This is a genomic window from Bacteroidales bacterium (genome assembly GCA_041671145.1).
In the GTDB taxonomy this organism is placed as follows: domain Bacteria; phylum Bacteroidota; class Bacteroidia; order Bacteroidales; family JAHJDW01; genus JAQUPB01.
This window is the reverse complement of record JBAZBZ010000009.1, coordinates 1-57,671: the sequence shown is the minus strand read 5'-3', so window position 1 is coordinate 57,671 and position 57,671 is coordinate 1. Positions and strand designations below refer to the sequence as shown.

The 57,671-nt window shown below is 34.2% G+C and carries 46 protein-coding genes and 3 tRNA genes (1 of these 49 running past the window's edge); 37 read left to right on the top strand and 12 right to left on the bottom strand.

Annotation, left to right across the window (positions count from 1 at the left end; translation table 11 throughout):
- Together WC223_05170 and meaB are read left to right on the top strand one after the other, a co-directional pair.
- A protein-coding gene (locus WC223_05170) for an NUDIX domain-containing protein (GenBank protein MFA6923626.1) crosses the window boundary here: on the top strand, window positions 1-214 show its end. The gene continues 398 nt to the left of window position 1, outside the view; only the last 214 of its 612 coding nucleotides appear in the window; its start codon lies beyond the left edge, outside the window; the stop codon is at window positions 212-214.
- Between the two features lie 25 nt (window positions 215-239).
- A complete protein-coding gene (meaB, locus tag WC223_05165; GenBank protein ID MFA6923625.1) occupies window positions 240-1,337 on the top strand; it encodes a methylmalonyl Co-A mutase-associated GTPase MeaB in 1,098 nt (365 codons plus the stop codon).
- Between the two features lie 88 nt (window positions 1,338-1,425).
- Here the strand turns inward: meaB and WC223_05160 are convergent.
- Window positions 1,426-1,497 (bottom strand) — tRNA-Met (locus WC223_05160).
- A 94-nt stretch (window positions 1,498-1,591) separates the two neighbouring features.
- On the opposite strand from WC223_05160, the gene era reads away from it, so the two are divergent.
- The gene (era, locus tag WC223_05155) at window positions 1,592-2,470 is read left to right on the top strand and encodes a GTPase Era (GenBank protein ID MFA6923624.1); all 879 of its coding nucleotides are present in this window, start codon (window positions 1,592-1,594) and stop codon (window positions 2,468-2,470) included.
- An 83-nt stretch (window positions 2,471-2,553) separates the two neighbouring features.
- Here the strand turns inward: era and WC223_05150 are convergent, their stop codons facing one another.
- Complete coding sequence (locus WC223_05150; GenBank protein ID MFA6923623.1) at window positions 2,554-6,039, bottom strand: C25 family cysteine peptidase; 3,486 nt, start codon at window positions 6,037-6,039, stop codon at window positions 2,554-2,556.
- 297 nt (window positions 6,040-6,336) lie between these two features.
- On the opposite strand from WC223_05150, the gene WC223_05145 reads away from it, so the two are divergent.
- Window positions 6,337-6,418 (top strand) — tRNA-Leu (locus tag WC223_05145).
- A 1,511-nt stretch (window positions 6,419-7,929) separates the two neighbouring features.
- Here the strand turns inward: WC223_05145 and WC223_05140 are convergent.
- On the bottom strand, window positions 7,930-8,103 hold the full coding sequence (locus tag WC223_05140; GenBank protein ID MFA6923622.1) for a hypothetical protein: 174 nt from the start codon (window positions 8,101-8,103) through the stop codon (window positions 7,930-7,932).
- A gap of 712 nt (window positions 8,104-8,815) precedes the next feature.
- On the opposite strand from WC223_05140, the gene WC223_05135 reads away from it, so the two are divergent.
- The 24 genes from WC223_05135 (at window position 8,816) to WC223_05020 (ending at window position 25,723) form a co-directional block, all read left to right on the top strand.
- Window positions 8,816-9,085: a hypothetical protein gene (locus WC223_05135; protein MFA6923621.1), complete on the top strand. Its 270-nt coding sequence runs from the start codon at window positions 8,816-8,818 to the stop codon at window positions 9,083-9,085.
- A gap of 246 nt (window positions 9,086-9,331) precedes the next feature.
- Window positions 9,332-9,775: a hypothetical protein gene (locus tag WC223_05130; protein MFA6923620.1), complete on the top strand. Its 444-nt coding sequence runs from the start codon at window positions 9,332-9,334 to the stop codon at window positions 9,773-9,775.
- 13 nt (window positions 9,776-9,788) lie between these two features.
- The gene (locus tag WC223_05125; protein MFA6923619.1) at window positions 9,789-10,016 is read left to right on the top strand and encodes a hypothetical protein; all 228 of its coding nucleotides are present in this window, start codon (window positions 9,789-9,791) and stop codon (window positions 10,014-10,016) included.
- Between the two features lie 147 nt (window positions 10,017-10,163).
- Entirely contained in the window at window positions 10,164-10,361 is a 198-nt protein-coding gene (locus WC223_05120) for a hypothetical protein (protein ID MFA6923618.1), read from the top strand.
- The gene (locus WC223_05115) at window positions 10,354-10,851 is read left to right on the top strand and encodes a hypothetical protein (protein ID MFA6923617.1); all 498 of its coding nucleotides are present in this window, start codon (window positions 10,354-10,356) and stop codon (window positions 10,849-10,851) included. Before WC223_05120 ends, WC223_05115 begins: the two co-directional genes overlap by 8 nt.
- Window positions 10,841-12,556, top strand: a complete 1,716-nt coding sequence (locus WC223_05110) for a hypothetical protein (GenBank protein ID MFA6923616.1) — start codon at window positions 10,841-10,843, stop codon at window positions 12,554-12,556. The genes WC223_05115 and WC223_05110 overlap by 11 nt, the downstream gene beginning before the upstream one ends.
- A 78-nt stretch (window positions 12,557-12,634) precedes the next feature.
- Window positions 12,635-13,354 (top strand): hypothetical protein, encoded by a 720-nt coding sequence (locus WC223_05105; GenBank protein ID MFA6923615.1) that lies wholly within the window; start codon window positions 12,635-12,637, stop codon window positions 13,352-13,354.
- Window positions 13,355-13,385: 31 nt separating this feature from the next.
- Window positions 13,386-14,126, top strand: a complete 741-nt coding sequence (locus WC223_05100; GenBank protein MFA6923614.1) for a hypothetical protein — start codon at window positions 13,386-13,388, stop codon at window positions 14,124-14,126.
- A 117-nt stretch (window positions 14,127-14,243) separates the two neighbouring features.
- Entirely contained in the window at window positions 14,244-14,627 is a 384-nt protein-coding gene (locus tag WC223_05095; protein ID MFA6923613.1) for a hypothetical protein, read from the top strand.
- Between the two features lie 94 nt (window positions 14,628-14,721).
- On the top strand, window positions 14,722-15,309 hold the full coding sequence (locus tag WC223_05090; protein ID MFA6923612.1) for a hypothetical protein: 588 nt from the start codon (window positions 14,722-14,724) through the stop codon (window positions 15,307-15,309).
- 6 nt (window positions 15,310-15,315) lie between these two features.
- Window positions 15,316-15,660: a hypothetical protein gene (locus WC223_05085; GenBank protein ID MFA6923611.1), complete on the top strand. Its 345-nt coding sequence runs from the start codon at window positions 15,316-15,318 to the stop codon at window positions 15,658-15,660.
- 50 nt (window positions 15,661-15,710) lie between these two features.
- Window positions 15,711-16,553 carry a hypothetical protein gene (locus WC223_05080; GenBank protein ID MFA6923610.1) on the top strand — a complete coding sequence of 281 codons (843 nt, stop codon included), beginning with the start codon at window positions 15,711-15,713 and terminating at the stop codon, window positions 16,551-16,553.
- A complete protein-coding gene (locus WC223_05075) occupies window positions 16,550-16,732 on the top strand; it encodes a hypothetical protein (protein ID MFA6923609.1) in 183 nt (60 codons plus the stop codon). The genes WC223_05080 and WC223_05075 overlap by 4 nt, the downstream gene beginning before the upstream one ends.
- Before the next feature lie 76 nt (window positions 16,733-16,808).
- The gene (locus WC223_05070; protein ID MFA6923608.1) at window positions 16,809-17,468 is read left to right on the top strand and encodes a hypothetical protein; all 660 of its coding nucleotides are present in this window, start codon (window positions 16,809-16,811) and stop codon (window positions 17,466-17,468) included.
- Between the two features lie 6 nt (window positions 17,469-17,474).
- Window positions 17,475-18,359 (top strand): peptidoglycan-binding domain-containing protein, encoded by an 885-nt coding sequence (locus tag WC223_05065; GenBank protein ID MFA6923607.1) that lies wholly within the window; start codon window positions 17,475-17,477, stop codon window positions 18,357-18,359.
- Window positions 18,356-18,835: an N-acetylmuramoyl-L-alanine amidase gene (locus tag WC223_05060; protein MFA6923606.1), complete on the top strand. Its 480-nt coding sequence runs from the start codon at window positions 18,356-18,358 to the stop codon at window positions 18,833-18,835. The genes WC223_05065 and WC223_05060 overlap by 4 nt, the downstream gene beginning before the upstream one ends.
- The gene (locus WC223_05055) at window positions 18,835-19,497 is read left to right on the top strand and encodes a hypothetical protein (protein MFA6923605.1); all 663 of its coding nucleotides are present in this window, start codon (window positions 18,835-18,837) and stop codon (window positions 19,495-19,497) included. The genes WC223_05060 and WC223_05055 overlap by 1 nt, the downstream gene beginning before the upstream one ends.
- A gap of 30 nt (window positions 19,498-19,527) precedes the next feature.
- Complete coding sequence (locus WC223_05050; GenBank protein ID MFA6923604.1) at window positions 19,528-19,755, top strand: hypothetical protein; 228 nt, start codon at window positions 19,528-19,530, stop codon at window positions 19,753-19,755.
- 106 nt (window positions 19,756-19,861) lie between these two features.
- On the top strand, window positions 19,862-20,419 hold the full coding sequence (locus WC223_05045) for a hypothetical protein (protein ID MFA6923603.1): 558 nt from the start codon (window positions 19,862-19,864) through the stop codon (window positions 20,417-20,419).
- A gap of 130 nt (window positions 20,420-20,549) precedes the next feature.
- Window positions 20,550-21,587, top strand: a complete 1,038-nt coding sequence (locus tag WC223_05040) for a site-specific DNA-methyltransferase (GenBank protein MFA6923602.1) — start codon at window positions 20,550-20,552, stop codon at window positions 21,585-21,587.
- On the top strand, window positions 21,584-22,444 hold the full coding sequence (locus WC223_05035; GenBank protein MFA6923601.1) for a DNA adenine methylase: 861 nt from the start codon (window positions 21,584-21,586) through the stop codon (window positions 22,442-22,444). Before WC223_05040 ends, WC223_05035 begins: the two co-directional genes overlap by 4 nt.
- 61 nt (window positions 22,445-22,505) lie before the next feature.
- On the top strand, window positions 22,506-24,641 hold the full coding sequence (locus tag WC223_05030) for a hypothetical protein (protein ID MFA6923600.1): 2,136 nt from the start codon (window positions 22,506-22,508) through the stop codon (window positions 24,639-24,641).
- A gap of 16 nt (window positions 24,642-24,657) precedes the next feature.
- On the top strand, window positions 24,658-25,227 hold the full coding sequence (locus WC223_05025; protein MFA6923599.1) for a hypothetical protein: 570 nt from the start codon (window positions 24,658-24,660) through the stop codon (window positions 25,225-25,227).
- A 187-nt stretch (window positions 25,228-25,414) separates the two neighbouring features.
- Window positions 25,415-25,723 (top strand): hypothetical protein, encoded by a 309-nt coding sequence (locus tag WC223_05020; protein MFA6923598.1) that lies wholly within the window; start codon window positions 25,415-25,417, stop codon window positions 25,721-25,723.
- Here the strand turns inward: WC223_05020 and WC223_05015 are convergent.
- From WC223_05015 to WC223_04980, 8 genes are all read right to left on the bottom strand, one after another.
- Entirely contained in the window at window positions 25,711-26,445 is a 735-nt protein-coding gene (locus WC223_05015) for a hypothetical protein (protein MFA6923597.1), read from the bottom strand. The genes WC223_05020 and WC223_05015 overlap by 13 nt on opposite strands.
- A 157-nt stretch (window positions 26,446-26,602) precedes the next feature.
- The gene (locus tag WC223_05010) at window positions 26,603-27,460 is read right to left on the bottom strand and encodes a ParB/RepB/Spo0J family partition protein (protein ID MFA6923596.1); all 858 of its coding nucleotides are present in this window, start codon (window positions 27,458-27,460) and stop codon (window positions 26,603-26,605) included.
- Window positions 27,461-27,677: 217 nt separating this feature from the next.
- Window positions 27,678-28,937, bottom strand: a complete 1,260-nt coding sequence (locus WC223_05005; GenBank protein MFA6923595.1) for a hypothetical protein — start codon at window positions 28,935-28,937, stop codon at window positions 27,678-27,680.
- A gap of 466 nt (window positions 28,938-29,403) precedes the next feature.
- Window positions 29,404-30,600 (bottom strand): T9SS type A sorting domain-containing protein, encoded by a 1,197-nt coding sequence (locus WC223_05000; protein MFA6923594.1) that lies wholly within the window; start codon window positions 30,598-30,600, stop codon window positions 29,404-29,406.
- A gap of 129 nt (window positions 30,601-30,729) precedes the next feature.
- The gene (locus WC223_04995; GenBank protein ID MFA6923593.1) at window positions 30,730-31,755 is read right to left on the bottom strand and encodes a PorP/SprF family type IX secretion system membrane protein; all 1,026 of its coding nucleotides are present in this window, start codon (window positions 31,753-31,755) and stop codon (window positions 30,730-30,732) included.
- Between the two features lie 8 nt (window positions 31,756-31,763).
- The gene (locus WC223_04990) at window positions 31,764-33,683 is read right to left on the bottom strand and encodes a gliding motility-associated C-terminal domain-containing protein (GenBank protein MFA6923592.1); all 1,920 of its coding nucleotides are present in this window, start codon (window positions 33,681-33,683) and stop codon (window positions 31,764-31,766) included.
- 114 nt (window positions 33,684-33,797) lie between these two features.
- A complete protein-coding gene (locus tag WC223_04985) occupies window positions 33,798-42,644 on the bottom strand; it encodes a S8 family serine peptidase (protein MFA6923591.1) in 8,847 nt (2,948 codons plus the stop codon).
- 93 nt (window positions 42,645-42,737) lie between these two features.
- Window positions 42,738-43,157 (bottom strand): DUF1573 domain-containing protein, encoded by a 420-nt coding sequence (locus WC223_04980; GenBank protein MFA6923590.1) that lies wholly within the window; start codon window positions 43,155-43,157, stop codon window positions 42,738-42,740.
- A 440-nt stretch (window positions 43,158-43,597) separates the two neighbouring features.
- On the opposite strand from WC223_04980, the gene tig reads away from it, so the two are divergent.
- From tig to WC223_04945, 7 genes are all read left to right on the top strand, one after another.
- Window positions 43,598-44,947, top strand: coding sequence for a trigger factor (gene tig, locus WC223_04975; GenBank protein MFA6923589.1), 1,350 nt, complete (start codon window positions 43,598-43,600; stop codon window positions 44,945-44,947).
- 12 nt (window positions 44,948-44,959) lie between these two features.
- Window positions 44,960-45,643 (top strand): ATP-dependent Clp endopeptidase proteolytic subunit ClpP, encoded by a 684-nt coding sequence (gene clpP, locus WC223_04970; protein MFA6923588.1) that lies wholly within the window; start codon window positions 44,960-44,962, stop codon window positions 45,641-45,643.
- 153 nt (window positions 45,644-45,796) lie between these two features.
- Window positions 45,797-47,026 carry an ATP-dependent Clp protease ATP-binding subunit ClpX gene (gene clpX / locus WC223_04965; protein MFA6923587.1) on the top strand — a complete coding sequence of 410 codons (1,230 nt, stop codon included), beginning with the start codon at window positions 45,797-45,799 and terminating at the stop codon, window positions 47,024-47,026.
- A gap of 117 nt (window positions 47,027-47,143) precedes the next feature.
- The gene (locus WC223_04960; GenBank protein MFA6923586.1) at window positions 47,144-47,941 is read left to right on the top strand and encodes an amidohydrolase; all 798 of its coding nucleotides are present in this window, start codon (window positions 47,144-47,146) and stop codon (window positions 47,939-47,941) included.
- Window positions 47,942-48,179: 238 nt separating this feature from the next.
- On the top strand, window positions 48,180-49,241 hold the full coding sequence (locus tag WC223_04955; GenBank protein MFA6923585.1) for an efflux RND transporter periplasmic adaptor subunit: 1,062 nt from the start codon (window positions 48,180-48,182) through the stop codon (window positions 49,239-49,241).
- Between the two features lie 173 nt (window positions 49,242-49,414).
- On the top strand, window positions 49,415-52,480 hold the full coding sequence (locus WC223_04950; GenBank protein ID MFA6923584.1) for an efflux RND transporter permease subunit: 3,066 nt from the start codon (window positions 49,415-49,417) through the stop codon (window positions 52,478-52,480).
- On the top strand, window positions 52,467-53,774 hold the full coding sequence (locus WC223_04945; protein MFA6923583.1) for a TolC family protein: 1,308 nt from the start codon (window positions 52,467-52,469) through the stop codon (window positions 53,772-53,774). The genes WC223_04950 and WC223_04945 overlap by 14 nt, the downstream gene beginning before the upstream one ends.
- A gap of 50 nt (window positions 53,775-53,824) precedes the next feature.
- On the opposite strand, the gene WC223_04940 is transcribed toward WC223_04945, so the two are convergent.
- Entirely contained in the window at window positions 53,825-55,738 is a 1,914-nt protein-coding gene (locus WC223_04940; protein MFA6923582.1) for a T9SS type A sorting domain-containing protein, read from the bottom strand.
- 472 nt (window positions 55,739-56,210) lie between these two features.
- Here WC223_04940 and WC223_04935 point away from each other — a divergent pair.
- Window positions 56,211-56,284, top strand: a tRNA-His gene (locus tag WC223_04935).
- A gap of 107 nt (window positions 56,285-56,391) precedes the next feature.
- Window positions 56,392-57,549, top strand: coding sequence for a tyrosine-type recombinase/integrase (locus WC223_04930; GenBank protein MFA6923581.1), 1,158 nt, complete (start codon window positions 56,392-56,394; stop codon window positions 57,547-57,549).
- Window positions 57,550-57,671 lie beyond the last annotated feature (122 nt).

Genomic DNA, 57,671 nt, shown 5'->3' with positions numbered 1-57,671 from the left:
ATACCATATTTATTATAGAAGATTTTATAAAATTCTTAAGAAAACATATTGGTTTGAGATGCTCAATGCTACTGATGAAAATCCTACACCGCAGTTGTGTGAAGACATTACAAAAGCAGAATGGTTTGATGTAAATAAAATTGAAAAGTTGTTTTGTAATACTTATGAATTAATAAAGGAAGTTGTGAAGGGAAAAAACAATAACAAAATATGATAATTTTTTTGTAATTTTACAAATCATGGAAGAACCCGAAAATAATCATAATTCTGCATCGAAAGTTAATGAAGGCATAAATCAACCATCTTCGATAAATAAAGACGCATTAAAAAAAATAAAAGCAAAACGACATAAGCTTCATTCACCCGAATTTTATGTTGACGGAATTTTAAAAGGCGACAGGACAATTTTAAGCAGAGTTATTACTTTACTCGAAAGCTCTCATCAGCGTCATTATGTTACTTCGCAGAAAATTATTGAGAAATGCCTGCCTCATTCTGCAAAATCAATAAGAATAGGAATTACGGGAATACCCGGTGTCGGCAAAAGCACTTTTATTGAAGCGTTCGGAAAATATCTTACTTCAATAGGAAGAAAAGTTGCGGTGCTTGCTATTGACCCGAGCAGTGAAAAAACAAAAGGAAGCATTCTCGGCGATAAAACGCGTATGGAAGAACTTGCCAACGACCCTAACGCTTATATCCGACCAACTTCATCGGCAGGAACTCTTGGCGGTGTCGCCAGAAAAACAAGAGAAAGCCTGATTGTTTGCGAAGCCGCAGGATTTGATACAATTATAATTGAAACTGTCGGCGTTGGTCAGTCGGAAATTGCCGTGAATTCCATGGTTGATTTTTTTCTGTTGCTGATGCTTGCTGGCGCTGGCGATGAACTTCAGGGAATAAAACGCGGAATAATGGAAATGGCTGATGCTATAGTAATCACAAAAGCTGATGGCGATAATGTTATCAAATCACAACATGCAAAAAACGAATTTGCAAATGCTTTACGTTTGTTTCCAATTTCTGAATCGCAATGGATACCGCAAGTTGAAACCTGCTCAGCTCTGATGAAAGAAGGAATGGATAAAATATGGAATCTGATAATTGAACATCATAATTTTACAAAAAATAACGGATACCTTGAAAAGAAAAGAAAAGAACAGGCAAAGTTCAGGATGTATGTTATGATTGATGAAATACTTAAAAATAAATTTTATGGAAACTCCGAAGTTTCAAAAATATTTCCTCAGGTCGAAGCCGAACTGCTGGCAGGTAAAATAAGCTCTTACATTGCTGCTCAAAGACTTTTGGATGCTTATTTCAATTTTAACAGGTAATATTTTCAGAATATAAAAAGCCCCGATTTCTCAGGGCTAATATTTTTTACTCGAAACTTTAAACTAAAAACTCTAAACTATTTTTTTGTAGCGGGGGTTAGACTCGAACTAACGACCTTCGGGTTATGAGCCCGACGAGCTACCACTGCTCCACCCCGCAATATATCTTTAATATATGGATATCTCGTTTGTTTTGCAAAGTTATATTTTGTTTCTTTGTAAAACAAATTATTTTTTAATTAATTTTTTATAAAATGGTTCATAAAGCTGGTTTTGTAAATATTATAGGTAATCCTAATGTAGGAAAATCCACGCTTATGAATGTAATAACTAAAGAAAAGCTGTCAATCATAACTCCTAAAGCACAAACAACCCGTCACAGAATTTTAGGAATTGTAAATGGCGATGACTTTCAGATTATTTATTCTGATACTCCCGGCATATTAAAACCATTTTACCTTCTTCATAAATCTATGATGAATTTTGTTAATGTAGCTATTTCCGATGCAGATGTAATTTTATATATGACCGATATTTTTGAAAAAGAAATTGACACGGAAATTTTAAACCGATTGAATAAAGCAGCAGTTCCGAAGTTTTTTATTATCAATAAAATTGACTTATTAAAAAAAGAAACTCTTGAAGAAAAAATAAAATTCTGGGAAGGAAAAATTGAAAATGCTGAAATGCTTCCAGTTTCAGCGATTAAAGAAATAAACACTGATAACCTGATTGAAAAAATTATTTCAAAACTACCTGAACATCCTCCTTATTTTCCAAAAGACGAACTTACAGATAAACCGACTAAGTTTTTTGTTTCAGAAATTATTCGCGAAAAAATATTTTATAATTATCAAAAAGAAATTCCATATTCCTGCGAGGTTGTTATTGATGAATTTAAAGAAAAAAGCACTTTAACAAAAATTCGTGCTATTATTTTAATTGAACGCGATTCGCAAAAAGGAATAATTATCGGACATAAAGGTGAAGCATTAAAAAAAATTGGCATTGAAGCAAGAAAAGATATTGAAGATTTTATAGGCAGGCACGTGTTTCTGGAATTATTTGTTAAAGTTAGTAAAGATTGGAGAAGCGATAAAAATAAACTCGAAAGATTCGGATATAATATTTAAATTTCATTATATCAATTGTGAATGTTTTTTACAAATCAAACAGCATAAAACCTCTAAAATGTTCACGTAAAAATTAAACTATTTTATTTTGATAAAACTATTTTACGGGTTTTTGTTTCACTATCAGTTTTCAAAACGCAATAATAAATTCCGTTTGACAGGTTGTAGCCATTAAATATAATATCATGCTTTCCCGAATTTTCTTTTCCTTTTTCAAGAATAGTTTTTATTTTATTTCCCATAATATCGTATAATTCAATTTTAACAGAAGAAGTATTATTCAATGTATAGCTTATTGTCATGTAATTTTTGAAAGGATTGGGATAAGTTGTAAAAAAAGATTTTTCGTTATTATTTGTTTCTTTAACATTTGTAGTATTTACATAAAAAGGAGGAAACACAATAAAATCGAGCCATGCGCAATCATTACCTTCGTAATCTGAAACATCCTTTGAATAAATCCATTTAAAATTGCGCCTTCCGGCAGAAACAGGATAGCAAACTCTTTTCCATGCGGAATCACCCGACCAATTGCCCTTTAGGGTATTATCAATATAAAAATTCAAAAAATCAAAATCTTCTTCGGATGAAATTTTTTCATAAAAAGAAATACTGTCGTCAGCACATACATCAAGTTGTATCGCTAATTCGGTGCTTTCATTATTACCTATTTTCCCTGATTTTGCACAATATAAACCTTGGTATGGCAAAGTATCATTTGTTGTCCATGGCACAGGAGTTTCGGAAGTATCCCAATTAAATTTTTTAAAATTTGCTGTTTCAAAATCTTCATCTGCTAAACCTATCGGCAAAGAGAAGTTCAATGTTTTTGATTGCAGATATGAAGTTAACGTATATGAAAAATCAATATACGCTCCTGCTTGAATTGCAGGACTTACAACAATATCAAAGCTTGCATTTTTCTGACTGCTTATTTTTAAAGTATCAAGATTTACAGTTGAATTAATAATATTAACATAACTGCTCAAAGAAGATAATGTGCCTGAAGTATTATAACTATCGGCATGTCCCTGATTTTCGGATTTCATAATAATTTTAGCGGTTTCGCCGGGTTCTAATCTGTGATTTCCGTTTCCTGTTGAAACATCGTCAATATAAAAATCCGGAATAGCAAACTTCGGTGCGTTCACAAAAATATAGAAATTAGAATTCCACTTAGAAGTATCGTTATCTTTTATTTTTAGCAAAAAACTTGCAATATGTTGGTCGGGAATGTTTGTGGCAATATTAAATGCAAAAACATTGTTTTGTTTTGAAGTATCTCCATTTATAATATTTCCCCATGAGCCTAAACTGTCAGTTATTGTAATATAATTATCCGAAGTTGATAAAGTTGCTGTAATACCATTCGCTTGAGATATGCCGACATTTTTTAAAGTAACATCAAGGTTTATATTTTCCCCGTAATCTGCTTTATTGTTGTTATTGCCTGCTGCATCATGAACTTGCTTATTATAATAAATAACAAATGGTCCAGTAGCATCAATAACATTTACTGTTCCGATATATGGTTTGCGATTTTGTTTTGTAACAACTACGTTTGCGGTTCCTGTTGTTGGAAAAACAGGATTTATAGGTATATTAGCAACGCCACTGAAATCGGCGATGGCTGCTCCGTATAAAATATTATTCATAGAAAGTGCAGCATAAGCATTAGGTTCGGTATTAACGGAAAAAGAATTTTCTCCTTTTATAATATCATTTTTATAAGATACGGATAAATTTGAAGGCACCGACAAATAAGGCATTAAAGAAGGGTCGCCCATCAAATGGTAAATTTCCCAATAATAATCTATTGCAGAAGAACCTGATTGTGTTACAGCCAGATTTCCTGCATTTATTATTTGCCCTTGTGTAATATACCATTCCGCAAAAGGCTCTCCATGGGTATGAAATAATCTGTCATAGAAACCCATTGCAGAAGGAGAAAAAACAGGACTTGTATCTATTGTTGCTCTGTATCCCACACTGAAATAATAATCTTCATTCCAGTATGAAAAATCTGAGGCACCAATATAACCAATGGCTCCTTTATTATCAGCTCTCATTAAAGTTTCACCGAAGCATGAAAGTTCATCAAATTTATTGGAAAGGCAGCAATTCCCTATCATCAGAGGATATTTACCTGCATTGGTAAGACCACTCACATCGAAACTTGTAAAAGCCGGTTCTGTCCATCTGTCAATATCTCCATGCCCCGTATAATTAATTATGCATGCTCCATTATTGGTTCGTTGCAATATATTAGCAGTGCTGTCAGCAGAATTTGGATATAAATAAACATGAGGATTTAAGTTATTTGAAGGATTTACATATATGTTGTGAGCATAATTAATTTGTCCGTTGCCATTAACAGGACCGTATGAATCATCATTGCCGGCAATTAAAACTGAATTACTGAGGAAACTTGGATTCGACATAAGATACTGTTCGTATTCCAATGTTTTATTAATTTGTGGTTTCAACTCTAATGTATCATTTGCTGAAAACCTTCCATAAAAAACCTCAGGTAAATCATCGCCTGTATATTCACAATAATACAAATCTGTGGAATGTCCACCTGTTTTTCCTTTAAAGGAAGGAATTTGTGCAACGTCACCGACGAATAAAACAAAAGTTGGTGAAGGAGCAATTGCCGTTCCAGCTTCATACAACCCTTTCAGATAATTTCTAATGGAGGTTGTATCGCTGCCAACAGCAGGATTATTCGTATATGCTTCAATTACTGTAAATCCTTTTTTTGTTTTCCATTGAACAAATGGCTGTAAAATCGTTTGAAACTCAGGGTCCGAAACTATTACATATTTTATAGGATACTTAGAGAAATTAATATCTGAAGAAGTAAAATCTATATGATTCGCAAACTGCCTGAAAGCACTTTCAAAGAAAGGAGAATATGAATTCCTCCTTAGTTTATTGGTTTTGGGAATATCGGTATTTATGAAATTTATTTTTACTTCTATATTTTCATAAACTTTTATAATATTTTGTACGGGATTATAAATTACCGGTGAAATTTCCAATCGTGCAATTCTCACTCCTCGCATTATTCCGAGAGGAATGATTTTCACCAAATCATTTTTTATAAATTCATTTTTTCGGTAAACATCACTTTTAAATTCAAATTGTTTTTTTGAAGGGTCGTCACCTTTTGAAGACGGTGGTTGAGCAGGCATAATGGGATTTACAATTCCTAGATTTTTTAAATCATATTCTTTTATTGAATAATTAATAATATCAATATTAAATTCATCGCATAATGGAATTTCGATTATTTTTTTTAATACCGGCAATTTTGGTTCGCCAATTATATTGCTACTTCCATAGCCATCAATAAAAATTTCAGTGAAGTTTCCTGCCTTAGTTTTTACATTGCCCGACTTGTTAACTGAACTTGCGTTACTAGTAAAACTTAAAATTGCATTGCTGTTTTGTTTTATAACAAAATTCTTATTCGATGATTGAAAACCTGTATTTTGTGAATAAGTAATATCAGCTAAACAAAATATATATAAATAAATCAATATGTATTTTACAATATTTCTCATCCTGTTTTTTTAAGTAAAACGATAAAAGTCATTAATTATTTACTCAAATATACGAAATATATTTTAAATTCTTAAATATTATCTGAATAAATACACTTTATTAAAATATATGGTATTATTAATTTTGTGTAGTAATCCATCTCACGCGTGCGGGATTAACCTTTGTGAACTTTTGTGTAACCCTTTTTGTAATCTGTGAACCTGTGACTAATTTGATTAAATACAATATTCAATATGGAACATATTTTTTCTCTGTATCAAAAAAATCTTATATTTGCAGCTAATTTAAAACTACATGCGGATGTGGCGTAATTGGTAGCCGCGCCAGACTTAGGATCTGGTGTCAAACGACATGGGGGTTCGAGTCCCTTCATCCGCACCTCATGGGACAGTTTTGTTTTTTGGCAAAACTGTCTTTTTTCATTTCTCGGGAAAGATTCATTTACGTAGCACATTAGCTTAACCACTTCATTGATTCTCGCGGTTCGATATTGGTTTTCAGAAAATATAAGTTTTTCAGGGTATATCGAACCGATAATTCGCTGTTTCACGTCTAATGGGGATTTCGCATAATGGTACGGTAGGTTCTCTAAAAATGAAAAACTGAAAATTAATTGCTCATATACTACATTGCTCAGGTATGTGGCTTCCTGCTTTTTCATTGCAAGCTCTCTTAATTGTGCATCATATCTCTGTTTTACGGAATTATAATCACCGCCGTTCATTTGGTTGTCTGCGAGTTTATCCTGAATGTTATTTATTCTTTCGTTTATCTTTTTTATTTCTGCTTCAATCTCATTTATATTTTCTTTTCTGTTACCTTCTGTATTTTCCAATAAACTTTTAAGTATTTCTCTATACAAATGTTTTACTTCTTCCTTTATTGTGATTTCTTTGAGCATCTCTTCAAATTTTTCATTTGCAACTGTTGCTTTGACTCTTTCTTCACAACCCGGATAACAATGATAATAAAAATATCTCTCTGAACGACCTTTTGATGCGCTACCCGTTAAAGTTCTTCCACATCTTGGACATTTCAGAAAACCTCTTAATGGTAATTCAGGTCTTGATGTATGTACTTTTGCCACATTGTTTTTAATCATCCTGCCTTCTAAAATATCCTGAACCTTGTAAAATATTTCTTCACTTATCAAAGGTTTATGTATTCCTTTTACTAATTCTTCACTTTCATTTTTTGTGGCTCTTATTCTGATTTTTCCATAATATACAGGATTCCTCAAAAGCACCGAAAAATTATTTTTACTGCAATAAAATCCATCTTCCCGAAGTTTTTCTCTTATTTGTTGTTGCGTATAATCACCGTTTGCAATTGAGTTGAATGCCTCCTTTATATATTTGGCTTTTTTATCTGGAACTATTATAGTTTTATTATTTTCATCTCTTTTGTTTTCATAGCCCATTGGTGCTTTTACAATCCACCTTCCCTGCTTCATAGCCCGTCTCATCCCAACACTTACATTCATTGCTCTGCGGTCATTCTCAACTTCAGGCGATGCAAGGTAAAAAGCAAGCATGAGTTTATTTTCAGGTGTATTTAAATCTAATGGTTGTTCCACCGCCTGTGCTTCAATATTAAACTTTTTAAGTTTATTCAGCATCTCATAAGATTCTGTTGCATTTCTTGAAAACCTGTCCCATTTTATAAACAATAACAAATCAACTTTGTTTTTATTTTCTTTTACATATTCCAAAAGTTTTTTGAATTCAGGTCGTTCAAAACTTTTTGCAGAATGGTCGTCTTGAAAATGCGCTGCAATTTCTATTTGATGAATATTGCAATACCCTTTCAGTTTTTCAATCTGGTCGGATAAACTGTATCCTCTGAGTGCCTGTTCATCAGTTGATACTCTTGTGTATAATATTGCTCTTTTACTCATTTTCTTTGTCTTTTTTTAGTTTTTGTTTTTTTAGTTGTTGTTTAATGTACTCAATATTTGTGCCGGCAATCTTATATAAGAAATTTATAATGGATTCCAGTTGTTCGTCTGTGTATTCTTTTACCGAAACTCCCAGTATTTTCCTACATTCCTCTATTGTCTTCATTAGTAAAACAGTTAACAAGTTAAGTACATTTTTTCGTATGTTGTAATCTTTCCGTAACTATATCTTTCTTATTCAGAAAAATATTTTCTTATCTAATTTGCATTTCCAAAATATTAATTGCATTGGCACTTTTCAATAATTTCCGCGTCATTTTGTTTTTTACTTCGTGTTTCATATTTCAAAGATATAACGGCTGAAAAGTGAACTTACCTGTTAATTGCGGTATGTTCCGCTAAATTCTTTTTTGTTCCTCTTTATTCCTCTTTTTTCCTGTAAATTCCTTTTTCAACTATAAAAAAAGTATTGTGGTAAGAATGTGGTAGCTATGTAGTAGTCATGCGGTAAGAATGCGATAGCAATGCGGTAATCATGTGGTAACAATGTGGAAGTAATGCGGTAGCAATGTGGTAAGAGTGCGGTTAACTGTTAAAATATAAAAAATAAAATCTTATTGTGTCCTGTTTAATAATAAAGAAATCATTTTTTTAACAATTCTTATAACATTTTTCTTGCATTTCCTTCAAAAATTTCGTATATTAGTAACAATCTAAAAGTGCCGTCGTATGCAGAAAAGCTATACTTTTCATTAATCAATAAAATACAATATATCATCAATTAATTTTATTAATTAATCTATTGTTTTTGTTGAAATCAACAATATCTGAGGAAATAATGCTAAGGAATAAAGTAATTCTTATAATCATTTTTTGCTATGGCGGTAGCAAACATAAATAATGCACCTGTAAAAGCATACTCCCCATGCGAATTAGCTCATTTATATAAAGTCACATACAAATCATTCCACAAATGGCTCAAGCCATTCATAGAGAAAATAGGAAAAAGAAGCGGCAGGTATTATACTTTTAAGCAAGTAAGAAAAATATTTTATTACCTCGGAGAACCTTCATCAAGTAATGCCCATTTATTACTTCCGTTTTTCTGTTTTGATTTTTCTGATATATTCGATTTCTTTAGTTTTTAAAGAAGTTTTATAAATTTTTATTTATCAAAAAACGAAAACACTTGCTCTCACAGATGTTTCCTGCTATTTTTTTATTTCAAATCAGCCAACATCTAAGCATAAAAAATATTTTTCGTAATTATCTTTTGCACAAATAATTATAAAGAAAACTCATCCCAATTCATCCCATCTCGTCCCAACTCATCCCAAGTCGAACCTTTAGCTTTTCCGATGTCGGAACTTTGTATATACAAAGATTCTTTTCAAATGAAAAACAAAAATCAAAATAAGAAAAAGAAGTTTTTTAAACTTGAAACCATTGACAAACTCACAAACGCTGTTTGGGATTTTGCTTATCAGATGCTGTGGGACAAAATACCTTACAGCAAAGATGAAATTTTCCTGATAAAAATCTATATACAGGAATTAATAGCAGATGCACTACTAAGAAACAACAACCCCATTAAACTCTTCTCGGCATTCACAAGAAGAATTCTGATGTCAAAAGTCCTTTTCTCAAAAATCCCTATCAGCAAAATTCCGTTTCCCGCAACATTTTTCAACAAACGAAATCCCAACGGCTTTGCAAGCATTAAAACAAATGGTATAAAAAATATTGACATAAAAGCAATTAAACAGGAAGACAAAAGCATTGTTAATATTCAGCTTCCACAAATATCAGAAATAAATTTTCAAATCTATTTATCATAAGGAGGAACAAATTATGAATACTGAAAATCCCGAACCGAAAAACACAATCCATATCCGACCATACACACTGTCGGAAATAAGCGCCTTTTATAAGGTTCACTACAAAACATTAAAAAGATGGCTGAGCCCATTTAAAGATGAAATAGGACAAAAAAACGGAAAGTTTTATTCAATAAAGCAGGTGGAAATCATTTTTAAAAAGCTAAGTTTTCCTTATGATGAAGATATTCATAAAGAATAAAGAGGAATTTATGGGAATAAAAAGGAACATACAGGACAAAAGCGGAATAATGCGGAATATATGGGGTAGTTCACTTTTCAGCCGTTTTATCTTTGAGTAATGATTGATTGAATAAATAAAAAAATGAAAGATTAAAAACAATAAAACATGGAACCAAAAATAACATCAGGAGGAGATAACTCAACAAACATATTCTTAACAGGAGCAATATTGCTGGCGAACATGGATTATTCAGGTCTTGCAGAATATGCTCTGAAAGCCGCAATTGGTGGAGCAATCTGGGTTGTGTTCAAACTCACTTCCGATTATGTAAGTCACAAATTTAAAATCAACAAAAATGATTAGCTGGAAAAAAATATTATTCGGTGTGGGAATCGGCGGCGGCATATTCGCAGTTGCAAATTATTTTTCACGACTGAAGAAAACAAGTGCGCAGCTGCAAACCAACACAACTGTTAATCTTCAGAAAATCGACTTGAAAGGAATAACACTCCGTGTTGATTCTGTCCTTAAAAATCCCACCAATACCGGCTTGAAAATAAAATTTCCGTTTGTGAAACTTCTTTACAAAGATGTTGTTATCGGCAGTTCGCAGGTAATTGACAAGGACATTGAAATACCTGCATTCGGCGAAGCACACATCGACAAAATAATGCTTGAAATTCCTCTTATGGGCATATTCTCTTTGGGTACACAACTATTACAGGCATTTCAGGGAAGCGAGCCGGTTAAACTCCAAGTGCAAACTATAACAACAATTGATTTGGGAATAAAGAAAATTCCTTTTGAAAAAACTGATGATATATATCTAAAAAAACAAAGCGATGGAAAATAGGAAAATCAGAAATATCGAAAACGGAAATGACTACAATTACCTCTTTCCTGAAGCAGCTCTTACACAAAAAACTGTTAAAAGAGGAGCATCAGTTGAAGATACAGTTCAGTTTATTCCCAGTGTTGTGAGCAAAACAAAGTGGCAGACAAAACAATTATCGGAATTACTCAGAGGAAAATCTGTCTACGAAACATGCCGCAATATCTGGGATTTTGTTTATACCCACATCCGCTACAGCAAAGACGATGAAGGACGTGAGCAGATACGAAGTCCTGCACGTGCATGGCACGACCGCTTCAGGGGAGTGGATTGTGACTGCTACACGGTTTTTATCAGCACGATTCTTAGTAATCTTAAAATACCGCATCTGCTGAGAATAACCAGGTACAAAGAAGATTACTTCCAGCACATCTATCCGATAGTCCCTCTGCAAGACGGCACTCACATCACGGTTGACTGCGTGGTAAACAATTTTAATTATGAAGAACCTTATTCAGAAAAAAAAGATACAAAAATGGAACTACAATTTTTAGATGGAATAGAAAAACCTGCTGACAGCAAACTAAATGTTGATGCACAGGATTTGTTCGGTGAAGAAGAAATAGGGAAACTATTTAAGAAAAAAACTTCATCACCACCACCAGCAAAAACAGATAACAAAAAGAAAAAAGGCAAACTAAAAGAGGTCTTAAAAAAGGGCTTGCACGTTGTCAACAGGTTAAACCCTGCCACAGGACTGCTCCGCAACGGAGTGCTTGCAGCAATGAAGCTCAATCTTTTCAAAATAGCACAGCGATTGAAATGGGCGTACCTGAGCGAAGCAGAAGCAACAAAACGCGGAATCGACATCGCAAAATGGAAAAAGCTTGTAACAGTGAAAGAGAAAATGGAAAAAATATTTTTCGGTGCAGGCGGAAAACCCGAAAATCTCAAAAGTGCCATTCTCAAAGGCAAAGGAAACAAAAACAAAGAAGTCAGCGGAATGGAAGGAACAATCGCATTTGTACCTGATGAGGTTTTCGGCATGGATGAAGAAACACCAATACGTGAACTGCTCGGGGAAGAAATATGGCATTCTGAAAATGTCGAAGGCATCGAAGAGTATGAGGGTATTGATGGCTTTGAAGGATTAGGCGAACCTGCAACAGCAGCTTCCGTTGGTGCTGCATCGGGTGTACTCGCCATTATCGCTAATCTTTTAAAAGGCATCGGTAATATTTTTCCAAAAAAAGAAAAGGGCTCTGATGATTTTGACAATACAAGCAGTGAAGATGACAAAGCTATTAAGCAAGGAGCAGAGGCATCAAAAAATGCTGCCTCTGCTGACAAAGGTAATACTGATGTTACAAAATCAGACGATGCAAAAAGTGCAGACGATGCAAATAACACGGATGCTTCAGGAAGCAATGAGGATAATATGCTGAAAGGTTTTTGGGAAAAGCACAAATCATGGCTCAAACCCACTCTTTGGGGTACAGGTATATTAGGTGCTATATGGGCGGGATATAAAATGTTTTCAGGAAAAGGAAAAAAAACCGGAACAAAAAGTGAAAAATCAAACGAGCAGATGCTGTCAGGTTTGCAAAGCAAAAAACAGCACGCTTTGCCTCCAAAACAGGAAACTCACAAAAAAAAGAAACAAAGGAAAAGAGCAAAGAAAAGCTGCGCTGGCAAAGGAAAGAAAAAACCGCTCGCACTTCTCTGAAAAGTAGTAAGACAATAGTCGTAAGTCATAAGTAGAAAAAAGAAAAAAAATAATAATAACAATTTAAAAAAAATCAAAATGGCAAAAAAAAGAAATAGTTATGAAAAGGAAGCTATGAAGAAGGGCTTGCTCGGAAGTATAACTCAGGACCTCGACACCAAAGGCGATTTGAAAAATACCGCAATTGAAACAGTGAAAGACCTTGCTGTCGGAGTAATAGGTGGTGGTATTGTCGGTGCTGCAATAGGAAGAATCTCTCTTGCAATAGGAGCATTGGTGACAGGAATCGGACATTATACCAAGAGCAGGCTCGCTTCAGTATTCGGAATAGGAATGATGGCTTCTAATGGTTTCCAGACAAAGAGCAGCTCTGTCAGCGGAACCGAAGAAAATCAGGAAACCGGTGTTATCGAAGGGGTGAAAGAACGTGTGATGAATTTCAAAGACAGCTTTTCGCAGAAACTTTATCTCGACAAGCTTCCTATTGGCAAAAAGACAGATGAAGAGAAAAAAGATGGAAGCACAAAGGGTGTAGGCGAAGTGAAATATCTTGTTTATCCTGCAAACAAAGAAGAAGCATCTGCAATGAACGATTTGGAAAATATCGAAAAAAGGATTGCAGCCAGTGCTGCGGAATTTGCACAAAAACATGAAGTCAGCGGAACGGATGATAAACCCGATAGTGAACTCGGTAATGAATCCGACAATGAACTTGGCTCTGAAACCGACAATGAACTCGGTAATGAACCGGACAACGAACTCGGCGATGAACCCGACTTTCAAAATAAAAATTACTAAAAATAAATTATTCACTTAAAACTTTAAAATTATGTTAGGACAAATCTTGCAACTCGAAGCCGTTGACGAGTATAACAATTCCGGGGCATTACTCGGTTTAGATGGCGAAAATAATGAAGAAATCATGGGTGAAATTCTCGGAGCACTGAAAAAAATGAACCCATTAAAACGTATGCGAACTGTAAACAAAATCACTGCACCTCCCTCCGCCAGCAAGGGCTCACGTGCAGAGATGGAAAAACACTTCAACGAACTTCCACCTCAAATCAAAGAGGGCTTGAAAAAAGGCGAACTGCGTCTTGCCGATACTGTTATTTACTCGGTAAAGCCAGTAACATCAAAAACAATAAAACTTTTTGAAACACAGGATGACAAGGAAATCGGCTTGAGAAATATCTCAAATGCAAAACTTCCGAAAAATCAGGCATTGCTTGTCAGCGGTATTATTCTTCTTTGTGGTGTTGCCGCCGATTCAAGCAAGGATAAAATGATGTCAACGAAGTTTGATTTCATTGAAGATTTTCCAGCAATAGCAAACGGAGAGTTCAACCTCAAAAGCAACAAAAAGCAAATCGTTCCGGATACCTGCAACAGCGTTTTTAAAACAAAGAATTTCAATTTCGTGACGACAGGATATTACAAACTTGCAAATCCAAGATTGATTGAGGATGATGTTCTGATTGAACTGACAATTGAACTCGGAACAATGGACGGCATTGCCGCAAATACTGTGGTATGGGCAGGATTACACGGAACAATCACAACTCCGTAAATTAAGTTGCGAGCTATGAGTTACGAGCTTCGAGTAAAAAATAATATCTCGAAGCTCACGGCTCGAAGCTCGAAGCTAACTGAAAACTGTAAACTGAAAACTTTAAACTTATTTGTTATGATAAAGCCAGTAAAAAAAAGATTCGACCTGCAAATCAACGAAGAATTAAAAACGTATTCGCAAATCTTTGAATTAGACAAGAACATTGTTTCTGTCAGAGGCATATTGGTAACAGCCGACCTTGATGACCTGCTCTATTTCAGGGGTTCGCAAAGAATTGAAATAAACAAAGACGAGATTTTTCCTGAAAAATACGAAAGCAAACTTCTGATGTCAGGAATAAATGTGCCCCCGAAAATGAGGTATTATGATTTGGGAGGTGTTAATCCCGGAAACGGACAAGTGAAATTGGAATATACGGATAACGACAGCAATCGTATTGCATTCCGCACTTACCGCGTTTCACTTTATTTAGACTGTGATATGGATGATGAAAAATAGCCACGAGCTGTGAGCTACGAGCTTCGAGTTGCGGGATATTTACATGACTCGTAGCTTAATGCTCGAAGCTAACTGTAAACTGAAAACTTATCAAATGAAAGAGAAAGCAGTCATATCAACACTAACAATAAGCAATCCGAATGAAACGGTACATTTTCAGCTCAGGATTCCGCGTGATGCACTTCATGTTATCGGAGTGGAAACATCAGTTCGTGTAATAAGAAAAAACATACTGCTCGCACCATTAGGATACCAGCAGGGAACAACAGGAGATTTTCTGAGAAATCAGTTGTTCGGAGAGATAACACTGCAAAGCTGCGAAAAGGGAAATATATTCTATGCAGGACAGGTTTATGAGAGAGAACTGAATACAGGATATATGGATTACAGCATTACAAAAAGATGCTGGTCGCTTATAGCTCAGATGAACGGCGCTGACCCTAATTTTCCATGTCTTCAGAACGGACTCCCTTTATATTCTATTTGTTTTAATTGCATTTATTACATTTTATATCCTTTTGAAGATTGGACTCATGGCTCCAAGCGTGAAGAAGAGCAGATTTGTGTTGACGGCGATTCAACAGTCATAACAGGTGTTTACAGAGATAAAACAGGAGATGCTCTCTCTTCGCTTGGAAGCTATGTTGTTAGTGTAGTTGTTTGGTTTAATACTAAAATTTAAAATAAAATGACAACAGAACTTGCATTGGAATATATACCGAGACGCATGAGTGAAATGGGACATGACAATAACTACATTCTGCGGTTCAGACATCTCATTTTAAAACCATCAGAGAAAATTGAAATAGATGCCAGCAACCAGCTTTTCATTCTTGTTGAAGAACCGCAGGATATAAGCATTGATTCATTAAGCGGAATATTTGATTTGAGTATTCAGAATACAAACGAAATGCAATACGAGCATCAGGGTATTATTTCAATCAGAAATTTAGCTGAGGTGGCAAGACACGTGAGATTTATTCAGGTTATTCCGAGACATAAAAAAAGTACTTCAAGTACTTCAAATACTTAAAGTTAAAAAAACAAGAACTATAAACTGGAAACCGAAAACTGAAAACTAAAATGACAGAAACGATAGAAAAATATGATCCGGTAAGAATTGAACGCATAAAGAAAAATCTCAAAAAAGCGTTTGATATTGGCAGCCCTGAATACTTTGAAATAATAATTGACAATTTAAAAATTGTAAAACGCACAAATGATTTCACTCGGTTCAGCAACCTCTATGATAATATTGAAGACGGAACTCAGAAAATTTCAATACTGCTTTATGGTAATTCCGCAAAATCTCCAAGACATATCAAATACACTTTTCTTTTGAAAGAGGAACCACAGCAACAAACATTGTCAGGTTTCGATTTCGATACTAAAATGAAAGAGAACATCGAAAGAGAACGTGAAAAATGGGAAACAGATATTCTGAAAAAAGAACTTGAAAAAACAAAAGAAATGCTGTCGGAAGCGGAAGAATACATTGAAACACTTGAAGTGAAAGTAAAGGAAAAAGACGATAACAAAGATAAAGTAAACTGGGATGCAACGCTTGCAGGAACGGTAACCGAATTAGTACGCAACGAGGATTTCATGTCAATATTTCCGGGAGGCAAAGCATTAGCAGGTGCATTTGATTCCGCAAACAGAAAAAAAGATGCTCCTCCGAAAACAGAAGATGCAAATGTTACTTTTTCAAAGGAAACAACTTCATCCGATAATGCAGTTTCCGAAGAAGAAAAAGTTTATATGCAGATTCTGAAAAAAATAGAATCAAGGTTTGACCAGCAGCAAATGGACATTGTAATGGCAATAATGGAAAATCTTGCACAGAATACATCCGACATTATTCCTGTTGCTGAACTTTTAAAAATTGATATAAAAACAAAAATTCAAAATCAAAAAAAACAATGAAAAAGTATAATTATAAAATAACCATTGAGGCATCATCGGAAAAAGAAGCGGACATCAAAATGAATGCTTTAACAGTGCTTGCTTCAAAACTGAATGAAAGAGAACTTGAAAAATTAGCATGGCTTGTTAAAAACGACCCTGTGAAAACCGCAATGGCAAAGAAGTATTTAGGAGTGTAAAAGCGTAGAGCAGAGAGCAAGGAGTAAAACCGCCCTCTGCTCCCTGCCCTAAGCCCTAAGCTATAAAAAACTTAATATGAAAACAGAAGAAAAAATATCACTGAAAGAAAAAATCATTTACGCATTTAGCGGTTTGATTTTATTTGGCGGTAGTTTTCTGCTGGGACGCAAGCTTGTTTTAAAGGCGGTTTCCAATCGTGAAGAAAATAAAACTTTTGACAGTGATTCTTCTGCCACTTATGCAAAGCAAATAAAAATGTCTTTTGAAAACGATGGTTGGCCTGGAACAGATGAACCTATGCTTAGAAGCGTATTACAGGAAATACCATCAAAAACGGATTTCAACAAAGTAGTGCAATCATACAAGCGTCTCTATAATCGTAATATGATGTCCGATATGAGCGATGAACTAAAAAGTTCAGAATACACAGAAATGCTCAACATCATCGCCTCAAAACCGGAACGTAAAGGACAATCTGTGAGCATGGAAGCAGAATACACCGCATGGGCGAAACGTCTTAAAGCTGCTTTTGATTATACCTATTTCGGATTACCTGGAACAGATGATGCTGCCGTCACATCCGTGTTTAGGGAAATACCCACACAATCCGCATTTGCAGAAGTAGGAAAAATATATAAAAAACTTTTTGGTAATGAACTTCTCGATGATTTGTATTCTGAATCCGAATTAGGCGAATATTCTTCTTTTATGAGCATTATCAAATCTAAACCTTAATATGATATGGAAACAAATAAAAGAAAAAAACTTATTTTAATTGGTCTCGGCACTGCTGCTGCCGGTGTCGCTACATTCTTCGGATGGAACTATGTTAAGAAATTTTTTAAGCCGAAAAATGAAATACCGGATTTCAATAACAATGAAAAAGATATTTTGCCTTCTTCCAATAGCATAATATCTCCGAAAAAAAATATTGTTATTCCTTCAAATAAAAACAGTCGCAATGATGACTTCCCACTAAAAAAAGGAAGCAAGGGAGCAAAAGTTAAAACACTACAAGAATATTTAATTTCTAAATACGGAAAAACTATTCTTCCGAAATACGGTGCCGATGGCGACTTCGGTGATGAGACAGTTTCTGCTCTTAAAAAAAGCGGTATTCCTGAAGTGATTGATGAGAGCACTTATAATGTTTTAGTGAGCGGAAATGCCATTGAGCCGAAGACATTAGCACAAACGCTTTATAATGCTGCTGTGAGCAAGAATATAAATCTTGTGTTGCAGTCATTAAAAAGCATGAAAACAACAAAAGATTATTCGGCAGTTAGCGAAACTTTTAAGGAATATCGCTTTGGCATGGTAAGGAAAACTCTCGTCAATGGAATGCTTGACAGTTTCACTTCTGAAAGTGATAAGCAAAAAATACGATTGGAATTTTCACGAATGGGATTAAAATATGATGGCAGCAAATGGTCGCTGTCAGGAATTCCGGGCAGGACTTTAATTACAATCTGCCCTGCAAGAATATGGAAAAGTGCTAAAGAGAGCATGAAGGTTTCTGAAAATACTGTTTTGGGAATTGAATTAGGACAGAAAGGAGAATATTCTGCATTTGAAAATAACGGACAATCATTTATTGTTAAATCTAATTCTGTAAATTATTTATGAGAACAATTAAAAACATTGTGGTGCATTGCACAGCAACGCCTACAGACGCAACAGTAACCGCAATCTGCCGTTACTGGAGAGAGCAACTCGGATGGAAAAATCCCGGTTACCATTACATAATACTTCGTGACGGAAGCATAGACCAGCTTCTTGATGAAGAACTCATCGCCAATGGCGTTGCAGGACATAATGCCGACAGCATTCATGTTGCTTATATCGGAGGCATTGATAAAGATGGAAAACCTATTGACAACCGCAGTGATATGCAAAGGCACACATTATTCGACATATTGGTTTGGCTTTGTGAAAAACATCAATCAGCTCATATTGTCGGTCATCGTGATTTTCCGGGTGTCAGCAAAGCATGTCCCTGCTTCGATGTGAGGGAGTGGCTGAGATATTATGTGCCTCCTGTAATTGAAAACATAAATAAAATTGAAGACGAAGACGAACCTGAATTATCTCCTGCTGCGTGATGACTTCAAAGATAAGAGCCATATTAAAAAGCTATGGGTATAAAATTTTTACCCGTCCTTACGAAATGAATATCGTAGGGATACGAAACATTAATACCATTGCTAACCGCTTTGATGATGAGATTCATGTTTTTTATAAAGTTAATACGCTCAAATGGGATTATTATGTTTTCAAAGCAACCACAGACCCCGGAACGTTCTGGCTTGAAAATCCGATGCAGCCACAAGGAACAGCTATTCTTGCACAGGGGCAATATATAAATGCTTATCAAATCGGATTGCATCGCGGTTTATATGAGGCATTGGTGCAGTGTGCTCCTGTTACAATTATCCGTGATTATGACAGGGATGCTTATCTCGATTTTTTCAATGATGACAAAGCAACAGGTGTTTTCGGAATAAACATACATCGTGCTTTGATTCATGGCTCTGCAAAGTATGTTGATAATTTTTCCGCCGGTTGTCAGGTGTTTGAAAACGGCGATGACTTTGCAAAGTTTATGCTGTTGTGCGGACATCACAGCATGCTTTACGGAAACAAATTCACTTACACTTTAATTGACTTCAGAGCTTTGCAGAGAACAACACGCAGGAAACTGATTGCTGGTGGTATGCTCGCTCTCGGCGCCAGTGTTGCAACATGGGCTTGGTTTAATGAATAATGAATAACGAATAATTAAAAAAACAATATTATGAAACCATTTGAAATAAAAAGAGCAAAAAGATTCGAAATAAAAAAATGCGGATTCTGCTCTAAAGAGTTTGTCTCTTTCAGAAAAAACAAAAAATACTGCTCTCATTCATGCAGACAGAAAAGCTATATCAGCAGATTGAAAAATAAAAAAATTGAAATCACTTTAAATCTTCAATGTCCGAAAAGCTGGCTCAGCAGATTCGTTTCGTGGCTGCTGAAAATATAAAAAGCTATGAGCTGTGAGCTTCGAGCAAAAAAAATATCTCAAAGCTAACGGCTCACAGCTCGAAGCTAACTGTAAACTTTAAACTATAAACTAAAAACTTTTTTTTATGACAGTAGAAATTCAAAATGCGGGAACGAGTTTAAAAATCATCACAGATGGTTCTGCCCGATATATAGTAAAACAAAAAATAGCTGAAATTTCAGTTATAAATGACAACATTCTTAAAATCGACATTGGCGAAGGAAGTTTGTATAATATTTTTATTACTTATTCCGATGTTACAGCTCCGCAAACTGCCAACGCAGCTGCTCTCAGAGATGCTGTTCATGCAATGCTGCAAACAAATCTCACGGGATTTGCATCCGAAGCAAATCAGCTCTCTGAAATAAGTCAACTCCAGGCAGTGCAGAATATCACTGAAGATATACTGCTGAACTTAACTCAGAATATTGATTTGCGTTTCAGCTTTCCTACAAGAGAAGACCAGACATTTCCTAATGTGGTTTATAAAGGATATGCTGCCGCAGGCGCTTTGCCTTCTTCTGCAGTATGGGCGATTCTTAAAGTTACCAATAATATGCTGACACTGTCGTACTGCTGGGCTGACGGAAATAAAAACTTTGACAATGTTTGGAATAACAGGGCAACACTGAATTATATATAGGGCAGGGGGCAGAGAGCGGGGAGCGGAGGGTTAATAAAGGAACAATTTAAAAACACTCTAAGCTCTTTACTCTACGCCCTAAGCTCCACGCTCTACGCTCTTTTTAAAATTCATTAAACAAAACAAAAAGTTGAAAAACATTCTTCCATATATAAACAAGGTAATCTGCGGTGATGTTATCACAATTTTAAAATCATTTCCGGATGATTCAATTGATTGCGTTATAACATCACCTCCATACTGGCAGTTGCGTGATTATGGCTGGAAAGGACAATGGGGATTAGAGAAAACTTATAAGGAATATCTCTCGCATTTGTTTTTGTTTATGGATGAAGTTTCCCGCATTTTAAAGCCATCGGGAACTGTATGGATTAATCTCGGTGATACTTATTTCGGCAGTGGCAACGGAAGCGGAAATTCTGTTTCAAAGCCATCTTTAAATAACAGAAAAGGTACTGCTAAAGATTTTATTCCGCTTATTGCTAATAACAATAAAGAAAATAAGCTCTTCAAAAAATCATTGTCGTTGGTTCCTCACAGATTTGCTGTTGGCTGTGCTGAACGTGGCTGGATTATACGCAATGATATTATATGGGCGAAACCAAATGCTTTGCCCGAAAGTGTTACAGACAGGTTTTCCAAAAAGTATGAGCATTTTTTCTTCCTTGTTAAAAACACAAATTATTATTTCAATCTTGATGCTGTGCGTGATGAGTATAAAGACAGTTCTTTCGCTCGTGTGAAATACAATATGCAATCTTATGGCGGTAACAGAAGCCATAATAAAATTCACGAAAAGGAATCTGCTGTTAAAAAAATAAAATTAAATCCTCTTGGAAAAAATCCGGGTGATGTAACTGATTTCTGGAGCATCTCAAACAAACAAAACAGGGATGAGCATTTTGCAACTTACAATTCCGAACTGATTACAAAACCAATTCTTGCAGGTTGTCCGGTTGGCGGTATTGTTTTAGATCCTTTTTGTGGCACAGGAACAACCTGTGTTCGTGCTATTGAACTTGGAAGAAATTTTATCGGCATTGATGGTAAAAAAGATTATTGCAGAATTGCAGAGAAAAATATTTATGATGCATTAAAAACTTCAAAAACCGATGTTGCTTCTTTGGTAAAAAAGCTCAGACAATTAAATTTTAGTAAAAACAAATGAAAACACCAATCACATATTACGGAGGCAAACAAACGCTTGTTAAATATTTGCTCGAACTTATTCCTCAGCATAAGATTTACTGCGAGCCATTCTTTGGCGGTGGTGCTTTATTCTTTGCAAAGCAACCTTCCGAAATCGAAGTCATCAATGATATTAACGGAGAGGTTATTAATTTCTTTCGTGTTGCTAAAACGAAATTCAGTGAACTTGAAAACGAAATCAAAGCTACACTGCACTCTCGTGAGTTGTTCAAGAAAGCCCGTGTTATTTATGAAAATCCCGATTTGTTTTCCGATGTGAAACGAGCATGGGCTTTCTGGACTCTCACAAATCAGGGATTTGCAGGAATGATTACTTCATGGGGATTTGGAAATTGTGATAATTCAAAGGAAAAATCTCTGTCTCATAAAAGAGAAAGTTTTACTAAAATTTATTCCGACAGGTTAAAGATGGTGCAGATTGAATGTAATGATGCATTGAAAGTTATTCAGCGCTGTGATGGCAGGGATACATTTTTTTATCTCGACCCTCCCTATTTTAATGCTGACATGGGGCATTACAAGGGTTATACAAAAGATGATTATAAAAACCTTCTTGCTCTGATTTCAAAACTCAAAGGAAAATTTTTACTGAGCAGTTATCCTTCCGAAATTCTGAAATCATATATACGCAGGTATAAATGGCATGTTCAGAAAATCAGCAAATCGGTCGCTGTTACAAAACATACGGACAAAGTAAAAACTGAACTCATGATTACCAATTACAATGTTAAAAACATAAATGCTTTCAAACCTGCTATTGATGTAGATATTAAAAAACTTGCTTTGAATCTGAAGAAACTGAATTTTAAAAAATGATGCATGAAATAAGAAGTAAGAAAAACTAACAACTGATAACCGACAACTAACAACTAAAATCATGATAACGCAGAAGAATTATTTTGAACACATAAAACGGCTGGGTTTTGAAAACCTGCCTGAAGAGCTTAAGAAAGCCCATCTTGTGCTGATGACAAAAACCGACATGGGTAATAAATGGAATGTATGCGACAAAAATAAAGAGTTGAAAGAACTTGCAAACATTGCTTTTCAGAAGCTCGAAGAGTTTATAAAATCTAAATTTAAAAATAAATCGCTTGAGGGTGTAACAAAACATCTGACTCCTGAAATAGCCGCTATTAAATTCATTACTCCATATATTGAAAAGGGCGATACATTGTCTTTACATCCAAAATTCAAGCAATCAGTAAATACAGATGATTATTCGGCTCATATTGAAGGAGAGAATGTCGTGGTTACTTCTATCTACGGAGAGAACATTCATGAGGTTTTTCCGCTAAATGACATTATTCATAAAATCGCTACACCATCTGAAAAGAAGTCAAATAAAAAGCTCAAAAAAAAGGACTGCATTGAAGTAAAGTTTTTCAGGTTGATGCTTTATTGGAATGGCAAGAATGTTACAAAGTCAATGTTATTGAAACAAATCGAAACCCTGCAATCGGATATTATCAATAAGCGTATTCGTAAGTCATCTCCTTTTGCTGAAGAAATTGTTTTCCTGCAACAAGGGTTGATTGACATTTACAATAACATGAAAATCCACTATGTGAAATTTCAACTTAAAGATGAAACTGTGCGAAAATTAAAAGAAGCAATTAAAAAATTTTATACTTATGATTATACTGATAGCGATAATTCTGATCCTGCTCAGGTTGCTCCTTTTGATTTGCAGGGTATTGAAAAAAATATTCAGACAGAAAATTCTCAGGAGCAATTGTCCGAAAAACAAAACGCCGATGGCAATATGATGAACAGCATGGATTTTGCTAAACTCAAATTTGAAACAATCGGATTAAAAGATAAATGGCTTTCACTGATTGGCGACCCTTGCCGTGGGTTTTCTGTTATGGTTTTCGGTTTACCAAAAACAGGCAAGTCATATTTATGTGTTGACTTCGCCGGTTATCTCGCCCGTAATCATGGTACTGTTTTGTATGTTGCAAGAGAAGAAAAACTTGATGCTACGTTACAGAAAAAACTTAACGATAAAGATGTTTCTCATCCTAATTTAATAGTTAGTGATTTCTTACCTGATGACATTTCAAAGTACGATTTTATTTTTATTGACTCTGTAAATAAATTAAAGCTATCGCCTTTGGATATTGAGAAGTTAAGGACTGATTATCCCGGAAAGACATTTATATTTGTCTTTCAGACCACGAAGGAAGGGCAGTTCAGAGGTACTAATGAATTTCAGCACGATATCGATGTTATTATCGAAGTGCCCGAAAAAGGAAAAGCCGTGCAGTATGGAAGATTTAATCAGGGTGGCAAAATGGATATTTTTGAAAACGTTGAAGAAGTAAATAAAAAAGAAAATGAAGAATTATCAGGAGTAAAAAATATGAAAACTAAAAAAGAGCCAAAGTATCCTTCATGGGTAACACCTGAACATTTATCAGAAAAAGACCATGATGATTTAAAAGAAGTTTTTGCCTTATATAAAAAAGGCGATTTAAACAAAGCATATAGCTTTGCTTCCACTCTTGATACTATTGTCAGAGATTTAATCCCTGCCGATATTTGGGTGGAATTTGGTGGAAAGCTAACTAAAGCGGGGGAAGAAGATTTAAAACAAATTAAGAAAAATAAAAAACAGGACACCCAAAATTCACTCTACACTGATACATATAAATACGAAGCAGAGAATCCGCATTTAATTATCAAAGGCACTCATGTGCTTGATAATTCAGGGAAAGAAAGAACCATCGTTGATGTGAGCGACAAAACTCTTTTACTTGATGGAGATAAGGATTGGGTAAATATTTCAAGCGTAAAATTTTCAAGAGGCGATAATTACGAAAACAGGTCGGATGAGTTGAATCCAAATTATCTCTTCAGCGGAAAATTTACCAATCTTTTAGTTGAAGCGTTAAGAGGTGATTTCGATTTAAAATACTTTATACGCAGAGAACTTGCCAATCGTGGTTTTGATGAAAACGGCAAATGGGTGGGGTTTGAGCAGGCAAAGAAAATTCATAATATAGAATAACTTAAAATCTTTTTGTATGAAAAAGCAGGATATAAAAACAGGAATGGTAATGCTTGTACAGGGCAAATCATTTTTGGCAAAGCTGATTGCTTTCTTTCAAAGAGCATTGGCTATTTATAATAAAAAAGATGCAAAATTAACTCACGCCGGAATTTTTCAATGGTTCACTTATAAGGGTGTTTATGATTTGTATGTTGTTGAATCTTTAAAGGACGGAATAAAAGCAACTCCTTTTGATAAATATATCAGCGAAGGAAGAATTCTTTATATCGGAACTTTTAAATTCGGTGTTTGGGACGATAAAAAAATGAATGATTTAATTGAACTGAATAACCAGTTTATTGATAAAACACATTACAATAAAGATGGTCTTCTCAGAGAAGCATTGCGATGCACTATTTTCCGAATCACCGGTATTGATATTTATTTGCCTGATGACGACATGCTTCAGGATTGGATGTGCGGACAGTTTGTTATGTTTGATTATCAAATTTTATATGGTGTCTTTTCGGAATGGCTCAAGGGTACTCCCATTGAAATATATGAAAGCGGTTTATTCGATTTTGAACTTTTTGAAAGAAACTAACTGGACAGTTATACTGGTACTATAACAAAAAAGCCATAACATTTTTGATGCTATGGCTTTCTTCATTAACCTTAAAAATTGTAACATTATGAGAAAACACATTATTATAACGAGCCGATAAATGTTTTATTGTATAAAATCTAAAAAAGATTTTATATTTGCACTCCTAAAAAAATCAATGTTTGATATGGATTTCCTCACTTTCATTAAGCAGAACTCAAAACAACCGGATAAGAATATTTTAAGTTTTATTGAGAAAATTAAAAAACTCGACAGTGTTCCTTCTTCTTCAGACCCTCGTTTGCTAGGGCGTTATCTTCATTTGAAACTAAATCACAAACAAACTTTAGGTTTTCAGAAATGTATGATGTTTTATAAGTCAGTGTGTAAGAATATTGAATTGCCAAAGGAATTACAAAGCGATGAGCTTGCTTTTCTTGATGCAATAAACCTTATCGTTGAACTGCAAAATAATAACCCTGATTATAAAGGATAAGATTGTTTCTTCAGATAATTTTCAATCACTTCTGATTTTATGTTTCCAAGTGGTGTTCCTTTATGTCCGTTGATATTCTTATTAAAACATTCTTTTAAGAATTGTTCTTTTTGCTCGCTTGTTCGGCTGTCATATTCATTTGGTATTTGGAAGTAATTTCCGGTTTCGGTTTTATTTTGATTCCCAAACAGTATATTCCAGTATCCCGGTTCGGGTAACATTTTTTGTAGCGTTTCTGATTTGTATGGAATTAAGAGTTTTATAATTTCTTCCTGTTCGGTATCTGCTATTTTGCTGAACCATTCTCCGTAGGTTTCGCTTTCCCATTGGTGCTTTCTGTATTTTTTTGTTTTTGCAAATTTCTTTAATCCTTTGTAAAATTCTTTAACAAGTTCCAATGGGTTTATAATTCTTTTTATTTGGGAAATATTTTTTTCGGATTTTTCTATTATGGTAATTTCGTATTCTTCTTTTTCTGTTTTACTGATGCGAAGTAACTTTATTTTATTTTCTTTTTCTAATTGGAATACAGCTTCTTTTGCTCCGTTGCAAATGGTTTCAAGCCATTTTATTAGTTCCGGTATTGGGTCATATTCTTCATTAAAAATAATCTCTGTTATTTGGTTTCCAACTTTTAATGTTAGTGTGATTAAACCAAATTCGCAATCTTTATAGTCAACTTTAACTTTCTGAATGCCCTTGCTGCTCGGTGTTTTCTTCATGTTTTTATGTTTTTTTGTTTGCTGGCTAAGGACAGCAATGTGTTCGACATATCAAAGCTAAGTGGGCTTTATTTTGGCTCGTGGTGCATAAAAGCAAAGAAGTTTCACTTTTTTTTAAAAGCGAAACTTCTATTGGTTTTGACTTCTGCCTTTAGCTTTATGCTTTTTTCTTTTCAATAAAATAATCTTCTGCAACTTTGATTGGCTTCTTTCCGTTTTCAAAGTAAACTAGCAGATTTGTAAGCACTTCTTCTCTTTGTTTTATTGCTTCTTTCTTTCCTGCGATTGTGTCGGCGATTTCTTCTGCCCATTTATAGAACTTTCCGAAGGACTGGCTTCTTACCTGTTTTGTTCCTACGTGTTTTGGTGTGGCTTTTTCTTTGCCCGATTCTTTCGCTTTGGTTATTGCATTTTCTACTTCCCTTGCTGCTTTTTCCGCATCGCCTTTTACTGCCTGCATTATTTGTACCACTGCGTTTGCACTTATTTTTCCTTCTTTTACGTGGTGGTGTACTTTCATTGTTGTTCGGTTCAGAAGAATTAGGTTCTCAATGTAGCCCCTTGCTTTTCCAGTTTTCTTTACGATGTCGGTTACTTTCCATCCGAAGTTTATTAGTCGCCTTATTACTTCCGATTGCTCAAGCATTGTTAGTGGTTTACCATCGTTGTAAATCATGAATTCCAATGTTCGTTCTTCTTCATTCAGTGGTTGCTTTTCGAGTATAAGCGGTATCCTTTCAATTTTTTTGCCTTTTACTAAAGCGAGCTTTATTGCCCGCATTCTGCGAAATCCGTCTTTCAATATTATTTTTCCATCTTTCTCATAACCTTTAAGCGGGTTACGGATTCCGTTCTCTACTATGGAAAGCATTAATTCTTCTATCTCTCCGTATTCGAGTCGGGGGTTTTTCTTTTCATCAACTATTATTGTTGATGGTGGCACCATCAAATAGGTTTCCTTTTGGAAATCCATTTGTTTTGGATTTGTTTCGGTTTTTTTTGCTTGTGTTTTCATTTTTATTGGGTTTGGTTTATACTCTGTATTTATTTGAAAATACGCTCTATTTGGGCGTTTTCAAACACATACGTCATACACTGTGCCACGAATGGCTCGTTTCGGAAGTATTATTGGTTATTTTGAGGAATACAGGGGGATTCGGATGTATTGTCAGCGAATGTCCGATAAATTTCAACGAGTTTGGGCTGGTTAATTAGAAGTTTTCAAATAAAGCTTATTTTTGCTCCATTGCATATTCTTCTGACATGGTTATTGCAACTACTTCAATTAAAATGGAAATACCAATTCCCGAATCTGGATTTTTAATTCCTAAATAATATGTCCCATTTGTATAAGCATCTATTTTGATATTTCCTGATTTTATATTTTTCCTTGTTCCTGATATTATGTATTTCCAATTTTCATCATTTTTAGCTTCAAAATTGTCAATGTTTTCTCGAGTCAGCAAGTATATGTCGCAATAGTCGCTTCCCGGTGGTTGCAATAAATTTTCAACAGCAATACTTGTTGCTTTCCCAGCAATAGCACCAACGCCACTTAATTTCATAACCAGATTTGATAATTCTCCAACTAATTTTGATTTTGTTTTTGCTTCTTCGATTAACTTAGAATCACGAGATGATGATATCCTGCAATACCATTCAACCGTATTTTTTGGCAACTTAACTGGAATAACTATTCTTGATTTGCCACCTTGAAACATAGCATTTCTTCCACTATTTATAAAATGGTCTTCTTGTTTAACTACTTCTACTGTTTTATATACTTTGGCTTTAAAAACATTTGTATTAAAATTTATAGATTCTGATTTTTCTGGTGTGCGTCTAATTTTCATAAATCCATTTCTATCAAAAGCATGATTTGTAGCAACTGTAATCCTATATATCGAACGTTCGCTTATTTTAAATTTCAAATCTTTTAATTCATTAAAAGCTTTGTTTGAAAATTTCACAGTTCCAGCCGGGTAGGTTGATACAACTATTGAATTTGTTCCATTTTTATTGCTCATTATTATATCAATTGAAATTTCGTCTCCTTTTTCAAATGCATAATAAAAGGTTGGGTAAGGATAGTCTTGGTTTGGATGATCTTGGTTCCATGCAACAACCGAAACAGTTCCTGCTATTGAAAAATTTAAATCAGCAACAGTTATAGAACTTTGCAAACTTTTGTCATTATTAGATTCTTCAACTGTGAGTTTTACAACTTTTTGTTTCCCACTTTCTATGGTTACTGCTTCTCCTTTATCAACAGTTTTATTATTAATTGTGCATTGAACCTGAATGTAATGTTCTCCTTGCGAAGCGAAGCATTTGAATGGTTTATTTGCCTCATTATTTCCTAACTCATTACCGTCCAATAGTACCTTGCCGGAATAGTTTGCAATTAATAAAATAGTTCCCTCATTATTTTTTTGTGACTTAACTGTAACAGTCAATACACACAGGAAAATAAATAATATAATTTTTTTCATTATTCTTAGTATTTTTTCAGATAAAAAACTTTGTTGAGAATCAATATTTTTTTTCAAAAATACAAAAATCAGCTTTTTTATCGAATTAACTTGAAATCTCAGCAAGTGCTTTGAACCGGTCTTATTTTGTTTTTATGAAACCAACAAAAAATTTTACCTTTCTTTTGTAGCAGTATCTATTTTTGCTCTTGTTGAAATATATTTTTGCTCCCATAGATTTCATTATTTTTAAATAATTGAAAAAACTTCTTTCGGAAATTTTTAATTTTTTTGCAATTTTTTTTGAATTGCCGGTTTTCTTTTTCCGAATATATTGGTCTATCAATTTAATTTTATCCCAATTCATAGCATGGTCAAATCTTTTGAAATTACCTGACAACAAGAAAAATTATTTTCTTTCATTTTCAATTTTTCAATTTATTTTCCATCCTATGCAAACGAAATTATATTCATCATTCCTTTTTATTCATTCTTTCAAAAACTTCCACACACAAACCTTTTTCTCGTTTATAATTTTTATAATATAAAATCCGGGTGGAAGATTGCTTATATCTATTTGCTGTTTATTATTTGCTGTTCGCTGTTTTGTTACTTCTTCGCCGTTTATGTTATAAATTGTAATTGTGCTTTCTTCTGATGTTTGCGGGGTTTCGATTGTCAACTTACTATTTGCAGGATTAGGAAAAATATTTATTCCTATATTATTATCATTTTTTTCATTTATACCAGTAGTAACGGTAACAATACACGTAGTCATATTAGTGCAACCATTCGCATCTATTCCTGTTACATAATACACCGTGTTTGTTGTTGGTGATACCGTGATACAAGAACCTGTTCCAACATTAGGATAACCCGAATAATATAAACTCCATGTATATGTGTCGGCTCCGCTTGCACATAAGGTTGCTGATTGCCCTTGTGTTATTGTCTCGCAGTTTGCAAATACTTGTGGTTTGGAATTTACTGTTACAACTGCTTGTGCAATATTAGTGCATCCGATTCCTGTTCCTGTTACATAATATGTAGTCGAAACTGTAGGGCAAACATTGATAGGGTTACTAATTGCACCTATACTCCATGTATATGTACTTCCTCCACTTGCTAATAAATCAATACACCATCCCTGACAAATTGTGTTTCCCGCAACAGTTATATTTGGCTTCGGATTAACATAAACAACTGACATGCCAGTGCCCCAGCATCCATATTTATTTGTGCCTGTTACACGATATGTTGTTGTTACAGTGGGACAAACAAATAGCGAAGTTGTTGTTTCGCCTGTATCCCAAGTATATTTTTCTACTCCTCCTGTATGTACGTTAACACATTCACCATTACAAATTGTTGCTCCTATTGCCCAAATTGCTGCTTGTTGATTAACAACTGCAACAACTGCTTGAGCCGTGCCAGTTAAAGAATTTTTATCAATTGCAGTAACTGTATATGTTGTAGTAACACTCGGAGAAACGGCAATTGCTGAAAAATTTTCGCCTGTGCTCCATGTATAGTAATAAGGTTGCGTACCACCGGAAACACTGGCTGTTAAAATTGCTGAATTCCCAATACAAATTGTGTCGGGGGTATTAGTACTAACAGTGAGTTGTGCGAAAGTACCAGCTGCTACTAAGAGCATTGTTAGTGTAAAAATTAGCTTTTTCATGATGTTTTGTTTTTAATGTTATATTCATAATGTCTTATCTAATTACAGTTACCGCTTCTATGCATCTTCCATTTCTTCCCATCTTTAACGAACCATTTCTGAAATTAATATACAATGTAAAAAAATAATTTACAAACAGGATATTGTTTTAACAGAATTATTTTTCTTTTCAAAAATGTATATTATACTAATTTCACCTCCTCCTTTGGCATTGCTCACAGTATTGAGCGGAGATACATTTATATCATAACTTAATCCTATCGAATAATTGTTCTTATATATTAGGCGTGCGTACAGAATTGCTGCATCATTTATCCTGTAGAATCCGCCAAGCGTAAGATTTGATGACACATTAACTCCGGTATATTTTGAGTCCATTCCTAATTTATATTTTATCATAAACCCTAAATCTGTTTCGTAAGCAGTTCCTTGTTTAAGAATAATAATTGAAGGAATTAATGTAGTATTTGATTTTTTTTGTTTAAATTCCATGTAGCTATGAATAGTTAATTTTGAATGTAATTTGTTATCACTATAAATAAAACATTGTTTCGGATTGTTTAAATGAAATCCGGCTATCCCTGAATTAAAATTAACATTGTCGTTTATTTTAGAAATCAAACACAATCCTGCTGACAAATCAAAATAATTGAAATTAGAGATATTATGTTTTTCACCCGATGGTAAGGATTTATTAAAAGTATTTCCATCATATTGATTATCCCAAGTTAAATTGCTGAAATCAATACTTCTTTGTGCTCCACCGTTTTGTATTGCGGCTGTTAAAGAATTATTCTTATTTAATGGCACCCGTGTTGCAATAGACAAATTAACTTCTGTTAAACCCATTTTAGAATCTCCTGCTTTATCATTAAAAAAAGACAACCCCATAAAAAGTTTATCTTTATATATAGAAGCATCAATTGAATTTGCAAATGTTTTAAAAGAGTTGTTGGCTACAGCAACCCATTGGCTTTTATAATTGCATGCAAAACGAAAATTACCATTGAATTGCCCTGTTAAAGCAGGGTTTAAAAAAAGCGGAGAAGAAAAATACTGCGAGAAATGAATATCCTGAGAATAACAATTAAACCCAAATAAAAAGCAACTACTTGTTAATAACAAATAAAATATTTTTTTTAAACATTCAATCATTGTTTTTGCTATCTTATTAATGAAATTGTTCCTTGTTTTTTAATTATCCTTTTTTCACCTGAAGAAGTTTCTGCACTTAAATAATATACAAATACAGCCATATCCATTTTTTTACCATTGAAAGTACCATCCCATCCCTGAGACAAGTCATGCGATTCAAAAACCTTTTGTCCCCAGCGGTTATAAACATAAAAATTAATATTTTCTACGCATTTACCACGAAGATAAAGTATGTCATTTTCTCTATCACCATTAGGAGAAAATGCAGAAGGAACATCAACATTGCAATAACAATTATCTTCTCTGAAATGAATGGAATCTGTAAACGAGCCGCAAATATTGGTTGCTCTTACAATATACAACCCCGTATCTCTGACTGTATAATAATTTAATTTCGAGCTATCCTGCCAAATATATGTGTAATCATTAATCGGCAATTGAATTGTAACTTCATCTCCGATACAAATTGCAGTATCTTTTCCTAAGTTAATTACAGGGCTTTGTAAATTTATGACATTTACAATAACAGAATCCATTGCTGTACATCCATTATTATCACTTCCTGTAACAAAATATGTTGTACTATTAGTTGGAGTTACAATAATTGAACTATTGTTAATTCCGTTGCTCCAAATATATGAATTGCATCCATCTGCTGATAACGCAGTAGATTGTCCTTTACATATACTTAAATTACCGTTACCATTGATATTGGGGGGTTGATTAACATTTATAACTACTTCTGTTGTATTTGAGCAGCCATCTGTATTTGTTCCCGTTACTGTATATGTTGTGTTTGCTGTTGGCGACACTGTTATATTTTCCGCACTCTGACCGCCGTTCCACGTATATAAAACCCCTCCACTTGCCGTAAGCACTACACTTTCACCAGTACATATATTATTTTTACTACTGCTCACTGCTAACTGCCAACTGTCAACTTTTATCACCACCGTATCCGTTGTAACGCTTGTATATATTGTATCTATTGCCGCGCCTGTAAAAACAGTATCTGCAAACGAAACTGTAAGCGTATAAGTTGTATTTACACTTGGCATTGCCTTTGGGGTTGCTATATTCGGATTGCCAAGCCCCACTATCGGAGACCACTGGTATTTACAAAAACTCAAACCATGAGAACCAAGCTGAACACTGTCTTTTAACATTCCGCATACTGCCGTATCCCGCCCTGCTTCTGCGGTTATATCATATACCGATACATCATCCAAATAATAATAAGCAGATTCAAAAAGCCATGCACTTGGGTTTATACATAACGTATCAGACAAACTATCTGTATTAAAATTACCTATTGTTATATATTGCTCTCCACCTTGTGCCTTATATATTCCACTTATTTTTGTCCAATTTATTGTGTCGGCTATTATTTTCCCTTTTATGTTTTGTATTTGGGTGGGTAAAGGGAAATACTTATAATCTGAATTTTTATGTATTAATGTATCCGAAATATGTGCACCCATTGAACTTATTGCATAACCTGACTTATCTGCTAAACTTATATAGAAGTTAATGTAATAGTTGTTATTTATTTTTAGCAAATCTATAAATTGTGTTTCTATATATTCTCTTGCATCTTTATCTATATTTGTTTTTGATTTTGCATGAGCAACACCATGAAATCCAATATAAGCTTTTCCTGTTTTTGGTATTTGGTAGCCGCATATTGCATTGGGGGTACTGAAAGCCCCCCCCAATCCACCAGAACAATTCCCATTATAATATTCTGCAGGAGATGAAATTGTTACAGGTGCAATCCAATGTTTAGCAAATTCTACTTGTCCTTGTGCATAAGGACATTTTATAGAATCTTCAAAACTATAATTATTAATGAGATTATATAGCTGGTCTTGTGCTTTTAATAAAGCCGTAAAAATAATTAGCAATATTAATAATATTATTTTTTTCATTTGTCATCCAAACCTCACTGAATGGGTTTTAAAATAAAGACCATAAAAATATGAAAAAGGTTGCATCCTTTTACAAATTAACGCAACCTTTTCCAAACTTCCAACTCAAAATCTTCATTTGATTATTACAAGTTTATCTACTTTTACAACATTGTTATCAACAATAATTTTATAAGTATAAATTCCTCCCTGCAAACTATTGATAGATATTTGCATTGAATTAAGATTGCTGTTAATTTTATATGAAGCTACTTTATTCCCAATAATATCATATAGTTCAAAACTACCGGTTTGTTTTTCATTCAAGTTATATTCAACAAATAGCTTGTCATTTGCGGGGTTCGGGTAAACATTAAATGGCTTGCTTATATTATTTTCATAAATACTTGAACTTTCTCCGTTCCCTTTTTCATTTTTCCCATTTCCTCTACTTCTTTCATTATTCATAACAACTGGCTTTTCACATTCGTTCATAAATACACTGCTACTATCAAGTAATTTGAGCATAGCCCTTGCTTCACTTACCGCATTACCGTATTTATAAGGACATTGCATTGCAACTTCAGTTAAATCGCTTATCTGCTGTGGTGTCAATTTAATGTTATTTACTGCAAAAGTTTCAAGATAAATGCTATTTACTTTTTTATATGTTTCATCAACCAAAGTTGTCGGAACAATGCTATTATTAAGCATAAGGAGGTTATTAATCACCTGTTGCTTATTGCTTGCTGTTGTATCCGAAAGCTCTTTATAAAAGCCATGTATATTATCCACCGAAGTAGTGCTTAAGCTGTCATATACTTTTTGGTATTGTGCATCGTTGTTCAATGAATTCTTGTTTTTATCAAGCTTTGAATATAAGTATGCCATATTGAGCCATTTGTTTTCTTCGGGATTGACGGTATATTTGAATTTATTATAAGCAATTATTTTTTCTATGCTATCTCGTTTTTCTATACTATCGTTTTCCGAGTCCCTGATTCCTCTCGTATTGCCGCTTACACTATTGTTGCTTGGATTCTTTCCTGTCATAAGCGCATACCAACAGACACCCTCACCTATAGGTGTATTACTATGAAAATCATTAATTGCAATTGGTATTCCTATTCCCTTATAAGTATTAACAGTAGGAACTAAAGGAGGATTGAGCCCATTGTTATTTCTCACAAATAAAGGAGTTTGTGAACCATCAGATTCGGTTGCACGTGTATGAGCTCCATCAGGTAGCGGCGGCATGTATCCTTCCCATTGATTGTCGGAGGGAGCATCGGGAGTTTGTGAACCTTGCTGTCCCATACCCGGGTTCCAGTTTAAATTAAAACCAACAAGATAATTATCCATTGTATTACATAATGCTTGTGTTCCCGGGCAATTGCCTCCAAACCACAAACCAAATCCCACATCATTAACGTTATTACATGTAACTCTTGCTCCCGCACTATATTCTACTTCTATGCCGTTTATCCAATATTTCCATAAATCGGGTCCATGTACAGCGTTAAATCGTATTATTATATTTGCACAATTATGAGCAATTATACCTCCATATCTGCCAACAGCAGGCGCTTGCGAAGAACTGTATATTTCTATAGTATTTGCTTCGATACTTGAATATGGAGCAGCAAAATTGTCTATTGATATTCCTTTGTTCACGCTGGCGCCTATTATTCTATTGTAGTTTATATTTGCTTTTCCGGCACTATATACAGCCATTACCTGTATTCCTGTTCCACCGTTTTTTGGGCTTTGGTCTATATTGTTATTAGTAACATTTACAGTGTAGGGATAATTATAAGCAGCATTAAAATATATTGCTGTATTGTCAAAGTTACTAATCGTATTGTTGTCTATATTCAAAAGTTTCTGATAAGATGTTAAATTTTCAAAAAAACTTGTAAAATATATTCCATAACCTGTTCCGCTTATATGACTGTTTATTATATCAATTTTCTGCGGTATCTTGCTAATTTTAGCGCCAGTACCTCCATTGTTAGTTATTGTAATGTTATCAATTTTAACATCGGCATCAGACATATAAACTGAGTTTACAAAATTACCATTGAATACATCATCGTATAAAATTATTTGAATTAAATCATTACCTAAATATGTTCCGTGATAAGTATTTATATATGCACCATAATAGGAAAAATTACCATATCCTCCTGGCAACAATGCTCCTGCAGTTATTGTATTACCGGAAAACCTTTTATTGATATCTAAATAACCAGTAGAACCAGAGCCATCGGGCATATTCCCAATATATAATGAAATGTAATTGTTATTAAAATCTGATGACGTAATGTTGTAATTACCCCCATATTCAATTCTTACAGAATAGTTAGCATCTGAAACAATACAATTAACCATTTCGATTTTTGCAGTACTGTTTGTTACGTATATTCCATCCCACATTAATCTGCAAACAGGACTTGCTTGAACTACACAACTATTCAGAGTTAGTGTGTATCCCGCATTCACATGTATTGATGTGCCCGCAGCCATATTAAATGTACAGTTTGTGAAAGTAATATTTCTGTTAATAGTAAGGTTGCCTTCCACTCCGATATTCTGCCCAAATGGATTTACTGTTGGCCATAAATTTGTATCAGCTGCATTTTGTCCCGTGTATGAAACTGTTTTATCCATTCCCGGCATATTGTTATATCCCACTGTATAATGTTGAACAAATTGGCCGCCGATACTATCAGTTATTGTGCAGGTATATACCCCATGACATAGATTGTTTGCATCTTTGGTTGTCAGATATCCAAATTCTCCTACTGATATATCCCATAAATAGCTGAACGGAGGTGTTCCACATGTTAATGCTACTGTTTGAATTATTGAGCCATTACAGGAATGACAGGTTTCGTTAGTAATTGTGTCTGTAACATTAAGTATTACGGTAACAACTGCCGATACAATATTTGTACAACCGCCGGCATTTGTTCCGGTTACATAATATGTTGTGGTTGCAAGAGGTTTTACGATTTTTTGATTTCCTGTTCCTAAGCCATTGCTCCATATATATGTATTTGCTCCGTTAGCAGTTAATACAACCGAATCACCCGGACAAATTGTTGAACTCGGAGGATTTAAAGTTACAACATAATTATTTATTGGTCTTAGTTCTATATCATCAATATAATAATCATAAGCGTAACCATTGAAATTATCAACTTGCAATAATGAAAATGTGATTGGACCAACAAAGTTCAATGGACAGTTCCACACAAAACTACTTTGATATAAACTATCACTGGAACCCTGAGTATTTCCAGTACACCCGGAGTGAATTGGTTCTCCCTGCGGTATGAAGTTCATCGAATCTCTTCTGCCACCAGCATCTGTCATTCTAACTCGTAAGTGCATATCACCTGTAAACGTTATACAATTTGAAGCACCACCTCTTGTGAAGAAACCTATGAAATATTGATTGTTGGGAGTTATGTTTATATTATTTTGTTCCCAAAGTCTCCAAGGTAATCTTAGTTCATTTTGTGGCCAACAAAATGCTGTATCCACAGGAACCCCAAAAGGACCATCTTCATATAAAGCATTTCCTTTTGTTAAAGAAATATAGTTAATCATATAAGTACCATGACCATCTTTATTATTAGTATAACAATGCTGATCTGCAACAAATTCCCCATGGCCGCACCGTCCTGGATAATCATTAAAATTACCATTACCCAGTAATGTTCCGCAGCAATTCACTACATTAAAATTAGCTCCATTACCCAAAATTGTTGCATTTGCTCCGCTTCCATCAGTCACACTTTGTATGGAAATAGTGCTATTTGTCAAATCAGGAATTACATCTGCATAAAAAGGTCTTGCTGATGTATTTAAAATTTGTCCATTACTTAGTGTAACTTGATATGGAGTAGCTCCGTGAATATCCAATAATACTTTTTGTGGTGTGTAGGCACAAGTGGTTTGTGATGATTGCCAAATTATTTTTGCCGATGGTACCGCATTGTTTATACATGTCAAAGCATTATGTGCGTCCACTCTTCCGGCACCCAAAGCACCATTAAATCCTGGATTTTGTGCATCAATGTTAATGCAACCATTTTTCAAACAGGTTTCTATCGAATTTACATCGTAGTTTGGTTTTAAAACCCTCATTAAACCACATATTCCTGCAACAAGCGGGCAGGAACATGATGTGCCTGCAACATAAGTATAGGAACTTGTATTATTTGGGTTTGAAGCGGTAGTTCGTATTGCATAGCCACCGGGTGCCATAACATCAATAGCATTTCCGAAATTTGTAAAAACTGTTCTGTGGTCAAGCGAATCTGTTGAGCCAACAGTAATTACATGCTCGCATTCTGCAGGATAAACATGCAAGGTGCCTCCTATGGTCGGGCAGAATTGACTATATTGACATCCCTCATTTCCCGCTGCTGCTACACAAACTATATTTCTGTTATATGCCTCATTTATTAATTGCTGTAGAGTATAAAAATTACCATTAACATTAACTGAATTATCAGCATAGAATCCCCACGACATACTTATTACATCAACTTTTGGATGTGTAGTGTTTAAAACAGCATAAGCTAACCCGTTATATACCCACGTTGCATCCATCATAGAAGAACGATTGAGTAAAAGGCTATCGTCTCTTTGAACTTTTATAGGTAATATTTGCAATCTTGGATTTCCGACATTATTATGTGAAATGGATGCAATGCCAATACTATTATTAGTCAGAGCACCAACCATACCTGCACAACCTGTTCCATGTTGTGTTTGGTGATTTAAAGGAGGGTTAACGTTATTATCATTATCTGCAAAATCCCAACCTTGTAAAAATACTCCCTGTAAATCTTCATGCGTTGTAAAAAATTCATTATCAATAATTGCTATTACAGCATGATTGTTATTTCCGGAAATATCATTCCATGCATTTGTTGCATTAATAGTATTCAGATACCACTGGTGTCCGTTCACATACTCGGGGTCATCCTGAAATAGCTTCACCATAGGGCATTTTTCAGCATATTCAATATAAAATAGATTTTTCAAATCCGCAATAGCATTATCTATTAAGCCAATGTTTGCTATTTGCATTTTATATATTTTATCCAGCTCGGATGAAACGGCTCTGTATTCAGTAAATGCCTGACCAAAAGAAGTTATCGAATATTTCTGGTTCAGAATTTGAAAATCGGGGTCATCAATACTTACAGAACTTTTAAGTTCTTTTATTTTGAAATATATTTTCCCATCAACAAAATTTGGATTTAATAATATTACTATTGTGCTTGCAGTTGCTGTACAGCCATTGGCATCTGTTCCTGTTACACAATAAGTAGTATTTACAGTAGGACAAACAGTTATCGGATTATCTGTTCCCAATCCGTAATTCCATGTATATATGCTTGCTCCGCTTGCTGTGAGAGTTGCACATGAACCTATATATATTATTGCATTATTAACAGTAATAGTTGGCAATGAATTTACTGTTACAACTGCCTGTGCGATGTTTGTACATCCATTCCCATCAGTTCCCGTTACAGAATATGTTATTGTTGCTGTAGGATTTACAGTTATTGAACTTCCAGTTGCCGAATTATTCCAAATATATGTGTTGCCTCCGCTTGCTGTTATGTTTGCAATTGTTCCCTCGCATATTGTTGCTCCGCTTGCTGTTATGTTTGGTAACGTGTTCACTGTTACAACCACCTGTGCAATGCTTGTACATCCACTACTGTTTATTCCAATTACACTATATGTTGATGTAGTTGTCGGATTTATCGTTATTGAGCTTTCTGTTTCAGTATTACTCCAAGTATATGTATCGGCTCCACTTGCGGTTAAACTTGCTGTTGCTCCATTGCATATTGTTGCTGTTGGTGGATTTATAGCTAAAGTATTTGTACAATAGCTTCCAATTGTCCATCGGGATAAAGAATTTACTGCTGTTTTTTCCACATAATTATTTATGTAATCAATAGAAGTGGGAGTTTCTGTAGACCATGTGCTTCCTGTGTTTGTTGAACGATAAAGGTTAAATGCAGCTTCCTGCGAGCCGTTAAGTTCATTGTCGAAATAGGATAAGCGTAATGTTGCATTAAGCCCTTGATCTGTTGTTGGGGTTATATCAAAGTATCTTTTAATTGAAGAATTGATTGGTAAGGTTTGTACTTTATGTCCTCTCTTTATTACTGTAGAGCCGGGTGCTGTTCCATCTGTTATTATTTTAATTCCCATGCCGGCAATGTTGTCGTAAGTAGTATTTGCCAAAAGTGTTTTCGTGAAAGTAATATAGCCGTCATCTGTTGCATCATATATTCTTCTGTCATTGGTTTCGTTACTTATTGCTCCGTAAGTTGTTTCTAATGTTATGTGATTCCCGTTCAGGTTTAGATTTCCGTTGGTCATTATTAATCTCGAATTACAACCCGTGCCTGAGCCCTTTATTGTTATTGAATTTGTTAGTGTTACTCCTGCTGTATTATCCAATTCAAGACGTTCAAATTGTCCGCCGTTTATATTTTGGTTTGTGGTTCCGTTGAGTAATATTTTTCCTGTTCCGCATCCCAAATCATAACAAAGTCCGCTGTTTGATACATCTCCCTTGCAATTTATAATATAATTAGCCGTTTCAAAATTTTCACTCGTTCCATTGGTAAAAGTGCCGTTAACTGTTATATTGCCTCCTGCTGTGCTTGTACCTCCGCCGCTTATTGTTAAATTGTTGTATGTCCCTGCAACAACTGTCTGCTTACTGCCAGTGTAAGCGTAATTTATTGTGCCTCCCCATGTTTTGCCTGTGGGTATTGGTGTGGCATCAGCGTATGAGTATGTTACAATTGTTCCATTATTATTTATTGTTGATAATGTTCCCAACAATTTATAGGAGCCGAAAGAACCCATGCTCAAAGTACCTCCGGCAGTTGTTGTTAGAGTGCCATTTACTGTTAAATTACCACCGGCAGTATTAGTGCCGCTTGTATTATCGAGTTGTAAATTATAATATGTTCCGGTAGGAATTGTTTGTCCTCCTGAAAGTATTGCAAATTCAAATGTTCCTGTATAGCCGCCGGTAGTCCAGTTTTTTCCTGAAGGAAATGGCGTTGAAGATGTGTTTGAAGTTTTTAATATGCCGTTATGGTATGCGTATAAATTAATGGAAAGTGTATATGTGCCCATATCTAAAGTTCCACCGGTAGTGGTAGTCCACGCATTGCTTACTGTAAGGTTGCTTCCTGCTGTGTTAGTTCCGCTTGTATTGTCAAGTTTTAAATTATAATATGTTCCTGAAACAATTGTTTGTCCTCCTGTTTGAGTTGCATATTCTATTGTTCCGCTCCATGTTTTTCCTGATGGGATTGGCGTTGAACTTGTATTGTATGTTTTTATAGTTCCGTTATTTGCCATAAATGTATTTGATAAGCTACCTCCAAGTGTATATGTCGCCATATCCAAAGTACCGCCTGCCTGAGTTGTTACACTGTAGTTCACTATAAGATTGCCTGTGGCTGTATTTGCATTACTTGTATTATCGAGTTGCAGGTTATAATATGTTCCGGCAGGAATATACTGTCCTCCTGTGCTTGCAGCAAATTCAACTGTTCCATTGTTCGCTGACCAGTTAATTCCTGCGGGGAGTGGTGGGTTTTGTGTGCAGTATGTTTTAATTGTGCCGCTGAATGTTACAGTTGATAAATTTCCATCAAGCTTATATGTGCTTAAATTAAATGTGTTGCATGTAAGAGTTCCGTTAACTGTTATATCGCCTCCGGCAGTGTTTGTGCCGGTATTCATTGTTAAGTTATTATAAGTTCCTGCAACTATTGTTTGTCCTCCCATAAAACGGTCGTAATTTATTGTACCTCCCCATGTTTTGCCTGAGGGTATTGGTGTTGCATCATTATACACACTCGTTGTAATTGTTCCGCTGTTATTTATTGTTGTTAATGTGCCTTGTAATTTATAACTGCTCATGCTTAATGTTCCGTTGGCAGGTACTGTCAGAGTGCCATTTACTGTTAAAATTCCGCCTGCGGTATTAGTTCCGCTTGTATTATCAAGTTGTAAATTATTGTATGTTCCTGCAACTATTGTTTGGGAGCCGGAAGCAGAAGCATATTCTACTGTTCCGCCCCATGTTTTTCCTGTTGGTATTGGGGAATAGTATCCTGTTGTGTACGATGTTTTTATTGTTCCATCATTTGTTATTGTTGATAATGTACCTGACAAAACATAACTTGAAGTTAAATTCAGGACACTTCCTGATGAAACTGATAAAGTTCCGTTTACTGTTAAATTTCCTATTGCTGAAATATTTCCTGTGCCTGATATTGTGAGATTATTGAATGTATAACTGGCAATGGTTTGTGTGCCCGAACCGCTAAAATTTACTGTTCCTGTTGATGCTGTGAGTGTTCCACCTGAGCCAAGGTTTCCTCCGATGGTTAATGTTCCTGCTCCTGTGAATGTGAGATTTACTCCAGATGGTCCACCTGTGAATGAAATATCACCTGAACAATTAATAGTACCAGTAGAAACTGTTAGTGAACTTGTGGCAAGAGAACCTCCATGTATTGCAATGCTTCCTGCATTAAGTGTTCCTGCATTTACAGCGATTAGTGATGTTTTAAATGACGATGGGGCAGTGATACTAATAGCATCGGTAACTGTTAATGTATAAGAATCGCTGATTGTAATTCCATTTGCTGAACCTGCACTATTCGCATTTATTGTTATGGAGTTACATTCAGCAGCAGCATCCACAGTAACGGTAATTCCGCTGTTAACAACAACATCATCGGAAGACGTTGGAACTGACGAGCCGCCCCATGTGGTTGTCGAACTCCAGTTGCCTGTTACTGATGCCGTTCTTGTTGCTGCTAATGCTGTTGAGAAAATATTAAATAAAATCAGTGTAAAAACGATTACGGCTGTAGTGGCATGTTTTAATGTATTTGCAGGTGTTTTCATAATTATAAAATGTTTATGGTTTATAGTTTCGGTACTTTTATATTTATATTCAGAATTTATTTTTTAATAACTATTGACAAATGACTAATAACACTAATTGGTTACATTCCCAACTATTGTCAACACTACAGGAGAATTTAACGCATTTGAAAAAATACAAACCTGTTTATTAATAATGCCAGGCATTGTAGTGTTATAATTAACGGTTATAGTTCCTGTGCCATTTGGCAACACAGGAGTATTTGACCATGTTACTGTAACATAGTCGGGACTTGTTTTTACCGAATCAATAATTAATGCTTTTGTGCCAGTGTTTGTGAAAGTAAAAGTATAATCACCGGCAGGAACGTTATTGGATTCTGTTTTTGTTACCTGCTCGTAATCATGGATTGTGGTCTGAAAAGTTAATTGAGCATAAGTAGAATCACTCGGAGGATTTGGTTGATTTCCTCCTGCTTTTATTATATGTACCATGAACAAAATAACGCAAATTGTTAGAATTAATTTTTTCATATACTTTAATTTTTAGTTAGTTCCCTTTTTTTTGATTTTGATGAAGCAATAATAAAATAAAAATTTTGTTTTAAAAAATAAAATAAAGGGTTTTTTGATATAATGTACTATTTGCTAATATTTTATAGTACTTTTTAATAGGTTTTAATGGTATAATATATTATGTGCTTTCAAAACAAATAACGGCAGGTAATTGCGAAAGGGGGTGGTCTTGGCTTTTGAGAAAAACCTGTGCTTTTTATTGGTATTCGTGTATTTTGAAAATCTTGTTAACTATTTAACTTTAATATCAACGTAGGTTCGGGATTAAATTGTTTTTTACTTATATATTTATTTTTCTACCTTTGCATTTTAAATTGATAAATTAGTTTTAAATCATTAATAAATTGGTTCGAACTAAGAACCATGAGGTGCACCAAAATAATTAAAAAAGTTGAAAGATGAATATCACAAGAGAAAATGTTGACGAGCTTAATGCTACGTTGAAAGTGGAAGTTGCAAAAGAAGATTATTTCGCAAAGGTTGATAAACAACTAAAGGAACTTCAGAGAAAAATGAGCTTGCCGGGTTTCAGACCGGGGCATGTTCCACAGGGAATGGTAAAAAAAATGTACGGAAAATCTGTAGTTCTCGAGGAAGTTAATAAAACTGCTTATGACTCAATTGAAAAATATTTGAAAGAAAATAATATTGAAATACTTGGAAGTCCATTGCCTAATGTCGAAAAAACAAAACCAATTGACCTCGAAAATGAAAGTGATTATGAATTTTATTTTGACCTTGGCATTAAACCAAAAGTAAATATTGACTTTTCAAAAATAGAAGTTCAGCAATACAAAATAATAATTGACGAAAATGTTATCAGCAAGCAAATAGAACGTTATTCAAAAACATATTCTGAAAGAACAAATCCCGAAATTTCTGAAAGCAACGATGTTTTATCAGGCGAATTTGTTGAATTAAATGAAGAAGGAAGCATTAAAGAAAACGGAATAAAAAACATTACTTCCGTTGCAATAAATAAAATTAATGGAGAATCGAGAAATAAATTTATTGGAATAAAAAAAGGAGATATTGTAAAAGTTAAACCCTCTGAAGCATTTGAAAATACTACGGATTTGGCATACATGCTGAAAATAAAAAAGGAAGAAGTTGAAAACCTTAAATCTGATTTTCAGTTTACCGTTAACGAAATAATAAGATTCGTACCTGCTGAAGTAAATCAGGATTTATTTAATAAAGTTTTTGGCGAAGGAATTGTAAACACTGATGAAGAATTTAAAACTAAAGTAACTGAAAAACTCGAAGAATCTTTTGAAGTTGACACAGCTCAGAAATTCATGCACGACACTATTGACGAGCTTATTGAAAAAACCGACTTGATACTTCCCGATGTGTTTCTAAAGAGATACATAATGGAAAGCAATGAAAAAGTAACACAGGACATAATCGAAAAAGAATACGAAAAATACTCCAGAAGCTTAAAATGGCAAATAATTGAAAGTTACATTGCAAAAGAAAATAATATTGAAATAAAAAAAGAAGAAATAGAAGATTACATTAAAAAATATATTGAAAAGCAATGGAGCTACATCAAAAAGGAAGCAACTCCTGAGGAAACTGCAAAAGTTGTGCAAAGCGTAATGTCCGATAAAAAGCAAGTTGAAAAGATATATGAAGAATTATTTGACGGAAAGTTAAAAGTTTTTTTCAAAGAAAAAGTCAAATCGGAAATAAAAGAAATTTCGTATGATGATTATATTAAATTATTAACCGAACATTTACATTAAAAACCAAAAACTATGTTTCAACCAGACGAATTCAGAAAATATGCAACAAAGCACAGGCGCATCAACCCGTTAACTCTTGACAAATACAGAGTGGTTGCCGATAGTTACATCTCACCGATGATTATTGAAGAGCGTCAATTAAACATTGCAACAATGGATGTATTCTCCCGTCTTATGATGGACAGAATCATCTTTCTCGGCGTGCCTATTGACGATTATGTTGCAAACATTATTCAGGCACAACTGCTTTTTCTTGAATCAGCCGATACAAGAAAGGAAATTCAGATTTATTTAAATACTCCGGGAGGTATGGTACACGCAGGACTTGGCATTTATGACACGATGCAGTATATTTCTTCCGATGTTGCGACAATTTGCACAGGTATGGCTGCTTCAATGGGTGCTGTACTTTTATGTGCAGGAACAAAAGGTAAACGTACTGCACTTAAGCATTCGCGAATTATGATTCATCAACCCTCAGGAGGTGCCGAAGGACAAGCTTCAGATATCGAAATCACCGCAAGGGAAATCCAAAAACTCAAAAAAGAACTTTATGATATTATTGCACTTCATTCAAATCAACCGATTAAAAGAGTGTGGAAAGATGGCGACCGTGATTACTGGATGACATCCGATGAAGCCAAAGAATATGGCATGATTGATGAAATTCTTACCAAACCGAGAAAAAATTTATAATTAGTGGCTGTTCATAAAGTAGAAAAATGAAAATTAAAGTTTTTGTCTCCCGCAGATAACGAAGATTTTCGCTGAAATAAATTCTGCTAATATCAATGTTATCTGCGGGAAAATTAATTTAAATATAAACTCTAATTATTTTTTGTTCCAAATATGACAAAAGAAGATAAATGCTCGTTCTGCGGGCGACATAAAAATGATACCGAAATGTTAGTTTCGGGCGTCGATGGCTTTATTTGCAGCGATTGTGTTGAACAGGCACAACAAATAGTGAAACAAACATTTTCCGAAAAAAAGAACAAAAATTTTGCTTTTAATCATTTATACAAACCAAAAGAAATAAAAGCATTTCTTGACCAGTATGTTATTGGTCAGGAAAAAGCAAAAAAAGTTTTGTCGGTTGCTGTGTATAATCATTATAAACGCATTAACCAGAAAATAACAAAACAGGAAAATGATGTTGAAATAGAAAAATCAAATATTATTCTTGTTGGAGAAACTGGTACTGGCAAAACTCTTTTGGCACGCACTATTGCCAAAATGCTTCATGTCCCGTTTTGCATTGCCGATGCAACGGTGCTTACCGAAGCGGGCTACGTTGGTGAAGATGTTGAAACAATTCTTACAAGGTTATTGCAAGCATCGAATTATGACCCGGCTGCCGCCGAAAAAGGCATTGTCTTTATTGATGAAATTGATAAAATTGCGCGAAAAAGCGATACCCCTTCAATTACAAGAGATGTTTCAGGTGAAGGTGTTCAACAGGCATTACTGAAACTCATGGAAGGTGCTGTCATTAATGTTCCTCCTCAAGGCGGCAGAAAACATCCCGAACAAAAATTTATTCCGGTGAATACCCAAAATATTTTATTTATCTGCGGCGGTGCTTTTGACGGAATTGATAAAAAAATTGCACGCAGAATCCAAACTCAAATAATAGGATATAATATTAATAAAGAAAAAGAAAATATTGACAAGGAAAATCTTATTCAATATGTGGCACCGCAGGATTTGCGCAGCTTTGGACTTATTCCCGAACTTGTTGGTCGCTTGCCTGTCATTGCATATTTGAATCCGCTCGACAGAGAAGCATTACGCCGAATTTTAACAGAACCGAAAAATGCTGTCATCAAGCAATACAAAAAATTATTTGAAATTGACGAAGTTGAAGTTAATATTGACGATGCAGTGTTTGATTTTATTGTTGACAAAGCAATAGAATTTCGGCTTGGTGCACGCGGACTCCGTTCAATCTGCGAAGCAATATTGCTCGATGCCATGTATGACATGCCTGATAAAGATGAAAAAATATTCAATATTGATATCGACTATGCTCAACAAAAGCTGATAAAATCAGGAATTCAGAAACTGAAAGTCGCCTGAAAAATTAAAATTTAAAAAGTTTGTTGTTTGTAGTTTGTTGTTAATTTTTGTTTTCTCGCAGCTATAATTATTAAAAAATTATAATTAAATCGCTTTTTAAGGTTATTTAAATACGTTATGCAGGATATAAACATTACAATTATTCAATCTGATATTGTTTGGGAAAATATTGATAAAAATCTTGCTCTTTTTTCCGAAAAAATTTCTTCAATAAATAAACCAACCGATATAATAATTTTACCCGAAATGTTCACTACCGGTTTTTCCATGAATACCGAAAAGCTTGCAGAAGACACTAATGGCAAAACAATTCAATGGATGAGTGAAACAGCAAAAAATAAAAATTGTGTTATTACCGGAAGTTTAATATTGAAAGAAAATGATTTTTTTTATAACAGTTTAATTTGGATGACTCCCGAAGGAAAATTTGAAAGATACGATAAAAAACATTTGTTCCGTCTGGCTGAGGAGAATGAACATTTTAAAGCAGGAACAAAAAAAATTATTATTTCATATAAAGGATGGAAATTTTGTCCTTTGATTTGTTACGACCTTCGCTTTCCTGTGTGGAGCAGAAATAAATTTTTGAGAAGTTCCTGCGTATATGAATATGATTGTTTGATTTATGTTGCCAACTGGCCTAAGAGCAGAATCAATGCATGGAAATCATTATTGGTTGCACGTGCTATCGAAAATCAATCTTATGTAATAGGAGTTAACCGAGTCGGAACCGACGGAAAAAAAGCCGTATATTCCGGCGATTCAACGGTGGTGGATGATACAGGTACTGTATTAAATAAAACAAAATCTAATGTAGAGTTAATCGAAACCATTACTCTTTCTTATGAAAAACTTCAGAAAAACCGCGAGTCATTGCCTTTCGGCAACGACAGTGATGAGTTTAAAATAATTTAATAAAATTATATTGTTTAATTAAACCTATTGTCCCTAAAAGTATCTAATAACAGAAAGTATTTTTCGTATAATAAAAATACACCCATATATTTGTGAACCTGTGGTATTTAAAATTCACCTGACTATTGCGGCTTTATAAAGAAGTTAACAGTGCGGTGTTAATTTTTCCAAAAAAATAAACTTTCACAATTATCTTTTTTACATTTGTTACCTTAGATTTTTTTAAGAAAATTCAAAAATGAAAAGTTTCAAAATATTTATTTCGATTGTAATTGCTATAATTGTTGCTATAATAATTTATAATAAAATTTATCGTGCTCCGCGGATAAATAAAAAATCACAAGCTGAAATGCAAAAAGAATTGTCTGTAACCGGCTATATTGTTAAATCCGAAAAATTATTGAGTCAGATTGAAGCAAGCGGAACACTACTGTCTGCCGAACAGGTAAATCTGCAATCGGAAATATCCGAAAAGGTAATAAAAATAAATTTTAAAGAAGGAAGTTTTGTAAACAGGGGAGCAATACTTGTAAAACTAAATGACGACGAACTTCAGGCACAATTAAGAAAATTAATTATTCAGAAACAGGTAGCAGAAGCAACCGAACAACGCCTCAAACAATTGCTTTCCATGAACGGTATTGGGCAGCAGGATTATGATAATGCGTTATTGCAGCTTAACAATATAAAAGCCGACATTGATATTGTTCAAACACAAATTGAAAAAACAGAAATCAAAGCGCCGTTCAGCGGAAGAATTGGATTCAGAAATGTCAGTATAGGCGCATATATTTCCCCGGGCACTGTTATTTCATCAATTCAGCAAACCGATTCCTTGAAGATAGATTTTTTTATTCCCGAAAAATACAGTCAGATTGTTAATGCCGGTGACAAGGTTCGTTTCAAGATTGATGCTTACAACGATGAATTTACGGGAAAAGTTTATGCTATAGAATCTAAAATAGATGAAGCAACCCGCAGCATTCAGGTAAGGGCAATTTTTAATAATGAAAAAGCAAAACTTCAACCCGGAACATTTGCAAAAGTTTTTCTGGATTTGAAAGATATTCCTGAAACAATAATGATACCTACGCAAAGTATTATTCCCGAAGCAAAAGGAAAGAAAGTAGTTGTTTGTAAAAACGGCAAGGCATTATTTAAAACAGTTGTAACAGGAATAAGAAGCGAATCGGAAGTTCAAATATTAGAAGGTCTGGAAGTCGGTGATACTGTTGTAACTACCGGTATTTTATATCTTAAGCCGGATATGAAACTGAAATTTAAAAAAATTGCAAATTAATATTTATCTATAATAATGTATTTTTAAAAATAATGAATATCGAACACCGAATGTCGAATATAGAAGTTATCAGTTAAAAGGCACAAACCACAAAATTCCGAAACTTTAAACATTAAACTTTAAACTTTTTTAATGTCGAACTTCGAAATAATTTTTAAAAAACTGAATTAAGAATGAGTTTATCATCGGTAAGCATAAAAAAACCTGTTCTGGCAATGGTTTGCTCGATAGTCATTTTGATTTTCGGAATTATCGGTTATAAATTTCTTGGAGTAAGAGAATACCCATCAATCGACCCTCCGGTTATTACGGTAAGTACGAGTTATAAAGGAGCGAATCCCGATATTATTGAATCGCAGATTACCGAGGTATTGGAAAAAGCAATTAACGGAATTGCTGGAATACGTTCTATTTCATCAACAAGTTCGCAAGGGATGAGTGCCATTACAGTTGAATTTAATCTTGGTGAAGACCTCGAAACTGCCGCCAATGATATAAGGGATAAGGTTTCGCAAGCAGCACGCCAGCTTCCACAGGATATCGATGCACCGCCCGTTGTAACAAAAGCCGATGCCAACGCCAGTGCAATAATTACAATGACAGTTCAGAGCGAAAAAAAGAATAAATTAGAAATAACCGATTATGCAAGCAACGTTTTACTTGAAAAATTGCAGACAATTCCAGGAGTAAGTACTGTTCAAATATGGGGTGAACAGAAATATGCAATGCGATTATGGCTCGACCCGATGAAATTAGCTGCATATCAATTAACGATACAGGACTTGCAAGATGCATTATTAAAACAAAATGTCGAACTTCCGTCTGGAAAAATATATGGCAGTAATACTGAATTAACTGTAAAAACATCAGGCAAATTAGTAACAGAAGATGATTTTAATAATTTAATTTTAAAAGAATCTCAAAATGGCACAGTAAAATTCAATGATGTTGGCTATGCTGTGCTGGGACCCGAAAACGAAGAAACAATAATGAAAGAATCGGGAGTGCCAATGATAGGACTTGCACTGGTTCCGATGCCGGGAGCAAATTATATTGACATTGCTGATGAGTTTTACAAACGACTTGAACAAATTAAAAAAACTCTTCCGGCTGATATAAAACTTGATGTCGCTCTTGATAATACAAAGTTCGTAAGACGTTCAATCAAAGAAGTGCAGGAAACTCTGTTAATAGCAATAACATTAGTTATACTGATAATTTATTTGTTTTTCCGTGATTGGCTTATTGCAATCCGTCCTCTGATTGACATTCCTGTTTGTCTTATAGGTACGTTTTTCATAATGTATCTTTGCGGGTTCTCAATCAACATTCTGACGTTGCTCGGAATTGTGCTTGCTACAGGACTTGTTGTTGACGACGGTATTGTCGTTACTGAAAATATTTACAAGAGGATTGAACGCGGCATGCCGCGAATAAAAGCAGCACGCGAGGGAACCGAAGAAATATTTTTTGCGGTTGTTTCAACTTCCATAACTCTTGCAGTTGTTTTTCTGCCGATAATGTTCATACAGGGTTTTGTCGGAAGATTGTTTCGCGAATTTGCAATTGTTGTTGCCGGAGCTGTTTTAATTTCTGCATTCGTCTCTCTTTCACTTACACCTGTTTTGAATGTTTTTCTTAACAGAAAAAAACAAAAACATACATGGTTCTATAACTTTACAGAACCCTTTTATGTTTCTTTAGACAAAGGATATCGCAATTTGCTGCAATCATTTATGAAAAAAAGATGGTGGTCAATAATTATAGTTTTATGTTGTTTTATTCTAATATTTTTTATTGGTAAAAGTTTAAAATCAGAATTATCACCACTTGAAGACAGGAGTTTATTCAGAATAAGTGTTACTGCTCCCGAAGGTACATCATATCGTTATATGGAAAAATACATGGACAGAATTTCTCAAACAGTAATTGATTCCGTTCCCGAAAAAAGTGTACTTCTTGAACTAGTATCTCCGGGCTATAGCGGAACGGGAGCTGCAAATTCAGGAGCAATCAGAATCGGATTAATTGACCCGTCTCGAAGAAAAAGAACACAACAACAAATTGTTGATGCTGCCGATAAATATTTGAGAATGTTTAATGACGGAAGAATTTATACTTCACAGGAACCAAGTATTTCAACCGGAGGCTCGAGGTTAGCATTGCCGGTTCAGTTTGTTATTCAGAATCTGAATTTTGAAAAAATAAAAGATAACCTTCCTTTATTTCTGGATGAAGTGAGAAAATCACCTGTATTTTCATCAAATGACGTTAATCTAAAATTTAATAAACCAGAATTAAAGGTTACCATTGACCGTTTGAAAGCAAGCGAACTCGGAATTTCGGTACTCGATATTTCTCAAACTCTGCAGTTGGCATTGAGTGCCGGAAGGTTGGATTATTTTATGATGAATGGCAAACAATATCAAATAATTGGTCAGGTATTAAGAGAAGACAGGACTCAGCCTGCTGATTTAACAAAGCTATACGTAAGAAGCAAAAGCGGTGAATTGGTTCAGCTTGATAACCTTGTGAAAATTGAAGAACAAAGCAACCCGCCTCAATTATATCATTACAATCGTTATAAATCAGCAACCGTATCGGCTGGATTGGCACCAGGATATACAATGAGCGACGGAATAGAAGAAATGAATAAAATTGCAAAAGGAACTCTTGATGACTCTTTCAACACAAATCTTTCGGGGCAATCACGCGATTTTGCCGAAAGTTCTTCAAATACATTATTTGCATTTGCCCTTGCTCTTATTCTTATTTTCCTTGTTCTTGCCGCCCAGTTCAACAGCTTTATTGACCCGTTAATTATAATGTTTACTGTACCGCTTGCAATTGCGGGTGCAATACTTTCATTGTGGATGTTCAACCTGACTTTTAATATTTTTTCTCAAATCGGTATGATAATGCTCATAGGGCTTGTTACTAAAAATGGAATATTGATTGTTGAATTTGCAAACCAGAAACAAATAAAAGGTGAATCAAAAGTTGATGCGGTAATTGATGCTGCTGCATTACGATTGCGACCGATATTGATGACAAGCTTGGCAACCGTTCTTGGTGCAATGCCAATTGCTTTGGCATTGGGCGCAGGAGCTAAAAGTCGTGTTTCAATGGGTATCGTTGTTATCGGTGGTATTCTGTTTTCATTGATTTTAACTTTGTTCGTAATACCTGCTGTTTATTCATATTTGTCAACTAAAAAGAAAATTGATGTTGAGGAGTAAAATAGGTTTAATAATATTATTCTTTTTTGCGGGTTGCTTTAACCTGTTGTCGCAGGTTTTGACATTGGATGAAGCAATAAATATTGCTTTGAAAAATAATTATGATATCCTAATTGCAGCGAACGATACTCTTGCGGCAGGTATAAATAATTCCGCCGGAAATGCAGGAATGTTACCGAAAATAAACATTACATCAACCGACAATAATACGATAAATAATTTAGACCAGAAATATTCAACCGGAACAGAAGTTAAAAAGAGTAATGTAAATGCAAATTCAATCACAGCTTCAGCAGGTTTTACATGGACTCTCTTCGATGGAATGAAAATGTTTATTACAAAAGAAAAACTTGCAACTCTTGAAGCACAGAGCTTAATCAGTTTTAAAGATAATGTACAGAATATATTGAGTTCAGTAATTTCAGCATATTTCAATATTGTATCACAAAAACAAGAAATACTGGCACAAATCGAAACCAACAAAATAAGTGAAGAAAGAGTTAAAATTGCAAAAGTGAAATTTGAAAACGGGAGCGGTGGAAAAACAGATTTACTTCAGGCACAAATTGACCTGAATGAAGGCAAATCTGTTTTGCTGCAACTGAATGTTGATCTTGAACAGAAAAAAAATCTATTGAATCAAATTATTGCAAGAGCCATTGAACAGCCATTTGAAGTTATTGATTCAATCCCTGTAAATTTTAAAATTTCTCAAAATGATATTCTTTCAAAAATAAATGATAAAAATTTGTCGGTTTTACTTTATGCATCAAATTTGCAAGTTTCAAAACTATCATTAAAAGAAATTCAATCGCAAAGAATGCCACAACTTAATTTTTTATTAGGTTATAATTATTCTTACAGTAAAAGCGGCGCCGGACTCATGTTATTTAATCAAGGTATTGGACCTAATTATGGTTTTAATATTTCATTTCCTGTTTTCAATGGTTTTAATATTAACAGACAAATTAAAGTTGCTTCACTCGATGTAATAAAAAGCCAATATGAGCTTGACAAAATAAAACTTCAGGTAAATAACGATTTGCTGAAAGCTTTTAAAAATTATTCATATTCTTTAGAAGTATTGAAAATAGAAGAAGATAATATTGAACTTGCAAAAGAAAATGCAAAAATATGTCTTGAACGATTGAAACTTTCTCAGGCAACTTCTATTGAAATGATTACTGCTCAAAATAGTTTGGCTGCTGCATATAACCGATTAATTACTGCCAGATACAATGCTAAATTATCCGAAACAGAGCTAATGCGGCTCAATGGAGAGTTAATAAAATAAAAAAGCTGACTTTAAATTAAGCCAGCTTTTTTGTTTGCACTAAATTTATTTTAGTTTACAATTAACTTTTGTGTAAGTAGTTTTCCTTCGGCTTCAATCTTCACAACATAAATACCACTTGCAAAGTTTTCGATATTTAATTGTTTATAATTCTTTCCTTTTATTCCATCAATTTTGTATGAAGAAACTTTTTGTCCCATGATGTTAATTACGCTAATATTTATGCTTCCTGCTTTTGCAAGAGTGTATGTGATATTTGTGTAATCATTGGCAGGATTAGGATATACTGTTATATTATTAACTTCTTTGGATTTCTCGGGAGTTGAAGTGCATGAAAAATCACCAAGTGGTACCGAAAGATATACAATATCATGTTCATATCCTGCCGGCTTGGGATTACCTGTTGATGGATTCAGAGAAGTTCCGGGTAAATCATTTTCCTCATACAGCAATCGTAAACTGTCAGTTGTATTTTTTACAACAGAAGGATATACGTAATCAATACCTTCATCGAAAGGAGTTAATTCAACTGCGTCTGACCACGTTGACCCATTGTCGCAAGAAACTATGGCAAATATATGCCTGTAAGGAACAGTATCAGTTCCATAAATATGGAATGTATTTGGGTCGGCATCGGACATGTGCTGAAAAGCAACATATAAATGTCCGTCTGCACCAATTGAGCCACCTGGCATAGATGTTCCGCCAACATTAAATGGCATATTCACCCAACCTTGATGCTGTACGCAATCCCAAATCCCGTTGCCATTTCTATCAATAAAAGTATTCCATGGCCAGCAGAAATTGCTGCAAAGCGATAAATCACCTGTTATTGTTGGCATATCATCTCTCCAGTAAATCATTCCGCATTGTGATGGATAGTATGAGTAAGACCCAAGTGCAGTTTGAAGAAATCTTGTAGTGCCACCCCAAACATGAACTTGACCACTATTATCAATTACTACAGAAAATGAGCCATCAAAACATGGAACTGTATCAGTAGTAGGTGCAATTGAATCAGGGTTAAAAGGAGCATCAGGAAAATGCCAGATTAATTTTTTTGACCAGTTTACTCCATCGTCTGTTGATTTAAACAAATAAGCATCATTATAATATCCGCCAAGAACTATTGCAACTGTATTTCCATTTGCATCTATAGCATAGTCCTCAGCCATGGCTTTCTTTATTATTGTGCTGTCGTAACCCGGTAAAAGGTCGGCAGTTGTCCAGTTTGTACCGCCATCGGTTGACCTTGAATAAATCAGAGGAATATAAATACCTTTATATCTGACAAAGCTTGTAGATGCAGGTGTCATTGTAGCAATCAAATGTACAGTGTTGTTATTAGTACCGCCAGTTGCAATTCTTGTCCAGCACATTGGCATGGTAGTAACCGCATTTGACCAGTTACCTGTTCCCAATGGTGTTCTTTTCGAAACGTAAGCATGGTTAGTAGCATCAGAGTTATGAGTAATAACAACTTCACTTCCGTCATTATTTGTTGCGCCGTAATTTGCAAATCCTGTTCTTGCGCCTTCAATGCGAACCATACTTGTAATTGGTGTGCTGCCGGCAGGATAAGGACTCCAAACACCACCACCTGTCATAAGATTGTAACCAGTACCCCTGTCTGTATAACTAGTGCTTCCTGCAAAGTTTGAAAATGTCCATACAGCCGGAATATTACCGTTTGATAGTAAGAGTATTCTCTTTCCCATTGAACGATTTGTTTGCAATTCATATTTTGTTTTTCCGATTACTATTTCAGATCCAACGCGATTATTACGAGTAGTTGGATTTGAATTAATTATCGGACCACTGGGTATTTCACCTCCGCTAACAGGAGCAGCCATTATAATAGCTGTATTAGAAATTTTGTTTGTGTTAGCCAGCTTTGTGGCTTTTTGCCCGAAAGAATAATAACTTATTCCGACAGCAATTAGAATTAGTAGAACTTTTTTCATGTTTAATAAATTTAGTTAATTAATTATTTTGTTTTTTATTGAAATAATTTGATTGCAAATATATATTTTAAAAGTGAATAAAAAAACATAAGATTTTAAAAAAAATATTTAAAACAAAACCTTTATTTTCAAAGATTAATTTGCTTTTTTTTAGGTTGAAAAATCAGTTATCAAATTGATTTGATAAAATTAATTAAAAAAAAATTAAAAAACTATTCCTTTTTAGTGAACTGCTATTTTAAATAAGTTATCGGTAATCTTGGTTAAGTTTAAGGTTAATTATAGCTAATGATTGTTATATTATAAACAGTTAAAAATTTAACTTTTACTAAAATAAAATTGCTAAATTGTTAAATCAACCATCAATAGTAAATGTAAAGTATGAAAACAACAATTTAACAATGTAGTCGTTTAAAGTATATAATAATATTTTATAAAATAAATAAATTTAGTAAATTTGCATATTAATATGGTGGGATTAGCTCAGCTGGTTAGAGCATCAGATTGTGGTTCTGAGGGTCGTGGGTTCAAGTCCCATATTCCACCCAAATAACTTCCAAATTGTTGAAATACAACATTTTGGAAGTTTTAGTTTTCATGTTGCGTCAGTTTTTGCGTCAATTGTCGCCACATTTGATTTAAAGAAACTTATTATGGGTGAGAATCTTTATCCTTTCCGAAAAGCAACACTGAACGATTGTGGCGGTGATGTTTCGCAACGTTGGTATATAAGTTTTTATGCTTGGAGTATTCAAAAAAATATGCTAATCAGGAGAAGAGATTATTCGGTAAACAACTATAAAACTAAGGAAGAACGAAGGGCATACGCTAAAAATCAAATAAAATCTATCAATGTAATTTTATCTGATGGATACCATATAGATGTAAATAAGAAATCTGAAAAAGAAACTGAAATTAATAAATCAGTAACGCTTGAAAAAGCATTGTTAAATATTCTTGAAATAAAAAAATCAACTTTTCGTAACAGTTCTTACTTATCATTTAGTAGCACACTGAATATTTTTTTAAAATGGGCTAAGGATAATAAGTTTGCATTTACCAACATTAATTATTTTGATAGATTCAAAGCACAGATGTACGTTGATTATTTATTATCTGAAAAGAAATTTAGTGGAAAAACTGTTAATGTTAAAAATTCGTGTTTAAAATCTTTATTCAATAATTTAATTGAACGTGATGTAATAAAAGAAAATCCATTTGTTAAATTAAAGAAACAAAAAGAAGTTAAATCGCTTCAAAACATTGCATATACAACTAAAGAAATTGAAAAAATAAAGAAGGAAATATTAAAAACAGATAAAGAGCTATGGTTGTTTATTCAGTTCATTTACTATTGCTTCATGCGTCCTAACGAAATTCGATTGTTAAAAATTGAAAATATTGATTTAAAAAAACGAAAAATATTTATTCCGGCTGCAATATCTAAAAATTGCAAAGAAGGTTATCTCGACATTCCAGCTCCCCTGTTTGATTCGCTGAAAATTTCAAAAATATTAAAAGGGAAAAATAATTATTATTTATTTTGCGGAAAAACTCAAGAAATACCTGTTTCAAAGAATGTGATGAGCAGGCGTCATAGAATAATTATTGATGAATTAGGATTTGGAAGTAATTATACTTTATACTCATGGAAGCATACAGGAGTTGTACAAGCGTATAATGCTGGAGTTGATATTAAAAGTATTCAACGCCAATGCAGGCATAGCAGTATTGAAATGACTGACAACTATCTTAAATCACTTGGGCTTTATGAAAATGAAGCTTTCCTGATGAAGATGCCTAAATTATAAATATTACCTTTGCAAAAATTCTATTTAATCAAAAGAATTCCTCGAGGCTCTGCCTCGGGGTCAAAAATAAAGAAAAAAACAGTAATTTTAACGTGTGAGTGAACATATATTCAAAAGACATA

Coding starts and splice junctions, on each gene's coding strand:
- meaB (MFA6923625.1), top strand. CDS start 240: ATGGAAGAACCCGAAAATAATCATAATTCTGCATCGAAAGTTAATGAA.
- era (MFA6923624.1), top strand. CDS start 1,592: ATGGTTCATAAAGCTGGTTTTGTAAATATTATAGGTAATCCTAATGTA.
- WC223_05150 (MFA6923623.1), bottom strand. CDS start 6,039: ATGAGAAATATTGTAAAATACATATTGATTTATTTATATATATTTTGT.
- WC223_05140 (MFA6923622.1), bottom strand. CDS start 8,103: ATGAAGACAATAGAGGAATGTAGGAAAATACTGGGAGTTTCGGTAAAA.
- WC223_05135 (MFA6923621.1), top strand. CDS start 8,816: ATGGCGGTAGCAAACATAAATAATGCACCTGTAAAAGCATACTCCCCA.
- WC223_05130 (MFA6923620.1), top strand. CDS start 9,332: ATGAAAAACAAAAATCAAAATAAGAAAAAGAAGTTTTTTAAACTTGAA.
- WC223_05125 (MFA6923619.1), top strand. CDS start 9,789: ATGAATACTGAAAATCCCGAACCGAAAAACACAATCCATATCCGACCA.
- WC223_05120 (MFA6923618.1), top strand. CDS start 10,164: ATGGAACCAAAAATAACATCAGGAGGAGATAACTCAACAAACATATTC.
- WC223_05115 (MFA6923617.1), top strand. CDS start 10,354: ATGATTAGCTGGAAAAAAATATTATTCGGTGTGGGAATCGGCGGCGGC.
- WC223_05110 (MFA6923616.1), top strand. CDS start 10,841: ATGGAAAATAGGAAAATCAGAAATATCGAAAACGGAAATGACTACAAT.
- WC223_05105 (MFA6923615.1), top strand. CDS start 12,635: ATGGCAAAAAAAAGAAATAGTTATGAAAAGGAAGCTATGAAGAAGGGC.
- WC223_05100 (MFA6923614.1), top strand. CDS start 13,386: ATGTTAGGACAAATCTTGCAACTCGAAGCCGTTGACGAGTATAACAAT.
- WC223_05095 (MFA6923613.1), top strand. CDS start 14,244: ATGATAAAGCCAGTAAAAAAAAGATTCGACCTGCAAATCAACGAAGAA.
- WC223_05090 (MFA6923612.1), top strand. CDS start 14,722: ATGAAAGAGAAAGCAGTCATATCAACACTAACAATAAGCAATCCGAAT.
- WC223_05085 (MFA6923611.1), top strand. CDS start 15,316: ATGACAACAGAACTTGCATTGGAATATATACCGAGACGCATGAGTGAA.
- WC223_05080 (MFA6923610.1), top strand. CDS start 15,711: ATGACAGAAACGATAGAAAAATATGATCCGGTAAGAATTGAACGCATA.
- WC223_05075 (MFA6923609.1), top strand. CDS start 16,550: ATGAAAAAGTATAATTATAAAATAACCATTGAGGCATCATCGGAAAAA.
- WC223_05070 (MFA6923608.1), top strand. CDS start 16,809: ATGAAAACAGAAGAAAAAATATCACTGAAAGAAAAAATCATTTACGCA.
- WC223_05065 (MFA6923607.1), top strand. CDS start 17,475: ATGGAAACAAATAAAAGAAAAAAACTTATTTTAATTGGTCTCGGCACT.
- WC223_05060 (MFA6923606.1), top strand. CDS start 18,356: ATGAGAACAATTAAAAACATTGTGGTGCATTGCACAGCAACGCCTACA.
- WC223_05055 (MFA6923605.1), top strand. CDS start 18,835: ATGACTTCAAAGATAAGAGCCATATTAAAAAGCTATGGGTATAAAATT.
- WC223_05050 (MFA6923604.1), top strand. CDS start 19,528: ATGAAACCATTTGAAATAAAAAGAGCAAAAAGATTCGAAATAAAAAAA.
- WC223_05045 (MFA6923603.1), top strand. CDS start 19,862: ATGACAGTAGAAATTCAAAATGCGGGAACGAGTTTAAAAATCATCACA.
- WC223_05035 (MFA6923601.1), top strand. CDS start 21,584: ATGAAAACACCAATCACATATTACGGAGGCAAACAAACGCTTGTTAAA.
- WC223_05030 (MFA6923600.1), top strand. CDS start 22,506: ATGATAACGCAGAAGAATTATTTTGAACACATAAAACGGCTGGGTTTT.
- WC223_05025 (MFA6923599.1), top strand. CDS start 24,658: ATGAAAAAGCAGGATATAAAAACAGGAATGGTAATGCTTGTACAGGGC.
- WC223_05020 (MFA6923598.1), top strand. CDS start 25,415: ATGGATTTCCTCACTTTCATTAAGCAGAACTCAAAACAACCGGATAAG.
- WC223_05015 (MFA6923597.1), bottom strand. CDS start 26,445: ATGAAGAAAACACCGAGCAGCAAGGGCATTCAGAAAGTTAAAGTTGAC.
- WC223_05010 (MFA6923596.1), bottom strand. CDS start 27,460: ATGAAAACACAAGCAAAAAAAACCGAAACAAATCCAAAACAAATGGAT.
- WC223_05005 (MFA6923595.1), bottom strand. CDS start 28,937: ATGAAAAAAATTATATTATTTATTTTCCTGTGTGTATTGACTGTTACA.
- WC223_05000 (MFA6923594.1), bottom strand. CDS start 30,600: ATGAAAAAGCTAATTTTTACACTAACAATGCTCTTAGTAGCAGCTGGT.
- WC223_04995 (MFA6923593.1), bottom strand. CDS start 31,755: ATGATTGAATGTTTAAAAAAAATATTTTATTTGTTATTAACAAGTAGT.
- WC223_04990 (MFA6923592.1), bottom strand. CDS start 33,683: ATGAAAAAAATAATATTATTAATATTGCTAATTATTTTTACGGCTTTA.
- WC223_04985 (MFA6923591.1), bottom strand. CDS start 42,644: ATGAAAACACCTGCAAATACATTAAAACATGCCACTACAGCCGTAATC.
- WC223_04980 (MFA6923590.1), bottom strand. CDS start 43,157: ATGAAAAAATTAATTCTAACAATTTGCGTTATTTTGTTCATGGTACAT.
- tig (MFA6923589.1), top strand. CDS start 43,598: ATGAATATCACAAGAGAAAATGTTGACGAGCTTAATGCTACGTTGAAA.
- clpP (MFA6923588.1), top strand. CDS start 44,960: ATGTTTCAACCAGACGAATTCAGAAAATATGCAACAAAGCACAGGCGC.
- clpX (MFA6923587.1), top strand. CDS start 45,797: ATGACAAAAGAAGATAAATGCTCGTTCTGCGGGCGACATAAAAATGAT.
- WC223_04960 (MFA6923586.1), top strand. CDS start 47,144: ATGCAGGATATAAACATTACAATTATTCAATCTGATATTGTTTGGGAA.
- WC223_04955 (MFA6923585.1), top strand. CDS start 48,180: ATGAAAAGTTTCAAAATATTTATTTCGATTGTAATTGCTATAATTGTT.
- WC223_04950 (MFA6923584.1), top strand. CDS start 49,415: ATGAGTTTATCATCGGTAAGCATAAAAAAACCTGTTCTGGCAATGGTT.
- WC223_04945 (MFA6923583.1), top strand. CDS start 52,467: ATGTTGAGGAGTAAAATAGGTTTAATAATATTATTCTTTTTTGCGGGT.
- WC223_04940 (MFA6923582.1), bottom strand. CDS start 55,738: ATGAAAAAAGTTCTACTAATTCTAATTGCTGTCGGAATAAGTTATTAT.
- WC223_04930 (MFA6923581.1), top strand. CDS start 56,392: ATGGGTGAGAATCTTTATCCTTTCCGAAAAGCAACACTGAACGATTGT.